This is a genomic window from Stenotrophomonas sp. 10L48, assembly GCF_056395105.1.
On record NZ_JBFTIX010000010.1, the window covers coordinates 113,109 to 168,726 of the forward strand.

Here is a 55,618-nt window from a genome sequence, read left to right on the forward strand (position 1 = left end):
CATGAACTCGGCCATCAGCGGCAGGGTCAGGTCGCCCACCAGCGGCAGGCTGATGCGCAGGGTGCCGCTGGGGGTTGCATGTTGCTGGGCCAGTTCGGTGCGTGCGGCATCGCATTCGTCGAGGATGCGGCGGCAGCGTGCCAGGAACAGCTGGCCCTCGGCCGTGAGGGTGATGCTGCGCGTGCTGCGGTGGAACAGGCGCACGCCGAGTGCGTGTTCAAGCCGGGCCACGCACTTGCCGGCGGCCGAGGCGGAGATGCCCTGCACGCGGCCGGTGTCGACGAAGCTGCGGGTGTCCGCGGCGTGGACGAAGGTCTGCAGGTTGGCCAGGTTGTCGAGGACGGACATGGGGAAGGTCGCTGCGAAAGTGGGCAGGGTAGGGCGCGGCAGTCCGGCCCGCTGACGTGGCCCGCGCAACACTGCGGTGCGCGGGCCTGGAGGGTCGGTGCGGCCCAGTGGTTCCGGGCATCATGCCGATTGTGGACCTTGCGGTCCATGATGCACGGAGCCCCGCCCCGCTTTTTGCCGGCGCCGGAGCTGCCTACCGTGGCGGGCCTCTCCCCACGGATCACCCCGATGACACTCGCCCTTCCTGTTGATACCGCACCGGCACTGCCCGCGGTGAGCGCGCTGCTGCGGGCCGTGCATCCGCAGCGCCTGGTCGGTGCGGTGGTACTGGTGCGCGAGCACGGCGTGCTGCGCCACGCCAGCGCCAGTGGCCTGGCCGACCGTGAATCGAACACGCCGATGCGCCGCGACCACCTGTTCCGGCTGGCCTCGGTGAGCAAACCGCTGCTGACCACGGTGATCCTGCGCCTGGTAGCAGACGGGGTGCTGGACCTGGACGCGCCGGTGCAGCGCTGGTTGCCGGCGTTCCGCCCGGCACTGGCCGATGGCAGCCGCCCGCCGATCAGCCTGCGCCAGCTGCTCAGCCACAGCAGTGGGCTGGGCTACCGCTTCCTGGAAGCCGATGCCCAGGAGCCTTATGCGCAGGCGGGTGTGAGCGATGGCATGGACGCGAACCCGGTGACGCTGCAGCAGAACGTGCAGCGCATCGCGCAGGCGCCGCTGTTGTTCGCGCCGGGCAGCCAGTGGTTGTACTCGCTGGGCGTGGATGTGGCGGGCGCCGTGGCTGAAGCGGCCACCGGCGAAAGGTTGCAGGTGTTGTTCGACCGGCTGCTGGCGCAGCCGCTGGGCCTGCGCGACACCGCGTTCGCCACCGCCGAGGGTAGTCGTCTGGCCACGCCGTATGTCAGTGACCTGCCGCAGCCGCATCGGTTGCGGGAGGGCGAGGTGGTGCCTGCGTTCGAGGGCTCGGTGGGCATCGAATACAGCGTGGCGCGGGCGACCGATCCACACCGCTATCCGTCGGCAGGCGCGGGGCTGGTGGGCAGTGCCGATGAGGTGATGGCCGTGCTGGAAGCGTTGCGCGATGTGCGCGCCTCGCAGCTGCTGCCGGACAGCGTGGTTGCACAGATGGGAACCCCACAGGTCGGCGAGCTGGGACCGGTTGATCCGCCGGGTTGGGGATTCGGCCTCGGCTTTGCGGTCCTGCGTGATGCAGCGGCCAGCGGCACACCGCAGACCGCAGGGACATGGCGTTGGGGCGGTGCTTACGGCCACAGCTGGTTCGTGGACCCGGCGCGTGGCCTGAGCGTGGTCGCGCTGACCAACACGCTGTACGAAGGCATGCATGGCGCGTTTGTCGATGAACTGCGCGATGCGGTGTACGCCGATCTGGAGACGCTGCGATGAGCGGCCACGCAATTGATGCAGGGGCTCCGGCGGGTGAAGCAACGCGCTTGCCGTGGCGCGGGCTGCTGGCACTGGCCGGTGGTGGCTTCATCACCCTGCTGACCGAAACGCTGCCAGCGGGCGTGCTGCGGCCGATGGGCGAGAGCCTCGGCGTCAGCGACGCGGCCGCAGGGCAGCTGGTGAGCGTGTATGCACTGGGCTCGGTGCTGGCTGCGTTGCCGATGACTGCGCTGACCCAGCGCCTGCCACGTCGTCCGCTGCTGCTGGCGGCGATTGCCGGCTTCATGGTGGTCAACACCGTGACCGCGCTGAGCCACGACTACGTGCTGACCCTGGTGGCGCGCTTCCTGGCGGGTGTGGGCGCGGGCCTGCTGTGGTCGCTGGTGGCCGGCTATGCCGCGCGCATGGTGGTGCCGGAACTGCAGGGAAGGGCGATCGCGGTAGCGATGATCGGCTCGCCGCTGGCGCTGTCGCTGGGGGTGCCGGCCGGCACCTTGCTGGGCCAGCAGATCGGGTGGCGCTGGGCGTTCGCGTTGATGAGCGTGCTGGCGGTGCTGCTGCTCGGCTACGCCCGATGGGCGCTGCCCGCGTTGCCGGCGGCCGGTGCAGGCCGGCGCATGTCGCTGGGTTCGGTCTGGCGCATGCCCGGCATCCGCAGCACGCTGCTGGTGATGGTGCTGTACGTGCTGGCGCACAACGTGCTGTACACCTACATCGAGCCGTTGGCAGTGCAGGCCGGCGCCGGGGCGTGGCTGGACCGGCTGCTGCTGGCATTCGGCATCGCCGCGATCGTGGGTATCGCCATCGCCGGCTGGGGCGTGGACCGCCACCTGCGCGCGCTGGTGTGGGCCAGCGTGATCGGCTTCGTGATGGCGGTGGTTTCGCTGCTGCTGTGGCCAGGCCTGCCGGGCGTGCTGCTGTTGGTGACGATCCTGTGGGGCGTCGCGTTCGGTGCGGTACCCACCCTGTTCCAGACCGCCCTGGCGCGCCGCGCCGGTGCCGCCGCCGACCTGGCGCAGTCGATGCTGGTGACCGGCTGGAACCTGGCCATCGCCGCCGGCGGCGTCGGCGGCGGCCTGATGCTGCAGGCCAGCGGCGCCCAGYACCTGGCCTGGCTGCCGTTGCTGCTGCTGGTGGTGTGCGGCCTGTGGGTCTGGGCGCGGCCGAAGGCCTGGGCGTAGGCGTCGATCAAGGATGACGGGGTTGCCGGCCAGCGGCCGGCACTACCCCGGCCGAAGCTCAACAGCGCGCGCGAGCGCAGCGACCCGCTGTTGCTTTTCTCTTCTCTATTTACGTGGTGGAACGCCGCAGAGATCTGTACCGCCCGGCCAACCCACGAACAGCTTTATGCGACCCACCACGAGGGGCGGCGCCGTTCGCCGGCTACTCCCCCGCCTGCTCGCGCTCGAACGGCACGCTGCGCGGATTCTGCATGTGCTCCCGCGCCGCGCCGTACTGCTGCTGGCGCTTGCGGTGGAAGGCGATGAACTCATCGCGCGGCAACGGCCGCGAGAACAGCCAGCCCTGGCCGAACTGCACGTGCTGGCTGTGCAGGTAGGCCAGCTGCGCTTCGGTTTCCACGCCTTCGGCCACCACCCACAGGCCCAGCTCGCGGGCCATGCCGATGATGTGCGGCGTGACCGGGCTGGTCGCGCTTTCGGTGCCGATCGCATCGACGAAGGACTTGTCGATCTTCAGTGCATCCAGTGGCAGCTGCTGCAGGTACTGCAGGCTGGAATAGCCGACGCCGAAATCATCGATGGCCACGCTGTGGCCCGCGCGCCGAGCCGCGGCCAGCATGGTGCGGGCACGGTCGATGTCGAGGAAGCCATGTTCGGTGGCCTCCAGCCAGATCTGCTGCGGCAGGATGCCGCTGCCGGCCATGCGCTGCGAGATCACCTTCAGCGCACGTCCGCTGCTGATGTCCTCGGCCGCCAGGTTGATCGCGATGTGTGCACTGCGATCCTCGGCCAGCAGCTCACGCATGTCGGCAACCACGTTCTCGATCACCAGGTCGGTGATGGCGGCGATCATCCCGGCTTCTTCGGCCAAGGGAATGAACAGGTCCGGACGCACCTGCGTGCCGTCGGGGCGCTGCCAGCGCACCAGCGCTTCGGCGCCGACGCAGATGCCGGTGTCCAGTTCGATGATGGGCTGGTAGTGCAGGTAGAGTTCGCGGCGGCGGATGGCGATGCCCAGTTCGCCGCGCATCGACAGCCGTCGTCGCGACAGCCAGATCACCAGGCCGGCACCGGCGGCGGCCATCAGCAGGCCCAAGGGCACGAACAGCCACGCCTGCTGCCGGAACGTGGCCGCCAGCGCGGTGCGCGGCGCCGTGGCGATCGCCAGCCATTCACCGCTGCGCGCGCTGGCATACAGGGTGTCGCGGTCCAGGCCTTCGCCGGGCTCACGCAGCAGGCGCTGCAGCAGGGCCGGGTCCATGCCATCCTGCTGGGTCAGCAGCCGTCCATCCGGACTTGCCAGGGCCAGCCGCACGTCCGGATCGACGATGACGTCGACGAAGCGCCGAGGGTCGACCAGCACGTCGTAGGCCCCGTACATCATGGACAGCATCGGCCGCCGGCCAGCCGCCTCGGGGCGCACGTTGACGGTGATGCCGGCACCATCGCTGGTGACGTGGTCCGGCGTGGGCTGGTCCACATCCTGCTGGAACGGCCCCCACGACGTGCAGCGCAGCTTGCCGCCCTCGAAGTAGCCCATCTGGTCCGACGACGGCGTGGTCATCACCAGGGTCTGCATGCGCTGGATGTGTTCGGCCCCGCAGGGCGGCAGCACGGTGGCCTCGGCCGACTTCAATGCCGCCAGCGCTTCCTGATAGGACACTTCGGTACGGCGCAGGCTGCGCTCGGCGATGGCATGCAGCCGCTGCTGTTCGACACTTACGGCACGGTCCCAGGTGGCATAGACCATGACCGCGATCGGCACTGCAGCGGCCAGCACGGCCAGGACGGTGCCGCCGATGATGACCCGCAGTCGGCTCATGACCGGGGCTCCAGAGAGGTGTGCAGGGCTGGGCACATGGGCGGGGCCGGTCCTTGGGCGATGGCGGTATATGAACACGGCGCAGGGCTGGGCGGAATGGGACAAAGGCGGTAACGGGTCACATTGTGGTGAAAATGACACTTGCTGACGGCCCTGGGCCGTCCGGCGCTGGCGTTGTGGCAGCGGGAGGACTAACGTCGAACGCTTCACCCGCCCCTTCCCGCGCCCATGACCGAGCCCGCCACGCCCCCCGAGCACCTGCGCCGCAGCCTGTCCAACCGCCACCTGCAACTGATCGCCATCGGCGGTGCCATCGGCACCGGCCTGTTCATGGGTTCGGGCAAGACCATCAGCCTGGCCGGCCCGTCCATCGTGTTCGTCTACCTGATCATCGGCGCGATGCTGTTCTTCGTGATGCGGGCGATGGGCGAGTTGCTGCTGTCCAACCTGCAGTACAAATCCTTCATCGATTTCTCCACCGATCTGCTTGGCCCATGGGCCGGGTTCTTCTGCGGGTGGACGTACTGGTTCTGCTGGATCGTCACCGCCATCGCCGACGTGATCGCCATCGCCGCCTATGCGCAGTTCTGGTTCCCGGGACTGGAAGCGTGGAAACCGGCGCTGGCCTGCGTGATGCTGCTGCTGTCGTTGAACCTGGTGACGGTGAAGCTGTTCGGCGAAATGGAGTTCTGGTTCGCGCTGATCAAGATCGTGGCGATCTGCGCGCTGATCATCACCGGTGCTGGACTGGTGGCGTGGGGCTTCACTTCGCCCAGCGGCCACACCGCATCGCTGTCGAACCTGTGGAATGACGGCGGCATGTTCCCGATGGGCCTGGTGGGTTTCTTCGCCGGTTTCCAGATCGCGGTGTTCGCCTTCGTCGGCATCGAGCTGGTGGGCACCACCGCTGCGGAAACGGCTGACCCGGAGCGCAACCTGCCCAAGGCGATCAACTCGATCCCCGTGCGCATCATCATCTTCTACGTGCTGGCGCTGATCGCGATCATGGCGGTGACCCCATGGCGCCAGGTGGTGCCGGACAAGAGCCCGTTCGTGCAGCTGTTCGTGCTGGCCGGCATTCCCGCCGCCGCCAGTCTGATCAACTTCGTGGTGCTGACCTCGGCCACGTCCTCGGCCAACAGCGGCATCTTCTCCACCAGCCGCATGCTGTATGGCCTGGCCGAGGAAGGCCACGCGCCACGTGGCCTGTCCAAGCTCTCGCGCGCTGCAGTGCCGGCACGGGGCCTGCTGTTTTCCTGCCTGTGCCTGCTGGGCGGCACCCTGCTGATCTACCTGATCCCCAACCTGGTGACCGCCTTCACCCTGGTGACGACCCTGGCGACGGTGTTGTTCATCTTCGTGTGGTCGCTGATCCTGGTGGCCTACATGGTCTACCGCCGCCGCTACCCCGAGCGCCACGCGGCCTCGATCTTCAAGATGCCCGGCGGCGTGGCGATGTGCTGGGCCTGCCTGCTGTTCTTCGCCGCCGTGCTGGTACTGCTGAGCCTGCAGGCCGACACCCGCCAGGCGCTGATCGCCAGCCCAGCGTGGTTCGTGCTGCTGGGCGCCGGTTATTGGCTGCGGCGGAAGATGGCGAGATAGTCAGCAAGACCCTCGCCAACAGATCCAACGGCCCCGGTGAGCCCCATCCACGCATGGCGTGGATCTACGTGTCGACCAAGGTCGACACCCACCAACAGCCGCATGGTCGACATCCTTCAGCCGCCGCGGGAGATGGCGCAGTAGTCAGCAAGACCCTCGCCAACAGATCGAGCGGCCTCGGCGAGTCCCAACCACGCATGGCGTGGATCTACACGTGTCGACCAAGGTCGACACCCACCAACAGCCGCGTGGCCGACATCCTCCAGCAACCGCGGGAGATGGCGCAGTAGTCAGCAAGACCCTCGCCAACAGATCCAACGGCCTCGGCGAGTCCCATCCACGCATGGCGTGGATCTACGTGTCGACCAAGGTCGACACCCACCAACAGCCGCATGGTCGACATCCTTCAGCCGCCGCGGGAGATGGCGCAGTAGTCAGCAAGACCCTCGCCAACAGATCGAGCGGCCTCGGCGAGTCCCATCCACGCATGGCGTGGATCTACACGTGTCGACCAAGGTCGACACCCACCAGAAGCCGCGTGGTCGACACCCATCAACAGCCGCATGGTCGACACCCATCAACAGCCGCATGGTCGACACCCATCAACAGCCGCATGGTCGACACCCACCAACAGCCGCATGGTCGACACCCACCAACAGCAGCACAGAACACCGTTCCCAGATCGCGGAAATCTGTCGAAGGCGGGGTGGGTCCGGTTGCGGGGGTGTCCGCGGCATGGATGCCGCGGCCAAGCCCCCAGGGACGGGTTTACGGCGTCCCCTGCAACCGGACCCACCCCGCCATCCCACGGATAGCCCGCTGTTGCTGTTGCTGTTGCTGTTGCTGGCGCCGTTGCTTCTGCGGGTGCCGGGCGCCGCCCGGCCGAACCCCCATTCACTCAGTGTTAGCGGCCGCAGCCGGATCATCCCGCCGCCATGTCCCTCCGTCCCGCCCTCGTCGCGCTGTTGTTGCTGTCTGGCCTGTGGCCAGGGCTGGCCGCTGCGCGCATGGTCTACCGCTGCGTGCAGGGCAACACCGTCAGCCTGGCCACCGCACCGGAGCCCGGCTCGCGCTGCACGCCGAAGGAGATCGACGACAGCGCCGTGCAGACCCCCAACCTGTGGGGCAACATGGGCGTGTTCAGTGGCGTGCTGTACGAGCGCGAGCAGGACGGCAAGCTTGTCTATTCCACCCGCAACCTGCCCGGCTCGCGGGTGTTCCTGAAGTTCACCGTGGCCACACCGCCGGGCGAACCGGCGCACGAAGGCCTGGGCAAGGTCGGCAAGCCCCAGCTGGCCCAGCACGCAAAACAGTTCAAGGCGGCGGCCAAGGCCACCGGCGTGGACGATGCCTGGTTGCGGGCGATCGCCCACGCCGAAAGCAATTTCGACGCGCTGGCGGTGTCCAGCAAGGGCGCGCAGGGCGTGATGCAGCTGATGCCGGACACCGCGCTGGAATACGGCGTGCGCGACCCGTTCTCGCCGCAGCAGTCCATCGACGGCGGCGCCCGCTATATGCGCGCGCTGCTGCGTCGCTACAACGGCGACCGTCCGCTGGCAGCGGCGGCCTACAACGCCGGCATCGGTGCGGTGGCGCGCTACAAGGGCGTGCCACCGTATGCCGAAACCCTGGCCTACGTGGACAAGGTGATGGCCCTGTATACGCGCTACCGCGAAGCAATGGGCATCCGTATCGAAGTGCCGGCAAAATGACCGGCGATCAGCGCGATGTGGAAATGCTGTAGAGAGGGTAGCGCTCAATCCGGCCGACGCGGTTGATCGCGGCACGCACATCGGCACGCTGTTTCAGTTCGCGCCAGCGCTCGTCGGCCACCCGCTCCGCGGGCAGCGAGGGATACACGCGCATGTCCTGCAGGCTGAGCAGTGCGTCGGTGCGATCCTCTGCGGATTCCAGTTGGCTTATCAGCGCGGCTGCGGCGGCCTCCATGTCGCCTTCTTCAATCAGCAGCTCCATATGGATCTGGGGTGCGTCCTTGCGGTGGCTGACGATTTCCGCGCGCGCGGCCGCCGCTGCCGCCAGATCGTTGTTCTCGCGCGCATGCACGAAGGTCAGGTAGGCGCGCGCCGCCAGCCCGAAGGGCGACAGCCCGTCCATGCCGGCAAGCAGGGTGTCGCTCTCGCGTTCGTGGCCAGTGGCAGACAGCATGAAGGCCAGATTCATGCGGTGCTCGGCCGCGTCCGGGCCAAGGGCACCGACCGCATCGGTCAGTCGTGCGGCCGCCACAGAGTCGTCGATGCGATCCAGCCGGCGCAGTGCCAGCGTGCGGTAGTCCAGCAGCCACGCCAGCCACGTTGCCTCCTCACCCGCAGGACGCTGGCCGGCACTGACCATCCGCGCCATGTCATCGGTGAACTGCACGATCTGCTCGTTCTCGCCCACCATCAGCTGGATGAAGCCGAACGCAGCCAGCTTGGCATTCAAGCGGCGGTCGAGCAGGCCCGACACGCGCAGGTCATCCAGCTTGCGCTGTGCCACCTGCTGCGGATCGAACCGCGGATCGCGGCGATCGACGTAGCGGTCGAAGCGCTTGTCGCTGCGCAATGCGATCACCTCCAACGGTGTATCGATGCGGGCAATCGTGGCAGCTGCCTCTGCGCTGCGGCCGTGCTCGACCTGCAATGTCGCCAGCACCAGCCAGAGGCCGGTGGGTTCAACGCCATCCCCCGTCCACTGGTTGTCGAACAGGCTCTTCAGCAGGGCCATGCGTTGAGCCGGCTGCGCACGCAGCGTGTACTGCAGGTAGCTGACGGTCTGCATATCAACCTGCACTGGGCCATCTGCATGGGTGGCCGCTTGCAGCAGGTGTAGGGTTGCGGCGGCGGTGTTGTCCTCGGCCAGTTCCACCGATACCAGGGTGGCCAGCGTGGCCGGGTCGTTCGGCAGCGCGGTCAGTGCCTGCTGCAGGTAGCGGCGGGCAACGCCGGGGGCATCCTGCATCAACGCGGTGGCACCGGCGATCTGCGCGTTGCGCCCACGCACGGCGGGCTCCAGACGGGCGAACAACGGATCGTCCATCAGCCGTTCGAACGCGATCATGGCACCCAGCATGTTGCCGCTGCCGGCCATCATCAACGCCGACTCCCACCGTTGCTGGTAGGCGGAAAAGGGGGTATCCGCGATCTCCTGCGCTGGCGCCTCGGGATGGGGCTCGACGGCGTGTGCAGATGCTGCCGCCAGCACGGTGAGCAGCAGCGCGGCGAGAGGCAGGGTAGGTCGGGACATGACGGCATCCATCCTTGGAAAGTGCGTTGATTTGAATGCGAAGTGCGTTGATTTGAACCCGCGAAGGGCTGCCACCACAAGCACCCCCGCATTTGCAGCGGCGCGGCCTTGGCAGCCGGGAGTGCAGCGACTATCGTCTGACCCTCTTCACGGTCTGGCAGGCGAACAGGAACGATGGCACGGCGGCATTGGATGGCGGCAGGCGTAGTGGTGGCAACAGCGGTGGCGCTGGCGGCAACCTGGTGGGAGTTCCCGGCATCGGGCCCGACAGTAGCGAGTGGCCCGGCCGCCACGCCGCTGGGCTGGACCGCACAGATCGAACTGCTGGCTGGTGATGGCCATCCCGGTGATCGCGATGGCGCCGCCGCACAGGCACGCTTTGCCGACCCCTACGCGCTGCTGGCCAGTGCCAATGGCAGCGTCTACTTCACCGATGCCGGTGACAACAACCGCATTCGCCGCCGCCTGCCCGATGGCCGTATTGAAACGGTAGCGGGGCAGGGCGAGGGTCGTGTTGATGGGCCTGCCCTGCAGGCAAGTTTCAACACGCCTTCGGGTATTGCCGCCGATGCGCAGGGCAACCTGTATGTGGCCGACACCGGCAATCATGCGATCCGGCGCGTCAGTACCGATGGACAGGTGACGACGCTGGCCGGTGGCCAGCAAGGCTTCGCCGATGGTCCTGCCGCGCAGGCGCGCTTCGATGGGCCGATGGGCATCGCCGTGGATGCGCAGGGACAGGTCTATGTGGCTGATACCTGGAATGACCGCATCCGGGTGATCGGTACCGATGGCAACGTGCGTACGTTGGCCGGCGGCGACCGCCCGGGCTTCGCCGATGCGCTTGGCGCTGACGCTCGTTTCGATACACCGGTGGCGCTGGCCTTCGATGCGCACGGCGCACTGCTGGTGGCCGATCTGTTCAACAACGCAGTGCGGCGCGTCGGCACCGATGGCATGGTCAGCACCGTCGTTGCCCGCGGGGAGGTCATCAATGGCCCGCTGTCACTGGCCACCACGCATGACGGCGTGCTGTACGTGGGTGACCTGGATGGACGCATCGTGCAGGTGACCCCGCAGGGGCATCAGCTGGCACTGCTGGGCAATGACCGCCTGCCACGCCTGGCGCGCCCCAGCGGTCTGGCGGTGGAGGCCGACGGCACCCTGCTGGTGGCCGATTCCGCGGCTTATCGCCTGCATCGCCTGCGCCCGTTGCCGGTGGGTGAACTGCCCGCACCGGCGCTGGTGGGCCCGGCCTCGGATGCGGCGCTGCCGGACAGTGGCGGGCGCTGGCCACTGGCACCGCAGGATGGCTGGCACGAAGTGGTGGGCACGCTCGGCGAGGTGCGCGGCACCTTCCAGGGCGAGAGCCGCCACCACCTGCACGGCGGCTTCGATGTGCGCGGCGATGTCGGCCAGACCGTACTGGCGATCGCCGAGGGCAAGATCAGCAGCCCGATTGCCGCCTGGAGCCTCGGTGGGCAGGCTGAGGGCCTGGCCGTGGACCGGTTGAAATACATCCACATGCGCGTCGGTCGCACGCCACGCGGCGAACCGTTCGACGCGCGCTGGCAGCCGCTGTACGCCGAAGACGGCACGCTGGAGCGCATCCGCGTGCGCCGTGGTACACGCATCCACGTCGGCGACCGCCTGGGCAGCATCAACAACCAGGCGCACGTGCACCTGGCCGTGGGCAATGGCGGTTTCGAGACCAATGCGGTGGCGCTGGGGTTCAAGGGCTATGCCGACCACTTCGCGCCGCGCATCACCGATGTGGCGCTGCTGGACGACAACGACCAGCCACTGGCCGCCGGCAGCGATGGCGTGGTGATGCTGGCCCGGCAGGGACGCGGCGTGCAGATCGTGGTGGAAGCCTGGGACCAGGTGGACAACAACCTGCCGCGTCGCCGGCTGGGGCCGTACCAGGTGGGCTACCAGATCCTCGATGCCGCCGGGCAGCCACTGCAGGGCTACGAGCAGCCGCGCTGGAACATCGTCTTCAACCGCATGCCACCGCAGAAGCAGGCGGTGAAAGTGGCTTACGCACCCGACAGCGGCATCACCGTGCATGGCAGCGCGGTCACCCGCTTCCGTTATCTGGTGACCAACACCGTGCGCGATGGGCTGATGGAAACCGGGCGCTGGCAGCCGGCGGCGTTGCCGCCGGGCGAGTACATCGTGCGTGCCAGTGCGCGCGACTACAGCGGCAACGAAGGCGTGGGCCCGCGCGACATCAGGGTACGGCTGCTGCCATAGCCGCGGCCGGGGCGCCGCAGCGTTCGCGCTCGGCGTCCATGTCTTCCAGCGGCCGCACCTCGATGCTGCCGAAGCGGGCCCACGGGAAGCCCTGGGCGATACGCATGGCCTCATCGCGGTCACGAGCAACGATCAGGTTGAAGCCGGCCAGCAGTTCGCGGGTTTCGGCGAAGGGGCCATCGAGTATCCGGCTGTGACCATCGCGCACGCGCAGGGTCTGCGCTGATTCGATCGGCTGCAGTTTCTGCGCGGCCAGCAACGTGCCTTCGGCCTGCAGTTTGTCGGCATGGGCGAGGCAGTCGCGCATCAACGTATTGAAGTCGTCGATGGGCAGTGTGCGCAGCAGTGACGGGTCGATGTAGATCAGAAGCAGGTACTGCTGCATGGCGGAGTCCTGGCGGGGGCGGGGGTCCATGATCGCGCAGGTTTGCGCGGGGGCATGCTGCACTGCGAAAGGCAGAGCGGGAAGCGCGCCTTCGGCGGGGATTGGCGAACGGCGGGGCCCCTCCGTGGTGGGGTTGGGCGTGAAGAGCTGCATCTCTGCGGGTTGGCCGGGCAAGTGGGCTGCGCAGGGGACGCCGTGAATACGTCCTTGTAGGCTCGGGCGCGCCATCCATGGCGCTTACGCCCCTGCGCAACCCACCCGCCCGGCCACGGACAGGTTCCTGCGGCGTCCACCACGGGAAATCACAGGAAAAGGCAAACGCGGGTCGCTTCGCTCGCAAAGCGAAGGCTGCCAGCCAACCGCTTTTGCTGTTGCTGTTGCTGTTGCTGTTGCTTCTGCCTTTTTTCTTGATCTTCCCGTGGTGGTTCGGCCACCGGAATCTGTCTGGGGCTGGGCGGGTGGGGTTGGCGGGGTATCCGCGCCATGGATGGCGCGGCTAAGCGTCCAGGGACGGATTCACGGCGTCCCCGCCAATCCCACCCGCCCAGCCTTCACTCGGAAACCCAGCTTCCAGCGACCAACCCCACCCCACCACGGAGGGGCCCCGCCGTTCGCCGATCCCCGCCGAAGGCGCGCTTTCCGCAGGAAAAATAATCTGCACGACGGTGTCGATCCTCGCGCCCCTGGTTCGTTGTAAGAGGGAAGGGCACGCACCCGCAGCCCAGCGGAGACCGCAATGAAAGTGATGGTGATCGTCAAAGCCAACGCCGATTCCGAAGCCGGGCGCATGCCCAGCGAACAGGAACTGGCCACCATGGGCGCCTACAACGAACAACTGGTGGCCGCCGGCATCATGCTTGCCGGGGAAGGCCTGCATGCCACTCAGCGCGGCCGGCGCGTCCATTTCGGTGGTGGTACGCCCCGGGTCGAGAGCGGCCCGTTCGGCCCGGCCGGCGAGCAGATCGCCGGGTTCTGGCTGTGGGACGTGCGCTCGCTGGACGAGGCCACCGAATGGGCCAGCCGTGCGCCCTTCGGCGCGGGCGGTGCCCTCGAACTGCGCCCGTTGATCTCCGCCGAAGACTTCGGCGAAGCCTTCACCCCTGAATTACAGCAGCAGGAACAGCGTCTGCGTGAGCAGCTCGACCGTGCCTGAGTACGGTCGCGCATTCATCCCATCCTACGGAGCATTCCCATGAAACTGATTCCCTTCCTCGGCTTCAGCGGCCAGGCCCACGACGCAATGGCGTTCTATGCCAAGGCACTCGGCGGCCAGGTCACGTCGGAAATGAAGTACCGCGACATGCCGCCGTCCGACGGCTCGCCGGGCTGCAATGAAATGCCGGCCGACACCCTCGACCATGTGGCCCACAGCCAGCTGGAGATCGGCGCGGCGATCCTGATGGCAGCCGATGGTCCCGGCGGCGGCGAGGGTGGCTCGACCACCATCAACGTCGACGTGGACAGCATCGAAGAAGCCGAGCGCGTTTTCGCGGCGCTGGCCGAGGGTGGCCAGGTGCAGATGCCGATCGCCGAAACCTTCTGGGCCCACCGCTGGGGCATGTTGACCGACCGCTACGGCAAGCCGTGGATGGTCAACTGCATGAAGCAGCCCTGATTTTCCTTTTCTCCATCCATCGCAGGGAACCGCACCGATGAGTACACCGCAACCGCAGATGATCTTCGTCAACCTGCCCGTGCAGGATCTGGAAAAAGCCAAGGCGTTCTTCGCCGCGTTGGGCTACAGCTTCAACCCGGCCTTCACCGACGAGAACGCCGCCTGCATGGTGGTCAGCGAGAGCATCTTCGTGATGCTGCTGGTCAAGCCGTTCTTCCAGCAGTTCACCACCAAGGGCATCGCCGATGCGCATGCGCAGACCGAGGTGATCACCTGCCTGTCGGCTGACAGCCGCAAGGCGGTGGACGCCATGGTGGACAAGGCGCTGGCCGCCGGTGCCAGCGAACCGCAGCCGGGGCGCGACTACGGCTTCATGTACCAGCGCGGCTTCCAGGACCTGGATGGACATCTCTGGGAAATCGCACACATGGATGGCGAGCCGGGCTGAGCGGCCGCCGCAGGGAGAATCCCCATGGCTTACGTGGATGCTTACGTATTGCCGTGCCCGCAGGACAAGGTGGCGGCCTATCGCCGCCTTGCCCGCCAGGCCGGCGCAGTGTGGAAGGACCATGGCGCGCTGCAGTACATGGAATGCGTGGCCGATGACGTGCAACCCGGGAAATCGACCTCGTTCCCGCAGGCGGTGAAGCTCAAGCCGGGCGAAACGGTGATCGTGGCCTTCGTGGTGTTCCGCACGCGTGCCGCGCGCGACCGCATCAACAAGAAGGTGATGGCCGACCCGCGGCTGGCGCATATCGGCCCGAAGGACATGCCGTTCGATACCAAGCGCATGTTCTGGGGCGGCTTCAAGCCGATCGTGGAAGCGTGAACGCCGGCGCTTGTGCGGGCCGGGCCCGCATGCTGTGATCGGCGCATGCACGAGCCCGCCCTGAGCCAGCGCCTGGACACCCTCTGGCGGATGGAATCGCCAGTGTTGATCGCGCGCCTGGCGCGCCTGCTCGGCGGCGATGTCGGTCGTGCCGAAGAGCTGGCCCAGGACACCTGGCTGGCCGCGCTGGAGCGTTGGCCGGTGCAGGGCATCCCGGACAATCCTGGAGCCTGGCTGATGACCACCGCGCGCAACCGCGCCATCGATGTGCTGCGCCAGCACCGTCGGGTGGCGCAGCAGCATGCGCAATGGGGGGAGGAACTGCATCCGGCCGCATTGCCCGCGCCCGACGACAGCCAGGCGCTGGAAGACGACATCGGCGATGACCTGCTGCGGCTGATGTTCGTGGCCTGCCATCCAGTCCTGCCTGCCGACGCGCGGGTGGCGCTGAGCCTGCGCCTGCTGGGCGGGCTGACCACGACCGAGATCGCCCGCGCGTTCCTGCAGCCGGAGCCGACCATCGCCCAGCGCATCGTGCGTGCCAAGCGCACGTTGGCGCAGAAGCAGATCCCCTACGAAGTGCCGCGTGCTGATGCATTGCCGGAGCGACTGGCCTCGGTGCTGGAGGCGATCTACCTGGTGTTCAACGAAGGCTATGCAGCCAGTGCAGGCGACGACTGGATGCGACCGGCGCTGTGCGCCGAGGCGCTGCGGCTGGCGCGCATCCTCGCCCATCGCATGCCGGTGCCGCCGGTACTGGGCCTGTTGGCGCTGATGGAACTGCAGGCCTCGCGCGCGGCGGCACGGGTGGATGCGCAGGGTGCGCCGATCCTGCTGGACCAGCAGAACCGGGCGCGCTGGGACTGGCTGCAGATCGAACGCGGCCAGCAGGCACTGGCGCGTGCGGTGTCGGCGGGTGGCGGCGATGACCCCTATGTGCTGCAGGCGCGGATCGCCTTCTGCCATGCCAGTGCGCGGCGTGCCGAAGACACCGACTGGGCGCGCATCGCTGCACTGTATGCGCAGCTGCTGCAGGTAATGCCATCGCCGGTGGTGGCATTGAACCGGGTGGTGGCGGTGTCGCGCAGCGAAGGCGCGTTCGCGGCATGGGCACTATTGCAGCCGCTGCTGGATGAGCCACGGCTGCAGGGCTACGCACCGCTGATGGTCGTGCGCGGCGAACTGCTGCAGCAGTTGGGGCGGGAGCAGGACGCGCGTGACGCATTCGCCTCGGCAGCGGCGTTGAGCCAGAACCAGGCAGAGCGGACCCTGCTGCGGCAACGGGCCGGCCTGCCGCAGGAAAATTGAAGCCGACAAGGTCAGCACTTGTCGGTTTGCCCCGGAGCGGCTATGTTTCGCGCCCAGCGGGCGTGTTCGCGCCTGTCATTCGTGTGTCGTGACCGAGGAGCGGTTGGATGTTTTCAAGGACGAAGAGCGCACCGCGCGCTTTTGCGCGCCTGCTTGCCTATGCCCTGTGCCTGGCCGTATGGCCGTTGGCCAGCCAGGCCGCAGACAAATCGCAGCAGGCCTACTGGGCCGGCTTTGCCTATACCGCTGACGCCGCCGCCGTACAGGCGACCACCCCGCATGCGCATGCCGTGCTGGAAAAGCGTGGCCTGATTCCGCTCAACCAGACCCTGGCACAGGCGCTCAAGCGCCGCGCGCCGGCCAACCTGGAACTGATCGACCAGCCGGTGGCGATGCTCGATGGCACCACCAGTGCCGTGGTGCTGGCCGCTGCGCTGGACCGCGAGCTGGTATCGGTCGAACCGATCGGCGACCAGTACAAGGTGCTGGTGGAAGTGGCACTGCAGGCGCTGTTCTTCGATTTCCGCGAGCGCCAGGTGATCGCCTCCTATCCGCTTACCCTGCAGCGCATCGACGTGCAGGAGTACCGCCCGGACAGCGACGATATCGATGCGATCGTCGCCGATCTGCTGTACGGCGGTGCCGATACCAGCCTGTCGCAGGTGCTGGCCACCACCCTGGCCCAGGCCAAGCTGCCGGAAGCGGCCACGCGTCGCCTGCAGGTGGGTGCGGTGACCTTGTCCGACGCCACGCTGGCCAAGCTGCCCGACCCGAAGTGGGCCGGTCCGCTGCGCGCCACGCTGGCCCATGAGCTGTCCAAGACGCTGTCGTCCAATACCGGTGTCGGCCTGCTGCCGCCGGCCTCGGGCCAGGTGATCGGCGGTGCCATGGCCGCGCGCTTTGCCGACGGCAAGGTCTACCAGCTGAAGATCCCCGAGGCCGACTACGTCATCAGCCTGCAGGTGGATGCGCTGAAGAACGGCGTCATCAGTGAAACGCCGGCGATGAAGACGATGCTGTTCGGCGCGTTCTTCACCGCCAAGGTCACCGAGCCGTTCTCCGGCAAGGTGTACTTCGAACAGCCGCTGCGCAAGGGCGCCACCAAGGTGGTGCCGGTCACGCAGTGGCAGGTCGACCAGTGGTCGGCCAGCTACGAAACCCTGCTGGCCGGCTTCGATGCCTTCGCCGGCGCCGCCGCCAAGCGCGCCGACTCGCGCGCCTGGCTGGACGAGCAGAAGCCAGGCGGACGCCCGCTGCAGCAACAGACCCAAGCCCTCCAGGAGTTGATCAAATCATGTCGCTGATGCGTACCATCCTGCTCATCCTCATCGCCCTGGCGGTGGCCTCGCCGGTCGCCGCGCAGACCGCCAGCTCGCGCGGTACCGGTTCGGCCAGCTACAGCCTGCGCCTGAGTGCCGATACCCGTGCGCAGGCCCTGAACAAGGCCAAGGCCAATGCACTGGAGGCGTACATCGCCGAATCCGGTGCGGCCAAGCTGCGCCTGTTCGAATCGCGTCGCGCCGAGTTCCTCGGTGAAATCGACCGCTACGTGCTCAGCGCCGTGCAGCTGTCGGACAACGAAGACAAGAAGGCCAAGACCTACAGCGTCACCGTCCGCGCCGAAATCAACACCACCCTGCTGCAGACCAAGCTGGATGCCGGTTCGGCCGTGGCCGGTGCCACCGCCGCACAGCGCTCGCTGCTGACCTTCCTGTTCATGGCGCGCTCGCAGGACACCGTGCAGTCGTTCCAGGACAAGGAATACCGCCGCGTCGACGCCAGCAGCAGCTACAGCGAGAACACCCGTGAGGGCGACAGCTTCCGCGGCAACTCGGTCAGCACCAACGGCAGCATCAACCAGAACGGCTCGGTGTCGGTCACCAGCGGCGGCAGCACCACCGCCCGCAGCGACAACATCAGCTGGAAGGTGGCCAACGCCGCCGAAGTCAACACGGCCATGACCGGTGCCTTCAGCGCCGCCGGCTACGAAGTGGTTGAAGCCGAATACGTGGAAGGCGAGTCGCGCGGCCTGCTCAGCATCGAGCGCATCCGCAAGGACTTCAGCACCGGCAACGATCTCTCCGCGGCCACCCTGCGCGATACCGCCAACGGCATCCGTGCGGCGAACATCCCGTACATTGCCGTCGGTACCCTCGACGTCGGCATGCGCGACCGTGATCCGGCCAGCGGCAACACCCGCGTGTTCGTCACTGTCACCGGCAAGGTGCTGGACGTGACCGGTCGCTTCCCGCGCACCGTGTCGTCGGTGGGCCCGGTGCAGTTCTCCGGTACCGGCCCGAACGAAACCGTCGCCCGCACCAATGCACTGCAGCTGGCTGCCGAAAAGGCCGCCCAGCAGATGATCAACGAACTGAACGTCAAGGCGGTCCGCTGACGTTACCGCTGCGCTCGCCGGGCATGGCCCGGCGTTACCGGCCCTGGTGGGTGCCGAGCGTGCTCGGCACTGACCCGCTGCTATCCCCGATCCCGCGCGCCGCATTGCGGCCGTCTCTCCCAAAGGACTCTTCCATGATCCGTAATACCGCTCTCGTCGTTGCCATCGCGGCCGCTACCCTGTCGATGCCGGCCCACGCCCAGTTCGGCAAGCTGAAGGACCTGGCCGGCGGCGCCACCGGCACCTCCAGCAGCAGCGCCAGCGCTGCCGCCCCGGACGAAGCCGCGCAGGAAGCGCTGGTCCGTCGTTTCGTCAGCTCGCAGTCGCACTCGCTGCAGGCGCAGAGCTCCTTCGCCCGTGCCTTCGGCCTGGCCGAGCAGGTGCAGCTGCTGGAAGCCGAGCGCCAGGCGCTGTCGTCCGGTTCGGTGAACGTCGATGCGATGAAGAAGTCGGTGTCGGTCAGCGAAGCCGCCCAGGCCGCCATCGACGAGCGCCAGGCCGCACAGCCGGAACTGAACGCTGAATCCAAGCAGCACTACGCCGAAGGCCTGGTCTCGCTGCTGGCCTCGGCTGCCGAAGCACAGAAGCTGAGCGGCGAAGCCAGCGGCTTTGCGGCCGGCATGAAGAACCTGGGCGCCACCCAGATGGCCACCGTTGGCCGCAAGCTGGCCGCCGGTGCCTGGGTTGCCAAGGAATCGCCGGGCTTCATCAAGGGCCTGTACGGCTCGACCAAGTCGGCTGTGACCTTCGCCAAGAAGAGCAAGGTGAAGGTGCCGTCCAACGCCGATTCGATGCTGGATTCGCTCTGATACGAGGCAGCTCCGCATGCGTACGACGACTCGATTGATCGGCCTGGGCCTGGCAGCGGCCCTGCTGGCAGCCTGCGGCAAGCAGGATGCACCGGCAGAAACCGCTCCGGCCAAGGACAAGGCTGCCAGTGCACTGGCCAGCAATGCGCCGGTGCAGGAAGCGCCCCTGCGTGGCACGCCGGATTTCGGCGGCACCACCCAGGTCGCGCGTGAAGCCGACGGTATCGGCAGCACCCCGGAACTGGCGGTGCTGGCGGCATTGCAGTCGGCCGTGGCCCAGGTCAACGGCGTACGCGTGGCCAGCCAGATGCAGAGCCTGCGCGCAGGCCTGCATGTGGACGTGGACGGTGAACACGTCGGCGATATCCGCGCCGACGCGTTCTCCCAGCAGATGATTGCCGGCTCGCAGGGCGCGGTGCTGGGCTATGAAATCCTCTCGCAGGATGAAGTGAGCCAGCTCGACGAAGAAACCATCGCCCGCGTGCGCGCCAGCGACGAAGGCTGGAGCTTCAAGGGTTCGGCCTCGGCCAGCGCTTCCGGCGAAGCCTCCGCCAAGGGCGGCTCGGCGTCGGCCAGCGTCAAGGAAAACTACGAAGAGCAGGTCAAGGTAGACGCCAAGCGCGGTGCCAGCTCCTTCGATTCGGATGTCACCCGGCGCAGCATGCGCAGCTACTGGAAGGTGCGTGTCCGCGCGCAGATTGCCCAGTACCGCGCACCGGATGAAGAAGGCAAGCCGAAGATCGTGGTGGCCCTGCCGCGCACCAAGTCGGGCAGCTATGCCGTTGGCGATGGCCGGGTGAATGCCGACGAGGTCGCCCAGGCGATCCGCGCGCGGCTGTCCGACACGCTTACCCAGACCCAGCGTTTCATCGTGCTGGACCGCGAGTTCGGCGACGAACTGCAGGCCGAGATCGACCACATCAACAGTGGCAACGTGCGCCTGCAGGACACCGCGCGCGTTGGCCAGCAGCTGGCGACCGACCTGATCCTGATTCCGACCATCGAACGGTTCGAGTACCCGCGCAGCGTGCGCAACCTGCGCATGTCCGATCGCCAGGTGACCTCGTATTCCGGTGGCGGCCGCATCACCCTGCGCCTGGTCAATGCCACCACCGGCCAGGTGGTGATGTCCGACAGCTTCGACCATCAGTTGGCCTCGACCGGCCCGAGCACGCTGCCGCGCGTGGTCAATGGCCGCAGCATGGCCGCCTCGATGATGGACTCGCTGTCCGGGCAGATCGGCAGCACGATCGTCACCACGCTGTTCCCGGTGTCGGTGGTGTCCGTCGATGGCGACCAGGTGGTGCTGAGCCAGGGCGGTGACACCGTGCAGGTCGGCCAGCGCTGGCAGGCCGTGCGCCTGGGCGAAGAGCTGAAGGACCCGCAGACCGGCCGTTCGCTCGGCCGCAGCGAGCATCCGTGCTGCACCATCCGCATCGACCGCGTTGCCGCGCAGACGTCCTACGGCACCCTGGAAGAGGGCGTCGACGCGATGCGCGGTGGTTTCCGCCCCGGCCAGATCGAACTGCGCCAGAAGCTGGGCAGCAAGCCCAAGGCCGCCGCCGGCGCAACCGCATCGGCCGCCCCGGCCGCCGCAGCGCGCCCGGCCAGCAAGCCGAAGCCCAAGCCCGCCGCCGCCCCGGCCGAAGACCCGAACTGGTAAGACACCTCGGTTCGAGGCACGTGGGGGTCAGAGACCTTTCCCGCCGGGAAAGGGATCTGACCCCTTCTTGTTGCGTGTCGACCAAGGTCGACACCTACCAAGAGCATCACAGAACGCCGTTCCGACAGATCGCAGAAATCTGTCCAAGGCGGGGAGGGTCCGGTTGCGGGGGTGTCCGCGGCATGGATGCCGCGGCCAAGCCCCCAAGGATGGGTTTACGGCGTCCCCCGCAGCCGGACCCTCCCCGCCATCCCACGGAATGCAGCTTCTGCTGTTGCTGTTGAGGTTGCCGGCCAGCGGCCGGCACTACCGCGGCTGCCGGGTGCAGGGCGCAGCCCTGCCGAACCTCTTACCCCTTACACTCCAGAACGATTTCCCTGCTGGAGAGAGCAATGAAGCGAGTAGTACTGGGCGTGCTGGCCCTGTCGGTGTCGAGCGCACTGATGGCGGCCACCCCGAAATTCGATGGCGCGCGGATCTCCGCCGACGTCAAGGAACTGGCCTCCGACGCCTACGAAGGCCGCTCCCCGGCCACCGCCGGCGAACAGAAGACCATCGCCTTCCTCAGCAAGCAGTTCGCCGACGCCGGCCTGCAGCCCGGCGGCGACCTGAAGGACGGCAAGCGCCTGTGGACCCAGGCCGTGCCGCTGCGCAAGGGCGACATCGTCGGCACCCCGCAGCTGTCGCTGCAGCAGGGCGGCAAGACCATCGCGCTGGAGCAGGGCAAGCAGATCGCCGTGCGTGCAGCCATGAACGGTGCGACCAGCGTGGATATCAGCAAGGCACCGCTGGTGTTCCTCGGTTACGGCGTAAAGGCGCCGGAGCGCAACTGGGACGACTTCAAGGGCGTGGACCTGAAGGGCAAGATCGCCGTCGTGCTGATCAACGACCCGGACTTCGAAACCGGCAAGGGCGACTTCGACGGCAAGGGCATGACCTGGTATGGCCGTTGGCCGTACAAGTACGAAGAAGGCGCACGCCAGGGCGCACTCGGCGTGCTGATCGTGCATGAGACCGCCCCGGCGTCGTATGGCTGGGCCACGGTGGCCGGCTCCAACACCAACACCATGTTCGACGTGGTGCGCGACAATCCGGCTGACAGCCATCCGCTGCTGGAAGGCTGGATCCAGCGCGATCTGGCGGTGGAACTGTTCCGCTCGGCCGGGCAGGATTTCGAGGCGCTGAAGAAGAAGGCGCAGCAGCGCGACTTCACCCCGGTGCCGCTGACCGGCGCCAGCCTGGATGCGAAGTACGCGGTGAAGACCGAAGTGATCACCTCGCACAACGTGGCCGCGCGCCTGGAAGGCAGCACGCATCCGGACGAGACCGTCATCTACAGCGCGCACTGGGACCACATCGGCGTGGGCGAGCCCGACGCACGCGGCGACCGCATCTTCAACGGCGCGCTGGACAACGCCAGCGGCACCGCCTCGCTGATTGAACTGGCGCGTGGCTTCGCCAAGGCACCGCGTCCGCAGCGTTCGGTCGTGTTCCTGGCGGTAACTGCCGAGGAGAAGGGCCTGCTGGGTTCGGAGTACTACGCAACGCACCCGCTGTACCCGCTGGAAAAGACCGTGGCGATGATCAACATGGACGGCATGGCGCCGTTCGGCCCGTCGCGCGATTTCGGCATCTACGGCGCGGCGCGCTTCGAGCTGCTGGACCAGTTGAAGGACGTGGCCAAGGGCTGGGACATCCGCTACACGCCGGACCCGAAGCCGGAGGCCGGTCTGTTCTTCCGCTCCGACCACTTCCCGTTCGCCAAGCGTGGCGTGCCCGCGCTGTCCTGGTCGGCCGGGCAGGACTGGGTGGACGGTGGCGTCGCGGCGGGCAAGAAGGCGTCCGAAGACTACACCGCCAAGCGTTACCACCAGCAGGGCGACGAGTGGCAGCCGGACTGGGTGTTCGCTGGCGCCGCCCGCGACCTGGAAGTGCTGTACACCCTGGGCAACCAGCTGGCCAATTCGCGCAGCTGGCCGAACTGGAGCAAGGACGAGGCGTTCCGCGCCGTGCGTGACGCCAGCGCCGACCAGCGCAGATAAGGGAATGCGCCGGGCTCACCCGGCGCCTCCCCGGTTGCCGGCAGCTGGCCGGCAACCTGGTAGTGCCTGGTAGTGCCGGCCGCTGGCCGGCAACCCGGTGATGCCTGGTAGTGCCGGCCGCTGGCCGGCAACCCGGTGATGCATCTGGAAGCAATGGGGAGCCGGCCAGCGGCCGGCGCTACCAGAACCGGTTCCATCCACCCTTTCCCGGTCTTCGTCGCACATCGCTTGTTTGCCCGAAGGGCCGCTCTATGCTCGGCTCACCCCTTCCACCAAGGCGCCGCCGTGATCGCCAGCTTCTCCCTCATCATCCGTCATCTGCTGGCCTGGGCCGCGGCGCTGTTCGTTGCCGGCATGGTCTGGAGTGGCATCTTCAGCGGCATGAACGACGGCCCAGGCTGGGTGTTCGGGCTGCTGGTGATGTTCCTGATGATCTCCGCGCTGGGCAGCGCGATCACTCACGTGCGCCGGGTCTGGCTGGTGGCCGGTCGCCTCGATGGCGCCACCTTGTCCGGCCGCCAGCGCCGGCAGATCGAACTGCCGATGGATGCCGGCCAGGCCTTCGCAGTGGTCGAGGCTGCCGTCGGCGAACTGCCGCGGGTGGAAGAGGTGGAGAGTTCTGCTGGCAGTCTGCAGGTACGTGCCTATGTGCGGCGCGTCGACCTGTGGAACGGCCGGCAACCGTCGCGCTGGAACCTGCCGGCGCGGCTGGCGATCAAACGCAACAGTGTGCTGGCCACGGTAACGCCGGGGCAGGGCACCAGCACGGTGACCCTGCTGTTCGAACCGGACGCCGGCTGGTGGGCCGATCTGCTGGCACTGGATGAAGGCAGCAACTATGAGAACGCCGAAGCGGTGACCCGTGCGATCAGTCGCCGTGTGGCTGACCAGCGCCGCGACGAGCAGGCCGCTGCCGAACAGACCCAGGTGGAAAAGGAACTGTCGGTCGCGCGCTTGAACCTGCTGCACGCGCAGGTCGAGCCGCACTTCCTGTACAACTCGCTGGCCAATGCGCAGGTGCTGACCCGCACCGACCCGGCGCGCGCCGAGCAGATGCTCGGCCACCTGATCCAGTACCTGCGCAGTTCGCTGCCGCAGGTGGACGAATCGGTTTCCACGCTGGGCGTGGAGCTGGAACGTACCCGCGCCTATCTGGAAATCCTGCGCATCCGCATGGGCGCACGGCTGGCGGTGGAAGTGCAGGTGCCCACCGAGCTGCACGAAGTGAAGATGCCGGCGATGGCGCTGCAGACCCTGGTCGAGAATGCGATCAAGCACGGCCTGGAGCCCAAGCCAGGCGGCGGCACGATCTGGATTCTCGCGCGTGGTTTCGATGACCATGTCACCGTGACGGTCGCCGACGATGGGCTCGGTTTCGGACAGGGCACCAGCGGCACCGGCATCGGCCTGAAGAACCTGCGCGAGCGCCTGCGCTTGACCTGCGGCGAGCAGGCCGGAGTGGCGATCGTGGCCAATTTCCCCAGTGGTGTAGCCGCTACCATGACCCTGCCGCAGTCGGCCAAGGAGCCCAGCCATGCCGCTTGAAGCGCTGATTGCCGAAGACGAGGAGCTGCTGCGGCACTCGCTGGTCGAGCAGCTCGGGCGGCTGTGGCCGGAGCTGAAGCTGGTGGCCGAATGCGAGGACGGTGCCAGTGCGCTGGAACAGCTGGCCGAGAAGCAGCCGGACATCGCCTTCCTCGACATCCGCATGCCCGGCATCAGCGGCATCGAAGTGGCGCGGTCATTGGCCGAACTGAGCCCGCGCACGCAGGTGGTGTTCGTCACCGCCTACGACCAGTACGCCATCGATGCTTTCGAGCAGGGCGCGATGGATTACCTGCTCAAGCCGGTCAGTGACGAACGGCTGCTGGCCACGCGCGATCGCATTCTTTCGCGGCTGCCATCCGCGCGCCAGGACGATGCGGTGCTGGAGCGCCTGCTGCAGCGCCTGGGTGCAGGCCCGGTCGCCAACGACCGGCCGCCCCTGGCCTGGATCACCGCCAGCAATGGCCGCGATACGCAGCTGATCATGCTCGACGATGTGATCTATTTCCGTGCTGACAACAAGTACACCACGGTGGTCACTGCCGCCGGCGAAAGCCTGCTGCGCACACCGCTGCGCGAGCTGCTGGAAGTGCTCGATCCGCTGCACTTCCGCCAGGTGCATCGCTCCACCATCGTCAACATGAAGGCGGTAGCAGCCGTCAGCCGCGACGATACCGGCCGTGGCGTGCTGCGCCTGCGCCAGCGTGCCGAAACCCTGGTGGTCAGCCAGCCGTTCATGAGTCTGTTCCGCGGCATGTAGCCGCAGCCATTGCCATCCACCGAGGAACGAACATGCGCCGTATCCTGCTTGTAGGTCTCGCCGTGCTGGCCATCGCCGGCTGCGAAAAGTCCAGCAACACGTCGATCACCCGCACCAATGCCAATGGCGTGGACACGCTGTACAGCAAGAGCACGGTGGTCGATGGCGTGGCGCGTTTCGAATGCATCGCCAGCAGCAGTGGCCAATGCCATTACCTGGTGCTGGCGCCGGGCTGCAGCACCGACACCGCTTGCGCGAAGCCGCCGCTGCGCCGGTTCGCGGTGGCCGCAGGCAAGACCGAGCAGGTCAGTGGCCTGCCGAAGGACTTCCGCCAGTGCGTCAGCGACGTGCAGAAAGAACAATGCCACCGTGACTGAGCACGGTGGCATTGTGGCTCCCCCCGGATTGCGTTCGGCTCAGTAAGCGGGCTGCAGCGTCATGTCGTGATGGTGTTCGGTTTCACCGACATGATTCAGGCGACCCACCAGTTCGGAGTGCTGCTTCATGCGCCCGATCTCGGTCATGATGCGGATGTCCTCGTGGCGCAGCTCGCGCTTGGCGGTGACCGCCTGCTTGTAGTCCAGCACTTCCGGATAGTGTTCAGCCAGGTCCAGCGCTTCGGCCACGTGCTCGACGCTGTCGGCCTTGGAGGTGATGCGCGCGCGGCTGTTGAAGGCCTTCATCCAGCGTTCGAAGCCCGCTGTGCGGTCGAACATGTTGGCCATGAACCAGATCACGAACAGGATCGAGATCCACGAGCCGAACACCACGACCACGCGGGTGAAGGTGATGTGGTAATCGTCGCGCCACAGGTAATTGGTGATCAGGCCGAGGATCAGCAGCGAAGCTGCCTGCCATCCGACGATCGAAGTGATCAGCCATTGGCACTTGGCCTGGGCCAGCACCGCCACTTCATCGCGGATCTGCTGTTCGCTGAGGCTGCGCCAGTGCGCGACCTGTTTTTCGAACGGGCTGCTGTAGAGCTCGTTGTCGCGAAGCAGTAATCCCAAACCCTTGAACAAAGCAATCATGGCTGGCTCCTTGTGGAACGTGCGGCGATCTGCAGTGGACGGTGTGGCGGGTTCAGTTCTAGCACTTCCAGCGAGCGGTGCAATGGCCTCAAGGCCACGCGGCACAAGGGTTCTGTCTGAACAGGTGAATATTGTTGCGACGCAGCATTGCCCGCGTGGCCTGCGACAAGATGTCGCAGGGTGAAATGTGCTGCGCGCGCACATGAAACCGACGCTGAGCGGATGGGCTCGCTGTGCCGGTCGTGATCGACCAGAATCGGGGTGGACCGCGCAGGACGTGGTCCGTCCCTCCGCCGATCTGGACCCGTGATGCCGCCGTTGCTGCACCGTCTTTCCCGCCCCGTCACCGCGCCGATCCGGCGCTGGGTCCTGGATGCGTTTCCGCGTGGCCAGAGCGGCATCGACTACGACCATCCACTGGGCGATCCCGGCTGGTTCGGGCCGGACAGCGTCACCTGGCGGATGCACGCTGAGCTGCCCTCGATGCTGGCCGGCGGTCTGTGTGCGCTGATGCTGCAGACGCTGCATCCGCGCGCGCTGGCCGGTGTCTACGATCATTCCAATTTCCGCCAGGACCTGGTCGGCCGCCTGCGCCGTACCACTGCTTTTGTGGCCGGCACCAGCTACGCGCCGGCGCGCGAGGTGGAAGCGCTGGTGGCCAAGGTGCGGCGCATCCACGCGCAGGTTCGCGGGCATACCGCGCAGGGTGAGCCGTATGCCGCCGATGATCCGCACCTGCTGACGTGGGTGCACGTGACCGAGGCCTACGGCTTCCTGCAGGGCTATCGCCGCTACGGGCGCGAGGTGCCTGCCGCGATCGCCGACCGCTATTACGACGAGTACCGCTGCGTGGCCGAAGCGCTGGGCGCGGCGGACGTACCACGCAGTGCAGCGGAAGTGGATGCGTATTTCTGTGCACGGCAGCCGGAGCTGGTGGTGGACGAACGCTCACGCGAAGTGTTGCAGGTGCTGTCCGGCGTGCGCCTGCCGGTGCCGGTGCCCGGCCTGTCGCGCGAGATCTTCCTCGGTGCCGGTGCCGCGCTGCTGCCGGAGTGGGCCGAGGGCATGCTAGAGCGCAGCACGCGCCAGCGTGCGCAGGCCGCAGCTTCGGCGAAGCTGATGCAGGGCATGGCGCCGCTGTTCCGCCGCGCGCTGCCCGACGGCCTGGCGAGCCGCGCCTGCGCCCGCGTGGGTGTGCCGGTGGAATCGTTGCGCGAGTGGCCGGCATTGCCCCGGTAGGCGCCGACCTTGGTCGGCGCGCCTTGCCGCGGTGCCCATCCATGCGATGCGTGGATGCCGGAAGAACGCCAACCAAGGTTTGCGTCTACCCATGGAAATAAAACGGGCGCCTTTCGGCGCCCGTCTGCGTTACATCACCACACCTTGACCCGCTTGTCCGGGGCCAGGTACAGCTTCTGGCCTTCCTTCACTTCAAACGCCGGGTACCAGGCGTCGATGTTGCGCACCGTCAACGCGCGGAACTGGCCCGGTGCATGCACGTCGGTCAGCAGCGAATTGCGCAGCGCCTGCTCGCGGCTCTTGCTGCGCCAGGCCTGGGCGAAGCCGAGGAAGAAGCGCTGGTCCGGGGTGAAACCTTCCAGGGTCTGGCCCGGCTTGCCCTGCAGCGACAGCTGGTAGGCGTCGTAGGCGGTACCCAGGCCGGCGACATCGGCGATGTTCTCGCCCAGCGTCAGCTTGCCGTTCACATGTACACCCGGGAACGGCTCGTAGCTGCTGAACTGCGCGGCCAGTGCATCGCCGGCTGCGTTGAACTGCTTGAGGTCTTCGGCCGTCCACCAGTTGTGCAGCTTGCCGGTGTCGTCGAACAACGCACCGGCGTTGTCGAAGCCATGGCTGATTTCGTGGCCGATCACCGCGCCGATCGCACCGTAGTTCACTGCGTCGTCGGCGGCACCGTCGAAGAACGGCGGCTGCAGGATCGCCGCCGGGAACACCAGGCGGTTTTCCAGCGGCACGTTCATCGCGTTGATGGTCTGCGGCAGCATCGCCCACTCGCTGTGGTCGACCGGCTTGCCCAGCTTGGCGATGTTGCGCTGGTACTCGAACAGCTCGGCGCGCTGCGCATTGCCCAGCGGATCATCACGACGGATGTCCAGGCCGGTGTAGTCGCGCCACTTGTCCGGATAGCCCATGCCCACGGTCAGGCCGGCCACCTTGGCCTTGGCGCTGGCCTTGGTCTGCGGCGACATCCAGGCCAGTGCATCGATGCGCTTGGCGAAGGCGGCGATGATGTTCTTGGCCATCTCGTCGGCACGTTCCTTGGTCTTCGCATCGAAGTGCTTTTCGACGTAACGCTTGCCGATGGCCTCGCCGACGGCATGGTTGGCGTCATCCACGGCACGCTTCCAGCGGTCGCTTTGCTGCGGCGTACCGCTCAGCGCGGTGCCGTGGAAGGCGAAGCGCGCATCGGCGAACTTCTTCGGCAGGTAGGCAGCGGCGCGGTCCAGCGCGTGGAAGGTCATGTAGTCCTTCCAGGCATCCAGCGGCTCGGTGGCCACCAGCTTGGACAGGCCGGCCACGGCCTTGGGCTGCCACACGATGAAGTCCTGCTGCTGGCCAAGCTTGGCGGCGTCCAGGAACGCGGCCCAGTCCATGCCCGGGGCCTTGGCGTTGAAGTCGGCCTGGGTCCAGGGGTTGGCGCCCTTGGTCACGTCATTGGTTTCTTCCTGCGTGGCATGCGCCTGGGCGATCTTCGTTTCCAGGGCGAGGATGCGCTGCGCCTTGCCGGCCGGGTCGGCCACGCCGGCCAGCTGCAGCACCTGCGCGATGTAGGCCTGGTACTGCTTGCGCAGGTCGGCCATGCGGCCACCGCCCAGGTAGAAATCGCGGTCCGGCATGCCCAGGCCGCCCTGCACCAGGTACGGCGCGGTACGGTCCGGCTGCAGCAGGTCCACCGACACCCACAGGCCGAACAGGCGGTCGGTGTAGAAGTTGGTGGCATTGAGCAGGTCGACGTCGGCGCGCACGTCGCCGCCGAGGGCGCGGGCCAGGCCGGCCTTGTCGGCGATCGCATCGATGTTCTTCAGCTGCGGCTGCACCGGTGCCAGGCCGCGCTGCTCGATGCCGGCCTCGTCCATGTAGGCGGCGTAGTAGTCGCCGATCAGCTTGTCTTCGCCGCTGGCCTGGGCGTTGCCGGCAGCGCCTTCCAGGATCGCGCGGGTGTCGGCCTGGGTCTTCTCGGCAATCACGTTGAAGCTGCCGAAGCGCGAGCGGTCGGCCGGAATCTCGGTGTTCTTCACCCAGCTGCCGTTGGCGAAACCGAAGAAGTCGTCACCGGCGGCGATGCTGCGGTCCATGCCACTGGCATCGAAACCAAAGCTGCCCAGCATCGGCTTGGCGGCAGCGGGGGGCGCCTCGGCCGGTGCGGCGGTGCCGGCGGCCGGATCGGCCGGGCGGTCGCAGGCGGCCAGGGACAGGCTGGCAACGATGGCCAGTGCCAGGGTGGGGCGGCGCAGCTTGGACATGGACTTCTCTTGCGGCGGAAAACTCCAAGTCTAATCCGCTGCGGGCCGGCTGGACGTGCTCGACAGGGCCAGCACTGTGCGTGATCTGGCTGAACACGCCGCAGCGATCTTCACGCGGTCACCGGCGTGGTGCATGCTGCGGGCTGGATGTCTGCAGCACCCGGGGGAGGGCGCATGCAGGACGGGTCGAGGCGTCAAGAATGGCGTCCGCCGGCCGTTGAGGTCGGGGATGTGGAGGAATCGTTCGCGCATGAAGCCAGCCGACTGCACAGGGAAGACCGACCGATGCCGGCGCTGAGACACGCGCTGGCCCGGCCGTTGCGTGCCATTACCTGGGGCGGCGTGGTGCTGGGCGTGCTGCTGGCGGCAGGCCTGGCCGCGATGCTGGCCAACGATTACCAGCGCCGGCTGGAAGCCGCGCAGCGGCAGAGCCGGGCGCTGGCGATAGGCAGCGAGCGCCTGCTGGCACTGGAGCTGCGCAACCTGGAACGGGCGATGGCCGGCATCGCCGCCGATGCCGCCGAGCTGTTCCGCACGGTGCCTGCGCAGGCGCCCGCGCTGCTGGACGCCGCCATAGCCGGCGTGCTGCGCCGGCACGCCGAACTGCACAGCATTGTCGTGCTCGATACCTATGGCCGCGCCCTGACCGCCGGCAAGGGCGACCTGCAGCTGCCACTGTGGACCGATCCGCAGCGACGCGGGCAGGGAAGTGCGCTGTACATCGGGCCGCCGCAGCGTGCCAGCGACGGTGGCTGGGTGGTGCCGCTGGCGCTGCCGATGGCTGGCGATCGCTGGCTGCTGGCACGGCTGCGCTGCGGCGAACTGCAGCGGATCGTGGGCGGTCTCGATGTGGGGCCCAGTGGTCTGGCCTCGATCAGCGACGCCGATGGCTACATGCTGGCCCGTGTCCCCGATCCGCACGGCACCGTCGGCCGCCGTTACACGCTGCCGGCACGCACGCTGCTGGGCCGGCAGGCAGTGGTCGAGCTGGGCAGCATTCCCGGCGCGGTGGACCAGATACCGCGCATCTCCACCATCAGCACCCTTGAGCGCAGTCCACTGGCGGTGCAGGTCGGCCTGGCAAACGAAGATGTGCTGAAGCCGTGGTGGCCGTATCTGCAGGCGGCGATTGCCATCATGCTGGCCTACGTGGCGCTGCTGCTGGTGCTGCTGTACGCGGTGCGCCGCAGTACGCACCGGCAGCAGTCGATGGCCGAAGAGCTGCGCACCGGCCACGCCGAGCTGCGCCTGGCCCATCAGGTGGGCCGCGTATGCACCTGGTATGTCGACGAAGACGCTGCGCTGCTGCGCTGGTCACCGCTGGCGCGCGAGATCTTCGGCGTGCAGACCGATGCGCTGCCGGTGGCCGAATTCTTCGCCCGCGTGCACCACGATGACAGCGCACGCATGCAGCAGGCTTTCGATCAGGCCTTCGCCGGCAACGCTGTACTCGACGAAGAATTCCGCCTGGTGCTGCCCGGCGGTGCCGTGCGCTGGGTTGCCGCGCGTGGCCAGCGGGTAGCGGTGGTCGATCGGCAGCGGCGCATGATCGGCGCACTGACCGACCTCAGCGAGCGCTACCAGGCACGCGAGCAGATGCGCCAGGTTGAACGCCGCTTCCGCCTGTTGTTCGATCGCAACCCCGCGCCGTTCTGGGTGTTCGATCCGGACACCTTGCGCTTCATCGAGGTCAACGAGGCGGCCGTGCAGCAGTACGGCTACAGCCGCGATGAATTCCTGGCGATGAGCATCCTCGACATCCGCCCACGCGAGGGCTGGGACGAGGTCAAGGGCGCGATCGCGCAGGTGCGCAGTGGTGAACTGCAGGACGCTGCGGTGCGCCTGCACCAGCGCAAGGATGGCACGGTGTTCGAAGTGCGCGTGCACCTGTCGCAACTGGATTTCGATGGCCAGCCCGCGTGCCTGGTGCTGGCCGAGGATGTCAGCGAGCGGCTGGCCTACGAGCGCGACCTGGCCTATCACGCACGCCACAACCCGGCCACCGGCCTGCTCAACGTGCGCGCACTGAGCGAACAGCTGGACGAGCAGGCCGGCGCCTACACCATCGCCTATGTGCAGCTGCGCGGGCTGCAGCTGGTGGCCGATACGCTGGGCCGCGAGATCGGTGATGCGGTCCTGCAGTCGATGGCCTCGCGCCTGGGCGGGCTGGGCGCGCGCTTCGGCCTGCTGGCGTTCCAGCCGGCGGAGGATTTCGTGCTGGCGATCGCGCCGGAACACAACACCCAGCGCGTGCTGGACGATCTGCTGCAGATCGTCTCGGCACCGATGCGCGGCCAGGATTCGCTGCACCAGTTCGAACCCCGCATTGGTGTGGCCGTACATGACGCCGACGCAGGCCACAGTGCCGAACAGGCGATCGGCATGGCCGCGCAGGCGGCGCACGCGGCCCGCGCCGAAGGCAACGTGGTGGCCTGGTTCGATGCGGCGGTGACCATCCGCCTGGCCGACCGCCTGCGCCTGGCCGGGCGCATCCACGCGGCCATCGACAACGAATTCCAGCTGTACTTCCAGCCGATCCGGCACGCCAGCGATGGCAGCCCGGCGTCGCTGGAGGCGCTGCTGCGTTGGCCGCAGGCCGATGGCAGCTTCATCCCGCCCAGCGAGTTCATCCAGTTGTGCGAGGACACCGGCCTGATCCTGGCGTTGGGACGCTGGGTGATCCGCGCAGCGGCACAGGCGCAGCGGCGTCTGGTCGAAGCCGGCTGGGGCGAGCTGTCGATCGCAGTCAATGTGTCGGCGGTGCAGTTCTTCAACAGCGATCTGGTGGCCGAGTTTGCCCGCGCGCAGCAGGATTTCGGCCTGGCCCGTGGTGCACTGCACGTGGAACTGACCGAGAGCAGCCTGATGCGCAAGCCGGCACAGGCGATGCAGACCATGCAGCGCCTGCACGAGCAGGGCATCCGCGTGTCGCTGGACGATTTCGGTACCGGCTACTCGAGCATGTCCTACCTGCAGCACCTGCCGCTGGACGTCCTGAAGATCGATCGCAGTTTTGTGGCCGACGTGGAGACCAATCCGCGCAACGCATCGATCTGCCGGGCACTGCTGTCGCTGGGCCACAGCATGGGGCTGACGATCATCGCCGAGGGCGTGGAAACGCCGGGACAGCTGGACTGGCTGGCCGCGCATGGCTGCGACCAGGTGCAGGGCTACCTGCTGGGACGGCCGGCACCGCTGGAAAAGATCATCGCGCAGCTGGATGAGGTTGTCGCCTAGGCCGCGCTTCGCGCTCGCCGGGCCATGCCCGGCGGACGCACGCTTACACCCCGGTTTCCACCAGGTAGTCGATGAAGCTGCGCACCTTGGGGGCGAGATGGCTGCGGCTGGTGTAGACGGCGAAGATGCCGATCGGCTCAGCTTCCCATCCGGGCAGGATGCGCACCAGGCGGCCATCGGCCAGGGCCTCGTGCAACAGGAAGTCCGGCTGCAGGATCACGCCCATGCCGGCAATCGCCGCTTCGCGCAGGACGTCGCCATTGTTGGCGCGCAGCAGGGTGGTCACTGCAACCTTCACTTCGCCACCCGGTCCCTGCAGGGGCCAGTGGTCGCCGGCGGCCCAGTAGCTGTAGCCGAGGCAGGCGTGGGTCTGCAGATCCTCGGGGGCCTGCGGTGTTCCGTGTGCGGCCAGGTAGGCCGGTGCGGCACACAGGCTGATCCGCGATTGGCCCAGGCGCCGCGCGATCAGGCTCGGGCCCGGTTCGCGGGTGATGCGGATGGCCACGTCGTAGCCTTCTTCGACCATGTCCACCAGGCGGTCGGACAGCGCCAGGTCCAGTTCGACCTGTGGGAAGCGCTCGCGGTAACCGGCCAGCAACGGACCGAGGCGGGCGATGCCCCAGCTGACCGGTGCGTTGATGCGCAGCGTGCCGGACGGCTCCAGCGCCTGTGCGCCGATGCTGGCCTCAAGCGCATCGAACTCGGCCAGCAGGCGCACGCACTGGGCGTAGTAGGCGGCACCGGCGCTGGTCGGGCTGACCCGGCGGGTGGTGCGGTGGAGCAGGCGGGTGGACAGGCGCTTTTCCAGTGCGGCGACCTGGCGGGTGACACCGGCCGTGGACATGTCCAGCGCCTGTGCGGCGGCGCTGAAGCCGTTGCGTTCGACCACCGCGACGAACACGCGCATGGCATCCAGGGTGTCCATTGTTGCGCCTTATGAAATAAATACGGTCGATCAATCGTATTTATCGGCAATGGAGGGTGCAATAACCTGTGCCCTGTCCCTGCCGAGGTGCCCCATGAACGCTACCGCCGCCCCCCTGTCCCCGCTCGCCCCGTATGCCGCGACCCTGCTGCGGCTGGCCCTGGGCGTGTTGTTCCTGGTCCATGCGCTGACCAAACTGCTGGTGTTCACTCCGGCAGGTACCGCGGCCTTCTTCGAGTCGCTGGGCCTGCCCGGCGTGTTGGGCTACCTCACCATCGCCGTTGAACTGGCGATTTCCGCAGCGCTGCTGCTCGGCATCTACGCGCGCTGGATCGGCCTGCTCGGTGTGCCGCTGCTGCTGGGCACCATCGTGACGGTGCACGGCGCCAACGGTTTCAGCTTCGCCAATGCTGGCGGTGGCTGGGAATACCCGGCGTTCTGGGCGCTGGCCCTGGTCGTGCTGTTCCTGCTGGGCGATGGCCGCTGGACCCTGCGTTCGCGCTGAACGTCCCTTGGCCCGCTGTCTGTTCCTGTGATTGGAGAAGATCATGTCCCGCCTGCCTTCGCTGTACATCTCCCACGGCTCGCCGATGACCGCCCTGCATCCGGGGCAGGTCGGCGTGCGGCTGGCCGAGCTGGCCCGCGACCTGCCGCCCCCGCGTGCGATCATCATCGCCTCGGCGCATTGGCTGGCCCGGCAGCCGCTGGTCGGCAACCATCCGCAGCCGCCCACCCTCCACGATTTCGGCGGCTTCCCACGCGAACTGTTCGCGCTGCAGTACCCGGCGCCCGGTGATCCGGCGTTGGCTGAAGAGGTGGCGGGCCGCATCGCCGCCGCCGGCCTGCCGGTGGCACTCGATCCGCAACGTGGCCTCGACCACGGCGCGTGGGTGCCGCTGCGCCTGCTGCACCCGCAGGCCGACATCCCGGTGGTGCCGGTGTCGATCCAGCCGATGCTGGGCCCGCAGCATCAGTTCGCGCTGGGCCGTGCGCTGGCGCCGCTGCGCGAACAGGGCGTGCTGCTGATCGGTTCGGGCAGCATCACCCACAACCTGCACGACTGGGGCCACTACCAGGACGGCAAGCAAGCGCCCTACGTGCGCCCCTTCATCGACTGGGTGGAGCAGCGGCTGGCCGCCAATGACCGCGATGCCCTGTTCGACTACCGCCGGCAGGCACCGTTTGCCGAGCGTGCGCATCCCACCGATGAGCATCTGCTGCCGTTGTACTTTGCGATGGGTGCGGCGGGGGAGGGTGGCTTCGGTGCCAAGCGCATCGATGCGGGTGTCGATGCCGGCTTCCTGGCGATGGACCTCTACCGCTTCGATGGTGCCGACCGCGCTCAGGACGCGGCATGACCCCACCGCTGCTGCCAGGGCTGGAACGCCCTGCACAAGGACGCGTGCAGGGCCGGTTGGCAGTGGTGCATGACGACGTGCCAGCACGCCGGCCTGGATCGGGCGGCGCTTGCTGTCGCGGTCCTGACGCGCATTCAGATGGCTGGGCGCAGTGGCGGCCTGCTGTGTTAAGTTTTTTCCCGTCCCCCGGCGCACTCCGGTTTTTCCGGCCCCACGCGCCGCTCCTGTGGAAGAAGCATGCACACCATCGAAGTCGTCCTGGCGATGCTGGTGGCCGTTGTCGCCAGCGGTTACCTGGTTCGCGTCCTGCCATTCTCGTTGCCGTTGCCGCTGGTGCAGATCGGCCTCGGCGCGGTGATCGCCGGCGTATTCAACCGCGGCCATGCACTGGAACCGGAAGTGTTCTTCCTGCTGTTCCTGCCGCCGCTGCTGTTCCTCGATGGCTGGCGCATTCCCAAGCAGGGCCTGTTCCGCGACAAGGGCGCGATCCTCGAACTGGCGTTCGGGCTGGTGGTGTTCACCGTGATCGGCGCGGGCCTGCTGATCCACTGGATGATTCCGGTGATGCCACTGGCGGTGTGTTTCGCGCTGGCCGCGATCGTGTCACCGACCGACCCGGTGGCGGTCGGCGCGATCGCTGCCAAGGCACCGATTCCCAAGCGCCTGATGCACATCCTGGAAGGCGAGTCACTGCTCAACGATGCCTCCGGCCTGGTCTGCTTCCGCTTCGCGGTGGCGGCGGTGATGACCGGTACCTTCTCGTTGGCGACCGCCTCGCTGACCTTCGTGTGGGTGGCAGTAGCCGGCCTGGCCGTCGGCGTGGCGGTCACCCTGGGCGTGTCCACGTTCCAGCGCTGGCTGTGGCGCCGTTTCGGCGAAGAGCCGGGCGCGGCGATGCTGGTCAACCTGCTGATCCCGTTCGCGGCGTACCTGCTGGCCGAAGAGATCAATGCTTCGGGCATCCTTGCTGCGGTCGCAGCGGGTATTTCGATGAGCTACGTGGAAATGACCGGCCGTGTCTCCGGCAGCATGCGCGTGCAGCGTGCCGGCGTATGGAACATGCTGCAGTTCAGCTTCAACGGCATCATGTTCGTGCTGCTGGGCGAGCAGCTGCCGGGCATCGTCGAACGCGCCACCACCACCATGAACGAGAGCGGCCACCAGAGCGCATGGTGGCTGCTGGTGTACGTGCTGGTGATCAACGCGACGTTGATCGCGCTGCGCCTGCTGTGGGTGTGGCTGTCGCTGCGCTGGAACCTGCTGCGTGCGCGTCGCCGCGGCCTGGAGCGTGGCGAGGCACCGAACTGGCGCATCGTGGTGGCCACCTCGGTGGCGGGCGTGCGTGGTGCGATCACCCTGGCCGGCGTGCTGACGCTGCCATTGTTCCTGCCCGATGGCAGCCCGTTCCCGGCACGCGACCTGGTGATCTTCCTGGCTGCTGCGGTGATCCTGTGCTCGCTGGTCGGCGCCAGCGTGGCGCTGCCGCAGCTGTTGAAGGGCCTGCAGCTGCCGGCCGATTCGGGTGAGCGCAAGGAAGAGGATCTCGCCCGCAAGCTGTCCTCGAAGGCCGCGTTGGCGGGCGTGGAGCGCATGCGCCAGCAGCTGGTGCTGAACCAGAACACCGAGAACGTGCAGCTGTACAACGACGCCGCATCGCGGGTGAGCCTGCTGTATCAGCGGCATCTGGACCGCGACAACCCGGACGTGGACCCGGAAAAGGTGAACCGGATGGAGATGGGCTATCGCCAGCTGCGCAGCGCCGGGCTGAATGCCGAACGCGAGGAACTGTTCCGGCTGACCCGCCGCGGCGTGGTGTCGGACGAGATCGCACGGCGGCTGATCCGCAACCTCGACCTGCTGGAATCGCGCAAGCGCGAATAATCGTGAAGCAGCAGCGCCGGATCAGCCCGGCGGCGGCTGCCGGTGGGTGCGGACCTTGGTCCGCACACCTTTCAGCCCTTACTCCGGCTTCTGTTCCAGGAAATACGCCTCGACCTTGCCCTTGACCTTGATGGTCATCGGGTTGCCGCGACGGTCACGGGCCTTGCCGGCCTGCACGCGGATCCAGCCTTCGCTGACCGAGTATTCCTCGACGTTGTCGCGCTCGACATCGTTGAAGCGCACGCCGACGCCGCGCTCCAGGGCCTGCGCATCGTGGAAGGGGCTGGCCGGGTTGATCGCCAGGTGGTCGGGAGGGGTATCGCTCATCGCTTCATTCACAGTGACGGCCACCACGGCCGGCTTCAGCGGTACAGGATAAACCGTAGAATGCCCCCCTGCTCCCGAGGACGTTCCGCCATGCCTGACAACAGCGACTATTTCGACTTCGAGGAAGACGCCCACGATTTCGACGAGGACGACTTCGAGGCGCGGGTCTGGAACCTGCTCGTGCTGATCAACCCCGGTGACGAAGAGCTGGCCCTGCAGCAGTTCAACCGCTGGCGCGAGCATCTGTCCGAGGACGGCCAGCCGCTGGAAGCCGACAGCGACTGGCTGCCGGCGCTGTTCACGGCCATCGCCTGGCAGTCGGGCTTCGAGGTCGAGCGTGATGATTTCGATTCGCTGCAGTCGGCGGTGAACGAGCTGTCGGCGCGCTTCAACCTGCAGCTGGACTGGGGTGGCGACCTGGACGACGAGGATTTCGCCGCGGGCCTGGATGGGGTGCAGCTGATGAGCACCGCCTTCGACCGCCTGCGCGAGCACAACTACACGCTGTGGAGCGTGGATGCCGGCAACGACGGCTTCAGTGGCTGGATGGCGCTGACCCGCGATGACGACGCCCTGCTGGCGCTGTGCTCGCTGCTGAACGTGGAAGTGCGCCTGGGCAGCGACCCGTTCTGAGATTCACCGGTAGCGCCGGGCGCGGCCCGGTGCCACCTGTACCAGCCTAGGGCTGGTACTGCGCCCTGGCGTTGGCGATCACCGCCTTCACCTGCGCCCGGTCCACATGCCGGGAAATGGCGACCGCACCCAGCGCGAGTGCCTGCGCACGCAGCTCGGCGGTGACATCGTAATGCGCCCCGCTGGCCTTGTTCTGGAAGGCCCGTGGAGGAATGCCGAGCTGCGCCGCCATTGCGTGCAGCTCGGCCAGGGTATCGGCCATCAGGTGCGCCCAGCGCTGACCGCGCCAGGGATGCACCGCGTCATCGACGTAGACCGACACCGCCGCCGCCGGATCAGGCCTGCGGCTTGCCGTCGGCGTCGGCGGCCGGAGTGGCCTCGGCGTCGGCAGCGCCTTCGGCGCCGGCAGTGTCTGCAGCCGCTTCATCGGACGCTTCGCCTTCAGCGGCTGCATCTTCAGCCTGCTCGCTGGCGAACTCGGCCACCAGCTTGTCCAGGTATTCCTCGGCGGTCTGGCCCGCTTCTTCGGCCAGGGTGTCGAGCAGCTTCTGCATCAGCTCGGAATATTCCAGGGTGACCTTGCGGCCTTCGGCTTCCTGCACGTTGGACAGGTGCTTGAGCATGGCCAGCATCGGCACCGGGTTGTCGGCGTTGCCCATGGTCTGGCCGCCGATGGCCAGCAGCCACTCGCGGCCCTGCAGGCCGATGGCGGCCACGGCCTGGCCGTCTTCGTTGACCAGCACGGCATGGTTCTGCACCTGCTGCTGGGCGTTCAGACGGAGGAACGGACGCTTGGTCTGCTGCTTCTTGCGCTTGTCGCGCTTGGCCTTGGACAACTTGGACATGGGGGTGTGATCACCTGGAGTCGGAAAGACCGCCATTGTACTGGGTGCCGCGCTGCGCGCTCGCCGGGCATGGCCCGGCGCTACCCTGGTGCGTCCGGATGCGGTAGCGCCGGGCCATGCCCGGCGAAGACGGGTCAGAGGGCAGCGCCCTTTCCTGCGGAACGGGATCCGACCCCGGCCTCACCCTGCGCGGCCTGCACGTCCGGGTCCAGGGTGGTTGCCGACAGGCCTACCTGCGGCCCGGCGCCGGCCAGCGCAGCTTCCTCGGCGGCCTTGGTCATCACCACGATGCTGATGCGGCGGTTGATCGGGTTCTGCGGATCGGCCTTGTCAAACAGCACCGACGAAGACAAGCCGACCACGCGGGTGATCTTGCTGTCTTCCAGGCCGCCATCGATCAGCGCGCGGCGCGCGGCATTGGCACGGTCGGCGCTCAGTTCCCAGTTGCCGTAACCGCGCGCGGCCGAATAGGCGGTGATGTCGGTGTGGCCGGTCAGGCTGATCCGGTTCGGCACGTGGTTCAGGTACTCGGCCAGCTCATGCAGGATCTGCTGTGTGTACGGCTTCAGGGTGGCGCTGCCGAGGTCGAACATCGGCCGGTTCTGCTTGTCCACGATCTGGATGCGCAGGCCTTCCGGGGTCAGGTCCAGCAGCAGCTGGTCCTTGAACGGTTCCAGCGCCTGGCTGCGGCTGATCGCTTCCTGCAGTTCCTTCATCAGCGCTTCCAACTGCTGCTTGTCGCGCTGCTGCTCGTCCACCGGCTGCGGTATCGACTTCTGCTGGTTCTGGAAGGGATCGTTGCTGTTGCCGCGCGAAACATCGGTGGCGCCGCCGAGCTTGATCATCGAGGTGCTGGCACCGCCCGGCCCGGCCATGCCCGGCGCCGGCGTCGCGCTGGAGCCGACCAGCGGGCTGGGGTTGCGGAAGTACTCGGAAATGGCCGCGCGCTCGGGCTTGCTGGTGCTGGCCATCAGCCACAGCACCAGGAAGAAGGCCATCATCGCGGTCACGAAGTCGGCATAGGCCACCTTCCACGAACCGCCATGGTGGGCGGCGTGGCCGGCCTTCTTGACCCGGCGGACGATGACGGTGGGCTTGGTCTCGGCCATGGCTTACTTGACCGTCTTCAGGTGCTGCTCGAAGTCGGAGAACGCCGGGCGCACGTTCGACGGCAGCGTCTTGCGGGCGAACTCCAGCGCGATCTTCGGGTTGTAGCCGCGCAGGCAGGCCAGCAGGGCGGTCTTCACCGACTCGTAGATGCGGCTGTCCTGCTCGGCACGGGCTTCCATCGCCGAGGCCATCGGGCCGACGAAGCCATAGCCCAGCAGGATGCCGAGGAAGGTGCCGACCAGCGCGCCGGCCACGTGGCCACCCACTTCGACGATGTCGCCGCCGATCGAGCCCATGGTGATGACGATGCCCAGCACTGCCGCCACGATGCCGAAACCGGGCAGGCCGTCGGCGACCTTGGTCAGCACCTGCGACGGCGCCATCGCTTCGGCGTGGTGCTTTTCCAGCTCCAGCTCCAGCAGTGGCTCCAGCTCATGCGGCTCGATGTTGCTGCCGATCATCAGGCGCAGGCAGTCAGTGATGAAGTCGATCAGGTGGTGGTCGGCCTGCACCTTCGGGTAGTTGCCGAACAGCGCGCTTTCGGCCGGGCGCTCGACGTGGTCTTCCAGCGCCATGAAGCCTTCACGGCGGGCCTTGTTGAGCAGTTCGTAGACCAGGCTGAGGACGTCGATGTAGTCCTGCTGCTTGTAGCGCGGGCCCTTGAACACGCCGACCATGGCCTGCAGCGTCTGCTTGACCGTCTTGGCCGGGGTGCCGACCAGGAACGCACCCAGCGCGGCACCGCCGATGATGACCAGTTCGTAGGGCTGCCACAGCGCCCCAAGGCGGCCGTGTGCGCCGAGGTAGCCGCCCAGCACGCTGATGATGACGACCAGGAATCCAACGATGATGAGCATGGCGCGACGCAAGGAGGGGGGATATCTCCTTGTCGGCCTGACACCGGTGTTTCTGAAGAGGGAATTCTGTGAAGTCGGTCAGCGGGGCATTGCGGCGCGTGTCAGCCCGCCACACCGGCCTCTGCGCCGCCACGCTGCAGCGGATCGGGCCACGGCTCGCCGTTGCCGGTGAATGAAAGTGAGACCGAGTTCAGGCAGTGGCGCTCGTAGGTGGGCGGCGGACCGTCCGGGAACACGTGGCCCAGATGGCTGCCACAGCGGGCGCAGGTGATCTCGGTGCGAACCATGCCATGGCTGGTGTCGCGGATCTCGCGCACGTGCGACGGGTCGAACGGGGCGAAGAAACTGGGCCAGCCGGTGCCCGAATCGAACTTGGTGCTGGAGCGGAACAAGGGCAGGGCGCACAGGCGGCAGCAGTAGACGCCCTCGCGCTTGTTGTCGAGGAATACCCCGCAGAACGGCGCCTCGGTGCCGTGCTGCAGCAGCACGCGGCGCTCCTCGGCGCTGAGCCCGGCAACCAGGGCGTCGGTCTGCGTGGCGGTGGGGGGCGTCAGATCGAAAGCGCTCATGCCGGCTCTCCGTGGGGTTGTGGCCTGGGATGCCAGCAGACGTGGGGGTGTCGGCACACGCTTGCAAGTGTGATGGCCGTTCATGGCCGGCACACAGGGGCAGGCGCAGGGTAAGGGTGGCCCACCCTGGAGCGCGCGATGAAACCCCGCCTAGTCCTGTTGTTGTCGGCCCTGTTGCCTCTGCTTGCCCAGGCGCAGGTTCCCACCGGCAGTCCGACCGCCACCCGCAGCAGCGCGACGGTGGCACCGCCGCCTGTCGCCCCGCCACCGCAGGCGTCGCGCCCGCAGCCGCAGGTGCTGCCCTCGCCGCAGCCGGCACAGCCGATCCGATCGACCGGCCCGGCCCAGGTGACCCCCACGCCCGCGCCGGCGCTGCCGGACAAGGTCTACGACCGCAACGGCCGCATCGTTCCCGGCGTCAAACCGGTCGGCCCCAACCGCGTGTTCGACTCGCGCACCGGCCGCTACTACGACAGCGTACCGACCGGCGACGGCCAGCAGATCAAGCGCTGACCCCAGCGCCCGCAACCAATCGCGCAACCCAAAGAGCGCGCAGCGACCCGCTGTCGCTCTTTTTCTTTTTCTTTTTCCGTGGCTGGCGCCCGCATGAACCTGTCCAAGGCCGGGCGGGTGGGCTGTGCAGGGGCGCAAGCGCCATGGGCCCGAGGCATGCCTCGGGCGGATTGGGCAGGACGCCCAACCCCGGTCTTGCCGTGTGCGCAGGACAGCGCACACGAGCAAGGCGCGCCGAGCCTACAGGGGTGAGGGCGCTTTGCTTGCGAAGCACTGCTTCGCAAGCGCCCGAACGCACAGCCGCTAGCGGCTGGGCCGGTCTGGGGATTCACGGCGTCCCCTGCACAGCCCACCCACCCGGCCTCACCCGCAATGCTGGAAGCATGCGCAGCCACGAGGGGCTCAGCCGTTGGCAGGAAACCCGCCACCTACATGAACGCCGGAAAACAGCCCCCGCCCTGTACACCCCGCATCACCCGTTTTTCGCCTGCGATTAACCGCACCAGGACCACGGTGGACCTGCGCCGGCATCCCTGTCGTCGCGCTTCCCTCGTCCCCTTGGAATACGATCATGGCCAACCAGCAGAACCGTCATCCCGGCAAGGAACAGCAGGGCAAAACACCGCAGGAACAGCAACGCCAGCAGCAACAGCAACAGCAGCCGAACGAGCAGCAGAAGAAGAATCCGCAACAAGGTTCCATGAAGAACCCGCAGCAGCGCTGATGCAGCCAGGGGACCAGAGCCCGCGTTGCGGGGTCTGGTCCCGCTGCCGCCGGTCGGTTCAATCCGGAATCGGCAGCGCCCAGGTCTCCTTGACCTCTTCCATCACGATGTAGCTCTTCGACTCACGCACATGTGGCAGGGTCAGCAGGGTGCTGCCGAGCAGCTTGCGATAGGACGCCATCTCGCTGATCCGTGCCTTCAGCAGGTAATCGAAATCGCCCGACACCAGATGGCATTCCAGCACGTTGGGCAGCTTCAGCGCCGAACGCCGGAATTCCTCGAAGATGTCGCTGGATTTGTAGGCCAGGCTGATCTCCACGAACACCAGCAGGCTCGCTTTCAGCGCGCTGGGGTCCAGGTGCGCGTGGTAGCCGGTGATCACCGCTTCGCGCTCCAGCCGGCGCACACGCTCGGTGCACGGGGTGGTCGACAGGCCGACCCGTTCGCCCAGCTCGGTGAAGGAAATGCGGCCTTCGGCCTGCAGGATGCGCAGGATCTTGCGGTCGATCTTGTCCAGCTCGCGGGGACGGGTGGCCATGGGCGTCAAGCTCGGGGAATGAATCACAGGGAAATATCCTGACTGCATTGCTGAAATCAGGCAAATCATCTGGATACGGAAGAATATACTTCCCCGATTATGGCCCCTGCGCACGCAAATGCAGGGAATGATCGGGTTGGAGAATTCCCATGCGAGTCCTAGTCCTCGGCAGCGGCGTGATCGGCACCACCAGTGCCTGGTACCTGCGACAGGCCGGGTTTGAAGTCACGGTCGTCGACCGCCAGCCCGGTCCCGCGCTGGAAACCAGCTTCGCCAATGCCGGCCAGCTGTCATTCGGCTACACCTCGCCGTGGGCTGCCCCGGGCGTGCCGAAGAAGGCCATCGGCTGGCTGTTCGAAAAGCACGCACCGCTGGCGATCAAGCCGGGCATGGACCTGGCCCAGTACCGCTGGCTGTGGCAGATGCTGCGCAACTGCACCCACGAGCGCTACGCGATCAACAAGGCGCGCATGGTGCGCATGTCCGAGTACAGCCGCGACTGCCTGAATGAGCTGCGTGCGCAGACCGGTATCGATTTCGAAGGGCGCGACCTGGGCACCACCCAGCTGTTCCGCACCCAGCAGCAGCTGGATGCATCGGCGCAGGACATCGAGATCCTGGCCCAGTACGGTGTGCCGTACGAAGTGCTGGATCGCGCCGGCATCATCAAGGCCGAGCCTGCGCTGGCCCACGTCGATGGCCTGGTGGGTGCGCTGCGCCTGCCGCGCGACCAGACCGGCGATTGCCAGCTGTTCACCCGCCGCCTGGCGCAGATGGCGGCCGAAGCGGGGGTCGAGTTCCGTTACGACCAGGACATCACCGGCGTGGAATCCGACGGCGACCGCATCACCGGCGTGCGCATTGGCGGCAAGCTGGAAACCGCGGACCGCTTCGTGGTCGCACTGGGCAGCTATTCGCCGGGACTGGTCGCGCCGCTGGGCATGCGCCTGCCGGTGTATCCGCTGAAGGGCTATTCGCTGACCCTGCCGATCACCGACCCGGCGATGGCGCCCACCTCGACCATCCTCGATGAGAGCTACAAGGTGGCGGTGACCCGCTTCGACAACCGCATCCGCGTCGGTGGCATGGCCGAGGTGGCCGGTTTCGACCTGTCGCTGTCGCCGCGCCGCCGCGAGACGCTGGAGCTGGTGGTGCGCGACCTGTACCCGAAGGGCGGTGACCTGGCCAAGGCCGAGTTCTGGACCGGCCTGCGCCCGGCCACGCCGGATGGCACGCCGGTGATCGGCGCCACGCCGTTCCGCAACCTGTTCCTCAACACCGGCCACGGCACGCTGGGTTGGACCATGGCCTGCGGCTCGGGCCGCTACCTGGCCGACCTGATGAGCGCGCGCCAGCCGCAGATCAGCACCGAAGGCCTGGATATCTTCCGCTACGGCCAGTATCGCCACGCCCCGCAACATGAGAACCGCACATGCGTCCTGCCCGCGCGCTGATCGACCTGGGCGCACTGCGCAGCAACTATCGCCTGGCCCGTGAACTGGGCGGTGGCAAGGCGCTGGCGATCCTCAAGGCCGATGCCTATGGCCACGGTGCGGTGCGTTGTGCGCAGGCACTGGAAGGCGAGGCCGACGGCTTTGGCATGGCCACCATCGAAGAAGCGCTGGAGCTGCGCCAGGCCGGCATCCGTGCGCCGATCCTGCTGCTGGAAGGCATCTTCGAGCCCAGCGAAATGGCGCTGGTGGCCGAGCATGACCTGTGGTTCTCGGTCGGTTCGCCGTGGCAGCTGGAAGCGCTGGTCGCGTTCGACAGCCCGCGGCCGCTGACGGTGTGGCTGAAGCTGGACAGCGGCATGCACCGGCTGGGCCTGGACGTTCCCGGATTCCGCGCCGCGCACGCGCGTTTGTCTGCACTGCCGCAGGTGGCGCGCATCGTGATGATGACCCACCTGGCACGCGCCGATGAACTGGACAGCGAGCGTACCCGAGAGCAGGCCGCGACCTTCGTCGAGGCCATCGATGGTCTTGAAGGCGAGACCAGCATCTGCAACTCGCCGGCGCTGCTGGGCTGGCCGGACGTGCGCAGTGACTGGGTGCGCCCGGGCCTGATGCTGTACGGCGCCAATCCGCTGCCGGACAACAGTGAACTCACCGCGCGCCTGCGCCCGGTGATGACGATGCAGTCCAAGGTGTTCGCCGAGCGCTGGATCGAAGCCGGCGAGCCGGTCGGCTACGGTGCGCGCTTCGTGGCCAAGGCGCGCACACGCGTGGGCGTGGTCGCACTGGGCTATGCCGACGGTTATCCGCAGTTCGCCCCCAATGGCACGCCGGTGCTGATCGATGGCCAACCCGGTGGGCTGATCGGCCGCGTGTCGATGGACATGCTGACCGTGGACCTGACCGCGCATGCGCAGGCCGGTGTCGGCAGCGTGGTGGAACTGTGGGGTACGGCGCCGACCCTGTCCGAGCTGGCGCCGCGCTGCGGTGTCAGTGCCTACCAGCTGCCGTGCGGCGTCAAGCGCGTGGCACGCGTCTACCAGGACTGACCGGCTCTGGTAGCTGCCGACCTTGGTCGGCGCTGTGAATGCGTGTCGACCAAGGTCGACACCTACCGGATCGGATCAGCGCTGCACACGGCTCTGGTAGCTGCCGACCTTGGTCGGCGCTGTGGCTGCGTGTCGACCAAGGTCGACACCTACCGGATCGGATCAGCGCTGCGCACGGCTCTGGTAGCTGCCGACCTTGGTCGGCGCTGTGAATGCGTGTCGACCAAGGTCAACACCTACCGGATCGGATCAAACCCTGGTCGGCGCTGTGGCTGCGTGTCGACCAAGGTCGACACCTACCGGGCAGCGGTAACGCGTGAGGTCAGCTGGCGCTTCACCCAGTCATCGATCAGGCGCTTTTCATAGCGCAGCGGATCGGTATCGCTCTTCAGGCCGATGTTGTGCAGGTAGCCGCTGTCGCTCAGGCGGGCGTCGCCTTCATCGATGATGCGCCCGCTGGCGTCCTTCAGCGTGTACTGCAGGGTGATCCGCGGTGGGTAGATGTCGCGCATGATCCGGATGTCGCGGCCACGCGGGCCGTGCCAGGGCTCGTAGTCGCCTGCGCGCTTGACGTCCACCAGGGTTACCTCCAGCGTCTGCCCGGCCTGCAGGGGCTTGGCGGCGCTGGTCTGCACGTAGCGTGCCAGCTGCTGCACCCAGTCCCCGCGTTCGGCCTCGAAGCGGTTGGTGCTCTGGCGGATCTCGGTGAACTTGGCCGGATCATTCCACTGCACGCTGACCGGGCCGTCGGCCTGTAGTGCGCGCGGCGCATCGGGCGCGGTTACCGTCCGCGGCGCGGCGGCCACGCTGCCCACGGCAAGCATGCCGGCCAGCAGCAGGGCGGTTGAAAGCGAACCTTTCATGGCGGTCTCCTGCGTCCCCGAAGCGGGGAGGATGATGATGATCTCGGATCGAGTGTGATCCCGCCGCGCGGCCGCAGCAATGGCCAGTAGCGTCAAATGCGTCAACAGTTGCCGCCAATTCATGGTCGTCAACCGTGACTGACGGCGCTTGACGCTGTGAATACGCACTCTGGAAGATGCTGTACCTCCATCCGGTCTTTTCCTCCCACGCCCTTGTCCACACTGCCGCCCCTCGTGGAGCGCTCACCCTTGATGGTGCCGACGCCCGAAACCGACCTGCACCATGGCGTGCTTGAGCGCATCCACGCAGGTTTCTGTGTGATCCAGGTGCTGTTCGATGGCGACGAGGCGATCGACTACCGCTTCCTCGAGGTCAACGATGCCTTCGAGCGCCATACCGGGCTGAAGGATGCCTGTGGCAAGCGCATGAGCACGCTGGAGCCCCATCACGAAGGTGACTGGTTCCGGATCTACGGCGAAGTGGCGCGGACCGGGCGACCGGCCCAGTTCGAAATGGATGCCCGTGCCCTGGGGCGCACGTTCGCCGTGGATGCCGTTCGGGTTGGCCAGCCGGGCGAGGACAAGGTCGGCATCCTGTTCTTCGACGTGACCGCGCGCAAGCAGATGGAAGTGGAACTGGGCGAGAGCGAGGCCCGTTTCAGTGCGTTGGCCGATGGTCTGCCGATGCCGGTGTGGGTACTGGACGAGCGCGGCCACGCCCGCTTCGTCAACAGTGCCTTCAGCGAGTTCTTCGGCGGCGACGAGAACCGGGTGCCCGAAGATGTCTGGCGCGGCCTGGTGCATCCCGACGATGCGTCGGTATTTGAATACGAACTGCAGGAAGCACTGAAGGCGCAGCGTTCGATGCATGCGTTGGTGCGTGCGCGTCGTGCCGATGGGCAGTGGCGCTGGCTGGAAATGAACGCACGTCCGCGCTTCTCGCGGATGGGCCGTTTCATCGGCCTGGCCGGCAGCAGCCCGGATGTCACCGAGCGCCGCGAGATCGAACTGGCGCGCGAGGAACTGCTGCAGTCCGAGCGTGCCGCGCGCAGTGCGGCCGAAAACATGGCGCGGCTGAAGGATGAGTTCCTGGCCACGCTGTCGCACGAGCTGCGCACGCCGCTGACCACGATCCTGGGCTGGAGTGAACTGCTGCTGCAGCGCGTCGATTCCACCAGCCCGCTGTACAAGGGCCTGGGCGTGATCGCCAACAGCGCGACCGCGCAGAAGCGGTTGATCTCGGACATGCTCGACCTCAGCAGCATGCTGCTGGGCAAGGTGCAGCTGGAAGTGGAAGTGCTGGACCTGCGCGACCAGTTGAACGAAGCGATGGGCGCACAGGAGCTGGTGGCCGAGGGCAAGGCGCTGGACGTCACCCTGCAGCTGCCGGCACAGCCCTGCCAGGTGCTGGGCGATGCCACCCGGCTGCAGCAGGTGTTCTGGAACCTGTTGTCCAACGCGATCAAGTTCACCCCGGCCGAAGGCCGCATCGACGTGCAGCTGCAGGCCGATGGCAACTATTGGACGATCACCGTGCGCGATACCGGCGACGGCATCGCGCCGGAGTTCCTGAACCATCTGTTCAGCCGCTTCCGCCAGGCCGACGGCACCACCACCCGCCGCCATGGCGGTCTGGGCTTGGGCCTGGCCATCGTGCAGCAGCTGGTCGAGTTGCACGGCGGTTCGGTCAGCGCGGCCAGCGATGGCCACGGTCACGGCTCCACCTTCACCGTGCGCCTGCCGCAGCATCTGCCGGATGCCGAACGGCGTCCGCTGCGTGAGGTCGTCAGCGGTCCTATCCTGGAACCGATGGTGGTCGAGCCGTACCCGCTGCGCGGCCTGCATGTGCTGGCGGTGGAAGACCAGCCTGAAGTGCTGGAGTACCTGCGGCGCATGCTGGAAGAGCAGGGCGCGAGCGTGTCCGCCGCCAGTTCGGCGGGCGAAGCGCTGGCGCTGCTGGCCGACAATGGCCACCTGCAGTACCAGGTGCTGCTGACCGACATCGGCATGCCGGGCATGGATGGCTATGGCCTGGTAAGCACGTTGCGGCAGGACTTGGGCGTGGATGCGGCAGCGCTGCCTGCGGTAGCGGTGACTGCGCTGGCGCGTGCCGATGACCGTCGCCGTGCGTTGGCCTCGGGCTTCCAGGAGCATGTGGCCAAGCCGTATTCGGTGGCCCAGCTGGTGGGTGTGGTGCGGCGCGTGCAGGCCACGCGCGGGGACAGCCTGCTGCACTGAGCATTCACGGACAATCGGCGACCCTGCAGTTCAGGAGGTTGCCGATGTCCCGTATTGCTCCCCGTATCCATACTGATTCCGCGCAGATCGCGCGCCTGGAAGCCCTGTTGCCGCAGTTGCAGGGGGAAACCGAGGTGCAGCTGACCCTGCACGATGGCCGACGCCTGCTGGGCACGGTTGCGGTGCAGCCGACGCTGCAGCAGTACCGCAACGACGCCGGCGACGAAGGCAGCAATGGCCAGCTGCGGCTGGACGATCTTGATGCGCCGGTGCAGCAGCATCACGTGTGGCTGGATGAAATCGCCAGCATCCGCAGGTTGCCGCCGAGGCTCTGACGGCAAGTGCAGATGGCTGCATCCACGCATGGCGTGGATCTACTGTAGAGCCACGCCACGCCAAGCGTGGCTGCGATGGTCATTCGAACAGTAGAGCCACGCCATGCGTGGCTGCGGTGGTCAATGTTCGAACAGCGTTGCCGTCGCTTCGAACCTGCGCGCATACGCGCGCTCCTCGGCTACCCGGGTCACTTCATCGTCTGCCAGATCCGGCGCGCCATAGACGGCGTAGGCCACGCTGCCATCGGCGCCGTGGCCAACCTGGTGCAGGCGGTAGCGGGAATGGCCGCCGCCGGTGTCCTCCGGGTAATGCACGGGGGGATGGCTGCCTTCCAGGTCCATTTCACTGTTGTCGACGACACCTCCGACGAACAAGGCACGCATGCAGGATCTCCAGGGGTTGCGGGGGAGCTTCTACCCTGAACGCTGGCATGTTGCTGCGGCATCAAGGCAACGTTGAAGTTTCGCAAAGCGGTGGCCGGGGCCGGGCCGGGGCGGACAAGCCGGTACAATGGACGGCCCTCACGCTTCCAGTACCCGCGCCGATGGCATCCAGCGACGACGCCCCCCTGCAGACCCTGTTCCTGCCGTTCTCCAGCGGCGCCCTGCGCTGGCCGGAGGGCCCGGTGGCCTTCCTGCGCGCCCGTGACGGCTGGCCACTGCGCGAGCAGGCCGGCGGCCGCGAAGTCGACTGCGAACAGAGCTTCGCCCCGTTCGCGCAGCCGCTGCAGCAGGCCGCTGGCTGGACCGTCAGCGGGCAGCTGGATGATGTTGCCGGCCGCGGCCGTTACCCGCTGGTGCTGGTGCTGCCGCCGCGCCAGCGCGAGGAAGCCCGCGCGCTGTTCGCCCGCGCCCTGGCGCTGGTCGCCGAGGGTGGCCGCATCGTGGCCTGCCAGCACAACAACGAAGGTGCCCGCTCCGGCGAAGGCGACCTCAAGCAGCTGGCTGGCCTCGGCGGCAGCCTGACCAAGAACCACTGCCGCGTGTTCTGGACCGCTCCGCTGCAGGGCCAGCACGATGTGGACGTAGCCAAGCGCTGGGGCGCGCTGGACGCAGTGCGGCCGATCGTCGGCGGCCGTTTCCTCAGCCGTCCGGGCGTGTTCGCCTGGGACCGCATCGACCCGGCGTCGGCCCTGCTGGCCGAGCATCTGCCGGCCGACCTGGCCGGGCGTGCAGCTGACCTCGGTGCCGGTTACGGCTACCTGTCGCGTGAACTGCTGGAGCGCTGCCCGAAGATCACCGCGCTGGACCTGTACGAGGCCGAGAAGCGCGCGCTGGACCTGGCCGAACTCAATCTGGCACCGCCACCGCGCCCCGTGCCGCTGCGCTTCCTGTGGCGCGACGTCACCGCCGGTATCGAGCCGGACTACGACGTCATCATCAGCAACCCGCCGTTCCACACGCCCTCGCGTGCGGATCGCCCGGACATCGGCCAGCGCTTCATCGCCGTGGCCGCGCAGGCGCTGCGCCCGGGTGGGCGCCTGTACGTGGTGGCCAACCGCCACCTGCCCTACGAGTACACGCTCAACGAGAGCTTCGGCGCGGTGCGCGTGGTTGCCGAGCGCGATGGCTTCAAGCTGGTCGAAGCGGTGAAGGGCAAGGGGAAGGGCCGGTGAAGCTGGTCAAGCACATCGCCAACCTCGGCTACGGCAGCCGCAAGCAGGTGCAGTGGATGTTCCGCGAAGGCCGCGTCACCGACGCCGACGGCGAGGTGCTGTACGCCGACGACCAGGTGCCGCATGAAGCGGTGCGGGTCGACGGCGAGCCACTGGACCCGCCGGTGGGCCTGTCGCTGGCGATGTACAAGCCGGCTGGCTACACCTGTTCGACCAAGGACAAGGGCCGCCTGATCTACGACCTGCTGCCGCCGCGCTTCCGCGACCGCGACCCGGTGCTGTCCACTGTCGGCCGTCTGGACCGTGAGACCAGCGGCCTGTTGCTGCTGACCGACGACGGCAACCTGCTGCATCGGATCATTTCGCCGAAGTCGAAGCTGCCCAAGGTCTACGAAGTGGAGCTGGCCGAAGACCTGCGTGGTGACGAGGTGGCGCTGTTTGCCAGCGGCACGCTGATGCTGGAAGCGGAGAAGACGCCCCTGCTGCCGGCTGAACTGCAGGTGCTCGGGCCGCGCAAGGCGCGCCTGGTACTGCACGAAGGCCGCTACCATCAGGTACGCCGCATGTTCGCTGCCGCAGGCAACCATGTGCAGGCACTGCATCGCAGCCGTGTTGGTGGCCTGGACCTGCAGGGACTGGCCGAAGGGCAATGGCGGCTGCTGACCTCCACCGATCTGGATACGTTGTTCGCTCCATGACCTCCATCGCTGCGCTGCCGTTCCTGCCCGACGCCGTCATCTTCGACATGGACGGCTTGATGATCGACAGCGAGCGTGTGTCGCTTGCATGCTGGAGCGAGGCGGCGGAGGAATTCGGCCTGCCCCTGGATGCCAGCTTCTTCGTGCGCATGGTCGGCCTTGGCGACCGCGACAGCCAGGCGCTGCTGCGCCAGCAGGGCATCGAAGACAGCATGATCGAGGCCATGGCCGCGCGTTGCCATGATCTGTACGAGGAGCGCACGCAGACCGGGCTGCCGCTGCGGCCGGGCATCCTGGAACTGCTGGAGCTGCTGAAGGCGCATGCGGTGCCGCGCGCGGTGGCGACCACTACGCGGCAGCCGCGGGCCAACCGCAAGCTGGCTGCAGCCGGGCTGCTGCCATACTTCGATGCGGTGATCACCAGTGGCGATGTGGCGCGGCCGAAGCCGGCGCCGGACATCTACCTGCTGGCCGCGCAGCGGCTGGGACAGGCGCCGGAACGTTGCCTGGCGCTGGAGGATTCGCCGGCGGGAACCCGTGCCGCGCTGGCCGCCGGCATGACCGTGATCCAGGTACCGGATCTGGTGCATCCCGATGAAGAACTGCGCGCGCTCGGCCACCGCATCGTCGGCTCGCTGGTGGACGCGCACGCCTTGCTGCTGCCGCTGCTGCCGAGGTAACGGTGGGGGATGGTGGGTGTCGACCGTTGGCCGGCACGCTTCACCGCTCTCGCCGGGCATGGCCCGGCGCTACCGCTCTGGTGGGTGTCACCTTGAAGCTGGTGGGTGCCGACCGTTGGTCGGCACGCTTCACTGCTCTCGCCGGGCATGGCCCGGTGCTACCGCTCTGGTAGGTGCCAACCTTGGTTGGCACGCTTTCAGATCACACCCTGCCGAACACCAGCGCCGCGTTGGTGCCACCGAAGCCGAAGCTGTTGGACATCACCGTGTCCAGCTTCTGCTCGCGGCTTTCGCGCAGGATCGGGAAGCCTTCCACCCTCGGGTCCAGCTCGCCGATGTTGGCCGAGCCGGCCACGAAGCCATCGCGCATCATCAGCAGGCAGTAGATCGCTTCATGCACGCTGGCGGCGCCCAGCGAATGGCCCGACAGCGCCTTGGTCGAGGACAGCGGCGGAATCGCATCGCCGAACACCTCGCGGATCGCACCCAGCTCGGTCACATCGCCCAGCGGGGTCGAGGTGCCGTGGGTGTTGAGGTAATCCAGCGGACGGTCCACGTTCTGCAGCGCCATCTTCATGCAGCGCACGGCGCCTTCGCCGGACGGCGCGACCATGTCGGCGCCATCGGAGGTCACGCCATAGCCGATCAGCTCGGCATGGATGTGCGCGCCACGTGCCACCGCGTGGTCGTAGTCCTCCAGCACCAGCATGCCGCCACCGCCGGCGATGACGAAGCCATCGCGGTCCTTGTCATACGGGCGCGAGGCGCTGGCGGGGGTGTCGTTGAAGCTGGTGGACAGTGCGCCCATCGCATCGAACATCACGCTCATCGACCAGTGCAGGTCTTCACCGCCGCCGGCGAACATGATGTCCTGCGCGCCGTGGCGGATGAGGTCGGCAGCTGCACCGATGCAGTGCGCCGAGGTCGCGCAGGCGGCCGACAGCGAGTAGCTGACACCCTTGATCTGGAATGCGGTGGCCAGGCAGGCCGACACGGTCGAGCACATCGTGCGCGGCACCATGTACGGACCCACCTTGCGCACGCCACGGCTGCGCAGCAGATCCACCGCACCCACCTGCCATTCGCTGGAGCCACCGCCGGAACCGGCGATCAGGCCGGTGCGCAGGCCGCTGACCTGTTCCGGGGTCAGGCCCGCATCGGTGATGGCATCGGCCATCGCCAGGTAGGCGAAGGCAGCGGCATCGCTCATGAAGCGCTTCTGCTTGCGGTCGATCAGCGCATCCAGATCGAGGTCGACGCGACCGCCGACCTGGCTGCGCAGGCCGGCTTCGGCGTGGTCGGCCAGCGCGGTGATGCCGGCGCGGCTTTCACGCAGGGCGGCCGAAACGGTATCCAGATCATTGCCGAGGCAGGACGTGATGCCCATGCCGGTGATGACGACGCGACGCATCAGAAGCTCCCGGTTTCGGTGAACAGGCCCACGCGCAGGTCGCGGGCGTTGTAGATCTCGCGGTCGTCCACGTACATGCGTGCGTCGGACTGGGCCATCACCAGCTTGCGGTTGATGACGCGGCTGATGTCGATCTCGTAGCGCACCAGCTTGGCATCAGGCAGCACCTGGCCGGTGAACTTCACTTCGCCGCAGCCCAGGGCGCGGCCCTTGCCGGGGGCACCCAGCCAGGTCAGGAAGAAGCCGGTCAGCTGCCACATGGCATCCAGGCCCAGGCAGCCGGGCATCACCGGGTCGCCGATGAAGTGGCAGCCGAAGAACCACAGGTCCGGGCGGATATCCAGTTCGGCGCGTACCATGCCCTTGCCATGCGGACCGCCGTCCTCGCGGATTTCGGTGATGCGGTCGAACATCAGCATCGGGTCGTTGGGCAACCGGCCGGCGGCAGCGCCGAACAGTTCACCGCGTGCGCTGGCCAGCAGCTGGTCGCGGTTGAACGCGTGGAGACGAGTCATGGAAAGCGCAATCCTGGAAGCGAAAACAAGGCAACGAGTTCCCGAGGATGCACGACGGATCAGGCGGATATCAAACCGCGTCTCCGTACGCGTGCGTAGTGTTTTCAGCTGAAACCACGCATCCCGTTGATGCACAACGACCATACTTCGGCGTCTGGACCGGTACGGTGCGGGTATCATGTGGGCCAACCATGAACGCACTGCGCAAGATCATCCACGTCGACATGGACGCCTTCTACGCGTCGGTGGAGCAGCGTGACGATCCGTCACTGCGCGGCAAGCCGGTGGTGGTGGCATGGCGCGGTGCGCGTTCAGTGGTGTGTGCCGCTTCGTACGAGGCGCGCGTGTTCGGCGTGCGTTCGGCGATGCCGGCACTGCGCGCCGAGCGCCTGTGCCCGGACGCGGTCTTCGTGCCGCCGGACTTCGCGCGTTACAAGGCGGTGTCGCGCCACGTGCGCGAGATCTTCCTGCGCCATACCGACCTGGTCGAGCCGCTGTCCTTGGACGAGGCCTACCTGGACGTAACCGAGCCGAAGAGTGGCATCGAACTGGCCACCGACATCGCCCGCACCATCCGCGCGCAGATCCGCGAGGAAACCAACCTGACCGCTTCGGCCGGGATCGCGCCGAACAAGTTCCTGGCCAAGATCGCCTCGGACTGGCGCAAGCCCGACGGCCAGTTCGTGATTCCGCCACAGCGGGTGGACGCATTCCTGCTGCCGCTGCCGGTGAACCGCGTGCCCGGCGTTGGCAAGGTGATGGAAGGCAAGCTGGCGGCGCGCGGCATCGTCACCTGCGGCGACCTGCGGCAATGGACGCTGCCGGACCTGGAAGACGCCTTCGGCAGCTTCGGCCGCAGCCTGTACAACCGCGCACGTGGTGTCGACGAGCGGCCGGTGGAGCCTGACCAGCAGGTGCAGTCGATCTCTTCGGAGGACACCTTCGCCGAGGACCTGCTGCTGGAAGACCTGAGCGAGGCGATCGTGCAGCTGGCCGGGAAGACCTGGCAGGCCACGCGCAAGACCGAACGCATCGGCCACACCGTGGTGCTGAAACTGAAGACCGCGCAGTTCCGCATCCTCACCCGTAGCTTCACCCCCGAACGCCCGCCGGAATCGATGGAAGAACTGCGCGACATCGCACTGGCCCTGCGCGCCCGCGTCGACCTGCCCGCCGACACCCGCTATCGGCTGGTCGGCGTCGGCCTCGGCGGTTTCCGCGAAAAGGAAGCCGTGGTGCAGGGCGAATTGTTCGAGCACGCAACGAGCGATTCCCAACGGACCTGATACATGTGCCGACCAACGGTCAGCACCTACCAACAGCCGCGTGCCGACCAACGGTCAGCACCCACCAACAGCAGCGGGAACCTGTCGAAGGCGGGGTGGGTCCGGTTGCGGGGGTGTCCGCGGCATGGATGCCGCGGCCAAGCCCCCAAGGGTGAGGGCGCTTTGCTTGCGAAGCACTGCTTCGCAAGCGCCCGAACGCACAGCCGCCAGCGGCTGGGCCGGTCTGGGGG

The 55,618-nt window shown here is 67.4% G+C and carries 52 protein-coding genes (1 of these 52 running past the window's edge); 34 read left to right on the top strand and 18 right to left on the bottom strand.

Features of this window, described 5'->3' with window-relative positions:
- Nucleotides 1-348 carry the start of a LysR family transcriptional regulator gene (locus tag AC1DCU_RS16780; protein WP_032975555.1) on the bottom strand. The gene continues 552 nt to the left of window position 1, outside the view, so only the first 348 of its 900 coding nucleotides appear in the window; the start codon lies at nt 346-348; its stop codon lies off the left edge, out of view.
- 228 nt (nt 349-576) lie between these two features.
- Between AC1DCU_RS16780 and AC1DCU_RS16785 the strand changes: the two genes are divergently transcribed.
- Together AC1DCU_RS16785 and AC1DCU_RS16790 are read left to right on the top strand one after the other, a co-directional pair.
- A complete protein-coding gene (locus AC1DCU_RS16785) occupies nt 577-1,755 on the top strand; it encodes a serine hydrolase domain-containing protein (protein WP_313116798.1) in 1,179 nt (392 codons plus the stop codon).
- Complete coding sequence (locus AC1DCU_RS16790; protein ID WP_478014227.1) at nt 1,752-2,936, top strand: MFS transporter; 1,185 nt, start codon at nt 1,752-1,754, stop codon at nt 2,934-2,936. Before AC1DCU_RS16785 ends, AC1DCU_RS16790 begins: the two co-directional genes overlap by 4 nt.
- A gap of 202 nt (nt 2,937-3,138) precedes the next feature.
- Here AC1DCU_RS16790 and AC1DCU_RS16795 read toward each other — a convergent pair whose 3' ends face one another.
- Nucleotides 3,139-4,758, bottom strand: coding sequence for an EAL domain-containing protein (locus tag AC1DCU_RS16795; protein WP_032975552.1), 1,620 nt, complete (start codon nt 4,756-4,758; stop codon nt 3,139-3,141).
- Nucleotides 4,759-4,986: 228 nt separating this feature from the next.
- Between AC1DCU_RS16795 and cycA the strand changes: the two genes are divergently transcribed.
- Entirely contained in the window at nt 4,987-6,360 is a 1,374-nt protein-coding gene (gene cycA / locus AC1DCU_RS16800) for a D-serine/D-alanine/glycine transporter (RefSeq protein ID WP_080150650.1), read from the top strand.
- A gap of 935 nt (nt 6,361-7,295) precedes the next feature.
- Complete coding sequence (locus AC1DCU_RS16805) at nt 7,296-8,072, top strand: lytic transglycosylase domain-containing protein (protein ID WP_442251703.1); 777 nt, start codon at nt 7,296-7,298, stop codon at nt 8,070-8,072.
- A gap of 7 nt (nt 8,073-8,079) precedes the next feature.
- Here AC1DCU_RS16805 and AC1DCU_RS16810 read toward each other — a convergent pair whose 3' ends face one another.
- Nucleotides 8,080-9,603, bottom strand: coding sequence for a hypothetical protein (locus AC1DCU_RS16810; protein ID WP_442251702.1), 1,524 nt, complete (start codon nt 9,601-9,603; stop codon nt 8,080-8,082).
- Between the two features lie 174 nt (nt 9,604-9,777).
- Between AC1DCU_RS16810 and AC1DCU_RS16815 the strand changes: the two genes are divergently transcribed.
- Entirely contained in the window at nt 9,778-11,859 is a 2,082-nt protein-coding gene (locus AC1DCU_RS16815; protein ID WP_032975547.1) for an SMP-30/gluconolactonase/LRE family protein, read from the top strand.
- On the opposite strand, the gene AC1DCU_RS16820 is transcribed toward AC1DCU_RS16815, so the two are convergent.
- Nucleotides 11,837-12,244, bottom strand: a complete 408-nt coding sequence (locus AC1DCU_RS16820; RefSeq protein WP_032975546.1) for a YciI family protein — start codon at nt 12,242-12,244, stop codon at nt 11,837-11,839. The genes AC1DCU_RS16815 and AC1DCU_RS16820 overlap by 23 nt on opposite strands.
- Nucleotides 12,245-12,980: 736 nt before the next feature.
- Here AC1DCU_RS16820 and AC1DCU_RS16825 point away from each other — a divergent pair.
- The 13 genes from AC1DCU_RS16825 to AC1DCU_RS16885 all read left to right on the top strand — a co-directional run bounded on the left by AC1DCU_RS16825 (nt 12,981) and on the right by AC1DCU_RS16885 (nt 25,587).
- Nucleotides 12,981-13,397 (top strand): YciI family protein, encoded by a 417-nt coding sequence (locus AC1DCU_RS16825; protein ID WP_032977081.1) that lies wholly within the window; start codon nt 12,981-12,983, stop codon nt 13,395-13,397.
- A gap of 39 nt (nt 13,398-13,436) precedes the next feature.
- Complete coding sequence (locus tag AC1DCU_RS16830; RefSeq protein WP_025878381.1) at nt 13,437-13,859, top strand: VOC family protein; 423 nt, start codon at nt 13,437-13,439, stop codon at nt 13,857-13,859.
- A gap of 37 nt (nt 13,860-13,896) precedes the next feature.
- Entirely contained in the window at nt 13,897-14,307 is a 411-nt protein-coding gene (locus AC1DCU_RS16835) for a VOC family protein (protein WP_032977079.1), read from the top strand.
- Between the two features lie 24 nt (nt 14,308-14,331).
- Nucleotides 14,332-14,688: a DUF1428 domain-containing protein gene (locus tag AC1DCU_RS16840; RefSeq protein ID WP_025878383.1), complete on the top strand. Its 357-nt coding sequence runs from the start codon at nt 14,332-14,334 to the stop codon at nt 14,686-14,688.
- Nucleotides 14,689-14,733: 45 nt separating this feature from the next.
- Nucleotides 14,734-15,996 (top strand): RNA polymerase sigma factor, encoded by a 1,263-nt coding sequence (locus tag AC1DCU_RS16845; protein WP_032977077.1) that lies wholly within the window; start codon nt 14,734-14,736, stop codon nt 15,994-15,996.
- 107 nt (nt 15,997-16,103) lie between these two features.
- Entirely contained in the window at nt 16,104-17,300 is a 1,197-nt protein-coding gene (locus AC1DCU_RS16850) for a hypothetical protein (protein ID WP_032977075.1), read from the top strand.
- The gene (locus AC1DCU_RS16855) at nt 17,291-18,391 is read left to right on the top strand and encodes a hypothetical protein (protein ID WP_025878386.1); all 1,101 of its coding nucleotides are present in this window, start codon (nt 17,291-17,293) and stop codon (nt 18,389-18,391) included. The genes AC1DCU_RS16850 and AC1DCU_RS16855 overlap by 10 nt, the downstream gene beginning before the upstream one ends.
- Before the next feature lie 134 nt (nt 18,392-18,525).
- On the top strand, nt 18,526-19,200 hold the full coding sequence (locus tag AC1DCU_RS16860) for a hypothetical protein (RefSeq protein ID WP_478013623.1): 675 nt from the start codon (nt 18,526-18,528) through the stop codon (nt 19,198-19,200).
- A gap of 16 nt (nt 19,201-19,216) precedes the next feature.
- On the top strand, nt 19,217-20,863 hold the full coding sequence (locus tag AC1DCU_RS16865) for a CsgG/HfaB family protein (protein WP_025878388.1): 1,647 nt from the start codon (nt 19,217-19,219) through the stop codon (nt 20,861-20,863).
- Between the two features lie 392 nt (nt 20,864-21,255).
- Complete coding sequence (locus AC1DCU_RS16870) at nt 21,256-22,905, top strand: M28 family metallopeptidase (RefSeq protein WP_032977069.1); 1,650 nt, start codon at nt 21,256-21,258, stop codon at nt 22,903-22,905.
- A gap of 285 nt (nt 22,906-23,190) precedes the next feature.
- Nucleotides 23,191-24,450 carry a sensor histidine kinase gene (locus AC1DCU_RS16875; RefSeq protein ID WP_032977067.1) on the top strand — a complete coding sequence of 420 codons (1,260 nt, stop codon included), beginning with the start codon at nt 23,191-23,193 and terminating at the stop codon, nt 24,448-24,450.
- Complete coding sequence (locus tag AC1DCU_RS16880; protein ID WP_032977066.1) at nt 24,440-25,210, top strand: LytR/AlgR family response regulator transcription factor; 771 nt, start codon at nt 24,440-24,442, stop codon at nt 25,208-25,210. The genes AC1DCU_RS16875 and AC1DCU_RS16880 overlap by 11 nt, the downstream gene beginning before the upstream one ends.
- 32 nt (nt 25,211-25,242) lie before the next feature.
- Nucleotides 25,243-25,587, top strand: a complete 345-nt coding sequence (locus AC1DCU_RS16885; RefSeq protein WP_442251700.1) for a hypothetical protein — start codon at nt 25,243-25,245, stop codon at nt 25,585-25,587.
- 39 nt (nt 25,588-25,626) lie between these two features.
- Here AC1DCU_RS16885 and AC1DCU_RS16890 read toward each other — a convergent pair whose 3' ends face one another.
- Entirely contained in the window at nt 25,627-26,241 is a 615-nt protein-coding gene (locus tag AC1DCU_RS16890) for a hypothetical protein (protein ID WP_025878393.1), read from the bottom strand.
- Between the two features lie 309 nt (nt 26,242-26,550).
- On the opposite strand from AC1DCU_RS16890, the gene AC1DCU_RS16895 reads away from it, so the two are divergent.
- Nucleotides 26,551-27,480 (top strand): oxygenase MpaB family protein, encoded by a 930-nt coding sequence (locus AC1DCU_RS16895; protein WP_032977064.1) that lies wholly within the window; start codon nt 26,551-26,553, stop codon nt 27,478-27,480.
- Nucleotides 27,481-27,614: 134 nt separating this feature from the next.
- Here AC1DCU_RS16895 and AC1DCU_RS16900 read toward each other — a convergent pair whose 3' ends face one another.
- Nucleotides 27,615-29,726 carry a M13 family metallopeptidase gene (locus AC1DCU_RS16900; RefSeq protein WP_442251698.1) on the bottom strand — a complete coding sequence of 704 codons (2,112 nt, stop codon included), beginning with the start codon at nt 29,724-29,726 and terminating at the stop codon, nt 27,615-27,617.
- 174 nt (nt 29,727-29,900) lie between these two features.
- Here AC1DCU_RS16900 and AC1DCU_RS16905 point away from each other — a divergent pair, with 174 nt between their 5' ends.
- Nucleotides 29,901-32,963: a bifunctional diguanylate cyclase/phosphodiesterase gene (locus AC1DCU_RS16905; RefSeq protein ID WP_032952063.1), complete on the top strand. Its 3,063-nt coding sequence runs from the start codon at nt 29,901-29,903 to the stop codon at nt 32,961-32,963.
- A 43-nt stretch (nt 32,964-33,006) separates the two neighbouring features.
- On the opposite strand, the gene AC1DCU_RS16910 is transcribed toward AC1DCU_RS16905, so the two are convergent.
- A complete protein-coding gene (locus tag AC1DCU_RS16910; protein WP_025878397.1) occupies nt 33,007-33,888 on the bottom strand; it encodes a LysR family transcriptional regulator in 882 nt (293 codons plus the stop codon).
- A gap of 94 nt (nt 33,889-33,982) precedes the next feature.
- On the opposite strand from AC1DCU_RS16910, the gene AC1DCU_RS16915 reads away from it, so the two are divergent.
- The 3 genes from AC1DCU_RS16915 (at nt 33,983) to AC1DCU_RS16925 (ending at nt 37,127) form a co-directional block, all read left to right on the top strand.
- Nucleotides 33,983-34,393, top strand: a complete 411-nt coding sequence (locus AC1DCU_RS16915; RefSeq protein ID WP_025878398.1) for a DoxX family protein — start codon at nt 33,983-33,985, stop codon at nt 34,391-34,393.
- Nucleotides 34,394-34,436: 43 nt separating this feature from the next.
- Entirely contained in the window at nt 34,437-35,246 is an 810-nt protein-coding gene (locus tag AC1DCU_RS16920) for a dioxygenase family protein (protein ID WP_442251696.1), read from the top strand.
- Between the two features lie 237 nt (nt 35,247-35,483).
- Nucleotides 35,484-37,127, top strand: a complete 1,644-nt coding sequence (locus tag AC1DCU_RS16925; protein WP_025878400.1) for a Na+/H+ antiporter — start codon at nt 35,484-35,486, stop codon at nt 37,125-37,127.
- Between the two features lie 78 nt (nt 37,128-37,205).
- On the opposite strand, the gene AC1DCU_RS16930 is transcribed toward AC1DCU_RS16925, so the two are convergent.
- Nucleotides 37,206-37,454: a DUF3297 family protein gene (locus AC1DCU_RS16930; RefSeq protein WP_025878401.1), complete on the bottom strand. Its 249-nt coding sequence runs from the start codon at nt 37,452-37,454 to the stop codon at nt 37,206-37,208.
- A 90-nt stretch (nt 37,455-37,544) separates the two neighbouring features.
- Between AC1DCU_RS16930 and AC1DCU_RS16935 the strand changes: the two genes are divergently transcribed.
- Nucleotides 37,545-38,087, top strand: a complete 543-nt coding sequence (locus AC1DCU_RS16935; protein ID WP_032977058.1) for a DUF6630 family protein — start codon at nt 37,545-37,547, stop codon at nt 38,085-38,087.
- 46 nt (nt 38,088-38,133) lie between these two features.
- On the opposite strand, the gene AC1DCU_RS16940 is transcribed toward AC1DCU_RS16935, so the two are convergent.
- The 5 genes from AC1DCU_RS16940 to msrB form a co-directional block, all read right to left on the bottom strand.
- Nucleotides 38,134-38,409: a DUF4031 domain-containing protein gene (locus tag AC1DCU_RS16940; protein ID WP_025878403.1), complete on the bottom strand. Its 276-nt coding sequence runs from the start codon at nt 38,407-38,409 to the stop codon at nt 38,134-38,136.
- A 13-nt stretch (nt 38,410-38,422) separates the two neighbouring features.
- Nucleotides 38,423-38,932, bottom strand: a complete 510-nt coding sequence (locus tag AC1DCU_RS16945) for a hypothetical protein (RefSeq protein WP_032977057.1) — start codon at nt 38,930-38,932, stop codon at nt 38,423-38,425.
- A 134-nt stretch (nt 38,933-39,066) separates the two neighbouring features.
- Nucleotides 39,067-40,041 (bottom strand): flagellar motor protein MotB, encoded by a 975-nt coding sequence (gene motB / locus AC1DCU_RS16950; protein ID WP_032977055.1) that lies wholly within the window; start codon nt 40,039-40,041, stop codon nt 39,067-39,069.
- Between the two features lie 3 nt (nt 40,042-40,044).
- Nucleotides 40,045-40,899: a flagellar motor stator protein MotA gene (gene motA, locus AC1DCU_RS16955; RefSeq protein WP_012509934.1), complete on the bottom strand. Its 855-nt coding sequence runs from the start codon at nt 40,897-40,899 to the stop codon at nt 40,045-40,047.
- A gap of 101 nt (nt 40,900-41,000) precedes the next feature.
- The gene (msrB, locus tag AC1DCU_RS16960) at nt 41,001-41,468 is read right to left on the bottom strand and encodes a peptide-methionine (R)-S-oxide reductase MsrB (RefSeq protein WP_025878406.1); all 468 of its coding nucleotides are present in this window, start codon (nt 41,466-41,468) and stop codon (nt 41,001-41,003) included.
- A gap of 138 nt (nt 41,469-41,606) precedes the next feature.
- Between msrB and AC1DCU_RS16965 the strand changes: the two genes are divergently transcribed.
- Nucleotides 41,607-41,981, top strand: a complete 375-nt coding sequence (locus AC1DCU_RS16965; RefSeq protein WP_032977053.1) for a hypothetical protein — start codon at nt 41,607-41,609, stop codon at nt 41,979-41,981.
- 571 nt (nt 41,982-42,552) lie between these two features.
- A complete protein-coding gene (locus tag AC1DCU_RS16970; protein ID WP_025878408.1) occupies nt 42,553-42,705 on the top strand; it encodes a hypothetical protein in 153 nt (50 codons plus the stop codon).
- 58 nt (nt 42,706-42,763) lie between these two features.
- Here the strand turns inward: AC1DCU_RS16970 and AC1DCU_RS16975 are convergent, their stop codons facing one another.
- Nucleotides 42,764-43,243, bottom strand: a complete 480-nt coding sequence (locus AC1DCU_RS16975) for an AsnC family transcriptional regulator (protein WP_442251695.1) — start codon at nt 43,241-43,243, stop codon at nt 42,764-42,766.
- 149 nt (nt 43,244-43,392) lie between these two features.
- Here AC1DCU_RS16975 and AC1DCU_RS16980 point away from each other — a divergent pair, with 149 nt between their 5' ends.
- Together AC1DCU_RS16980 and alr are read left to right on the top strand one after the other, a co-directional pair.
- Nucleotides 43,393-44,697, top strand: coding sequence for a D-amino acid dehydrogenase (locus AC1DCU_RS16980; protein ID WP_282280035.1), 1,305 nt, complete (start codon nt 43,393-43,395; stop codon nt 44,695-44,697).
- Nucleotides 44,676-45,746, top strand: coding sequence for an alanine racemase (gene alr, locus AC1DCU_RS16985; protein WP_282280036.1), 1,071 nt, complete (start codon nt 44,676-44,678; stop codon nt 45,744-45,746). The genes AC1DCU_RS16980 and alr overlap by 22 nt, the downstream gene beginning before the upstream one ends.
- A gap of 296 nt (nt 45,747-46,042) precedes the next feature.
- Here alr and AC1DCU_RS16990 read toward each other — a convergent pair whose 3' ends face one another.
- Nucleotides 46,043-46,609, bottom strand: coding sequence for a DUF3016 domain-containing protein (locus AC1DCU_RS16990; protein ID WP_025878412.1), 567 nt, complete (start codon nt 46,607-46,609; stop codon nt 46,043-46,045).
- 252 nt (nt 46,610-46,861) lie between these two features.
- Here AC1DCU_RS16990 and AC1DCU_RS16995 point away from each other — a divergent pair, with 252 nt between their 5' ends.
- Together AC1DCU_RS16995 and AC1DCU_RS17000 are read left to right on the top strand one after the other, a co-directional pair.
- Nucleotides 46,862-48,847 (top strand): hybrid sensor histidine kinase/response regulator, encoded by a 1,986-nt coding sequence (locus AC1DCU_RS16995; protein WP_223483302.1) that lies wholly within the window; start codon nt 46,862-46,864, stop codon nt 48,845-48,847.
- Nucleotides 48,848-48,891: 44 nt separating this feature from the next.
- Nucleotides 48,892-49,182 (top strand): DUF3247 family protein, encoded by a 291-nt coding sequence (locus tag AC1DCU_RS17000; protein WP_025878414.1) that lies wholly within the window; start codon nt 48,892-48,894, stop codon nt 49,180-49,182.
- A 120-nt stretch (nt 49,183-49,302) separates the two neighbouring features.
- Here AC1DCU_RS17000 and AC1DCU_RS17005 read toward each other — a convergent pair whose 3' ends face one another.
- Nucleotides 49,303-49,566, bottom strand: coding sequence for a hypothetical protein (locus tag AC1DCU_RS17005; RefSeq protein ID WP_025878415.1), 264 nt, complete (start codon nt 49,564-49,566; stop codon nt 49,303-49,305).
- 161 nt (nt 49,567-49,727) lie between these two features.
- Between AC1DCU_RS17005 and AC1DCU_RS17010 the strand changes: the two genes are divergently transcribed.
- From AC1DCU_RS17010 to AC1DCU_RS17020, 3 genes are read left to right on the top strand one after another with little or no spacing between them, the layout of a single operon-like run.
- Nucleotides 49,728-50,798, top strand: coding sequence for a class I SAM-dependent methyltransferase (locus tag AC1DCU_RS17010; protein WP_025878416.1), 1,071 nt, complete (start codon nt 49,728-49,730; stop codon nt 50,796-50,798).
- The gene (locus tag AC1DCU_RS17015; RefSeq protein ID WP_032976402.1) at nt 50,795-51,496 is read left to right on the top strand and encodes a pseudouridine synthase; all 702 of its coding nucleotides are present in this window, start codon (nt 50,795-50,797) and stop codon (nt 51,494-51,496) included. Before AC1DCU_RS17010 ends, AC1DCU_RS17015 begins: the two co-directional genes overlap by 4 nt.
- Nucleotides 51,493-52,176: an HAD family hydrolase gene (locus tag AC1DCU_RS17020; protein ID WP_032976401.1), complete on the top strand. Its 684-nt coding sequence runs from the start codon at nt 51,493-51,495 to the stop codon at nt 52,174-52,176. Before AC1DCU_RS17015 ends, AC1DCU_RS17020 begins: the two co-directional genes overlap by 4 nt.
- Nucleotides 52,177-52,378: 202 nt before the next feature.
- On the opposite strand, the gene fabB is transcribed toward AC1DCU_RS17020, so the two are convergent.
- A complete protein-coding gene (fabB, locus tag AC1DCU_RS17025; RefSeq protein ID WP_025878419.1) occupies nt 52,379-53,587 on the bottom strand; it encodes a beta-ketoacyl-ACP synthase I in 1,209 nt (402 codons plus the stop codon).
- On the bottom strand, nt 53,587-54,102 hold the full coding sequence (gene fabA, locus AC1DCU_RS17030) for a 3-hydroxyacyl-[acyl-carrier-protein] dehydratase FabA (RefSeq protein ID WP_025878420.1): 516 nt from the start codon (nt 54,100-54,102) through the stop codon (nt 53,587-53,589). The genes fabB and fabA overlap by 1 nt, the downstream gene beginning before the upstream one ends.
- A 191-nt stretch (nt 54,103-54,293) precedes the next feature.
- On the opposite strand from fabA, the gene dinB reads away from it, so the two are divergent.
- Complete coding sequence (gene dinB / locus AC1DCU_RS17035) at nt 54,294-55,388, top strand: DNA polymerase IV (RefSeq protein WP_282280040.1); 1,095 nt, start codon at nt 54,294-54,296, stop codon at nt 55,386-55,388.
- The last annotated feature ends 230 nt before the right edge of the window (nt 55,389-55,618 follow it).

Coding starts and splice junctions, on each gene's coding strand:
- AC1DCU_RS16785 (WP_313116798.1), top strand. CDS start 577: ATGACACTCGCCCTTCCTGTTGATACCGCACCGGCACTGCCCGCGGTG.
- AC1DCU_RS16795 (WP_032975552.1), bottom strand. CDS start 4,758: ATGAGCCGACTGCGGGTCATCATCGGCGGCACCGTCCTGGCCGTGCTG.
- cycA (WP_080150650.1), top strand. CDS start 4,987: ATGACCGAGCCCGCCACGCCCCCCGAGCACCTGCGCCGCAGCCTGTCC.
- AC1DCU_RS16805 (WP_442251703.1), top strand. CDS start 7,296: ATGTCCCTCCGTCCCGCCCTCGTCGCGCTGTTGTTGCTGTCTGGCCTG.
- AC1DCU_RS16810 (WP_442251702.1), bottom strand. CDS start 9,603: ATGTCCCGACCTACCCTGCCTCTCGCCGCGCTGCTGCTCACCGTGCTG.
- AC1DCU_RS16815 (WP_032975547.1), top strand. CDS start 9,778: ATGGCACGGCGGCATTGGATGGCGGCAGGCGTAGTGGTGGCAACAGCG.
- AC1DCU_RS16820 (WP_032975546.1), bottom strand. CDS start 12,244: ATGCAGCAGTACCTGCTTCTGATCTACATCGACCCGTCACTGCTGCGC.
- AC1DCU_RS16825 (WP_032977081.1), top strand. CDS start 12,981: ATGAAAGTGATGGTGATCGTCAAAGCCAACGCCGATTCCGAAGCCGGG.
- AC1DCU_RS16830 (WP_025878381.1), top strand. CDS start 13,437: ATGAAACTGATTCCCTTCCTCGGCTTCAGCGGCCAGGCCCACGACGCA.
- AC1DCU_RS16835 (WP_032977079.1), top strand. CDS start 13,897: ATGAGTACACCGCAACCGCAGATGATCTTCGTCAACCTGCCCGTGCAG.
- AC1DCU_RS16840 (WP_025878383.1), top strand. CDS start 14,332: ATGGCTTACGTGGATGCTTACGTATTGCCGTGCCCGCAGGACAAGGTG.
- AC1DCU_RS16845 (WP_032977077.1), top strand. CDS start 14,734: ATGCACGAGCCCGCCCTGAGCCAGCGCCTGGACACCCTCTGGCGGATG.
- AC1DCU_RS16850 (WP_032977075.1), top strand. CDS start 16,104: ATGTTTTCAAGGACGAAGAGCGCACCGCGCGCTTTTGCGCGCCTGCTT.
- AC1DCU_RS16855 (WP_025878386.1), top strand. CDS start 17,291: ATGTCGCTGATGCGTACCATCCTGCTCATCCTCATCGCCCTGGCGGTG.
- AC1DCU_RS16860 (WP_478013623.1), top strand. CDS start 18,526: ATGATCCGTAATACCGCTCTCGTCGTTGCCATCGCGGCCGCTACCCTG.
- AC1DCU_RS16865 (WP_025878388.1), top strand. CDS start 19,217: ATGCGTACGACGACTCGATTGATCGGCCTGGGCCTGGCAGCGGCCCTG.
- AC1DCU_RS16870 (WP_032977069.1), top strand. CDS start 21,256: ATGAAGCGAGTAGTACTGGGCGTGCTGGCCCTGTCGGTGTCGAGCGCA.
- AC1DCU_RS16880 (WP_032977066.1), top strand. CDS start 24,440: ATGCCGCTTGAAGCGCTGATTGCCGAAGACGAGGAGCTGCTGCGGCAC.
- AC1DCU_RS16885 (WP_442251700.1), top strand. CDS start 25,243: ATGCGCCGTATCCTGCTTGTAGGTCTCGCCGTGCTGGCCATCGCCGGC.
- AC1DCU_RS16890 (WP_025878393.1), bottom strand. CDS start 26,241: ATGATTGCTTTGTTCAAGGGTTTGGGATTACTGCTTCGCGACAACGAG.
- AC1DCU_RS16895 (WP_032977064.1), top strand. CDS start 26,551: ATGCCGCCGTTGCTGCACCGTCTTTCCCGCCCCGTCACCGCGCCGATC.
- AC1DCU_RS16900 (WP_442251698.1), bottom strand. CDS start 29,726: ATGTCCAAGCTGCGCCGCCCCACCCTGGCACTGGCCATCGTTGCCAGC.
- AC1DCU_RS16905 (WP_032952063.1), top strand. CDS start 29,901: ATGCAGGACGGGTCGAGGCGTCAAGAATGGCGTCCGCCGGCCGTTGAG.
- AC1DCU_RS16910 (WP_025878397.1), bottom strand. CDS start 33,888: ATGGACACCCTGGATGCCATGCGCGTGTTCGTCGCGGTGGTCGAACGC.
- AC1DCU_RS16915 (WP_025878398.1), top strand. CDS start 33,983: ATGAACGCTACCGCCGCCCCCCTGTCCCCGCTCGCCCCGTATGCCGCG.
- AC1DCU_RS16920 (WP_442251696.1), top strand. CDS start 34,437: ATGTCCCGCCTGCCTTCGCTGTACATCTCCCACGGCTCGCCGATGACC.
- AC1DCU_RS16925 (WP_025878400.1), top strand. CDS start 35,484: ATGCACACCATCGAAGTCGTCCTGGCGATGCTGGTGGCCGTTGTCGCC.
- AC1DCU_RS16930 (WP_025878401.1), bottom strand. CDS start 37,454: ATGAGCGATACCCCTCCCGACCACCTGGCGATCAACCCGGCCAGCCCC.
- AC1DCU_RS16935 (WP_032977058.1), top strand. CDS start 37,545: ATGCCTGACAACAGCGACTATTTCGACTTCGAGGAAGACGCCCACGAT.
- AC1DCU_RS16945 (WP_032977057.1), bottom strand. CDS start 38,932: ATGTCCAAGTTGTCCAAGGCCAAGCGCGACAAGCGCAAGAAGCAGCAG.
- motB (WP_032977055.1), bottom strand. CDS start 40,041: ATGGCCGAGACCAAGCCCACCGTCATCGTCCGCCGGGTCAAGAAGGCC.
- motA (WP_012509934.1), bottom strand. CDS start 40,899: ATGCTCATCATCGTTGGATTCCTGGTCGTCATCATCAGCGTGCTGGGC.
- msrB (WP_025878406.1), bottom strand. CDS start 41,468: ATGAGCGCTTTCGATCTGACGCCCCCCACCGCCACGCAGACCGACGCC.
- AC1DCU_RS16965 (WP_032977053.1), top strand. CDS start 41,607: ATGAAACCCCGCCTAGTCCTGTTGTTGTCGGCCCTGTTGCCTCTGCTT.
- AC1DCU_RS16970 (WP_025878408.1), top strand. CDS start 42,553: ATGGCCAACCAGCAGAACCGTCATCCCGGCAAGGAACAGCAGGGCAAA.
- AC1DCU_RS16975 (WP_442251695.1), bottom strand. CDS start 43,243: ATGGCCACCCGTCCCCGCGAGCTGGACAAGATCGACCGCAAGATCCTG.
- AC1DCU_RS16980 (WP_282280035.1), top strand. CDS start 43,393: ATGCGAGTCCTAGTCCTCGGCAGCGGCGTGATCGGCACCACCAGTGCC.
- alr (WP_282280036.1), top strand. CDS start 44,676: ATGCGTCCTGCCCGCGCGCTGATCGACCTGGGCGCACTGCGCAGCAAC.
- AC1DCU_RS16990 (WP_025878412.1), bottom strand. CDS start 46,609: ATGAAAGGTTCGCTTTCAACCGCCCTGCTGCTGGCCGGCATGCTTGCC.
- AC1DCU_RS16995 (WP_223483302.1), top strand. CDS start 46,862: ATGGTGCCGACGCCCGAAACCGACCTGCACCATGGCGTGCTTGAGCGC.
- AC1DCU_RS17000 (WP_025878414.1), top strand. CDS start 48,892: ATGTCCCGTATTGCTCCCCGTATCCATACTGATTCCGCGCAGATCGCG.
- AC1DCU_RS17005 (WP_025878415.1), bottom strand. CDS start 49,566: ATGCGTGCCTTGTTCGTCGGAGGTGTCGTCGACAACAGTGAAATGGAC.
- AC1DCU_RS17010 (WP_025878416.1), top strand. CDS start 49,728: ATGGCATCCAGCGACGACGCCCCCCTGCAGACCCTGTTCCTGCCGTTC.
- AC1DCU_RS17020 (WP_032976401.1), top strand. CDS start 51,493: ATGACCTCCATCGCTGCGCTGCCGTTCCTGCCCGACGCCGTCATCTTC.
- fabB (WP_025878419.1), bottom strand. CDS start 53,587: ATGCGTCGCGTCGTCATCACCGGCATGGGCATCACGTCCTGCCTCGGC.
- fabA (WP_025878420.1), bottom strand. CDS start 54,102: ATGACTCGTCTCCACGCGTTCAACCGCGACCAGCTGCTGGCCAGCGCA.
- dinB (WP_282280040.1), top strand. CDS start 54,294: ATGAACGCACTGCGCAAGATCATCCACGTCGACATGGACGCCTTCTAC.